At 67.7% G+C, this 56,440-nt stretch carries 31 protein-coding genes and 2 pseudogenes (1 of these 33 running past the window's edge); 12 read left to right on the top strand and 21 right to left on the bottom strand.

The genetic code is table 11. From position 1 onward, the window contains the following. Window positions 1–127: 127 nt before the first annotated feature. Window positions 128–1,083: pseudogene (locus DS079_RS07460) on the top strand (IS3 family transposase); the annotation flags it as partial. A gap of 38 nt (window positions 1,084–1,121) precedes the next feature. Here DS079_RS07460 and DS079_RS07455 read toward each other — a convergent pair. Continuing rightward, window positions 1,122–1,859 carry a TnsA-like heteromeric transposase endonuclease subunit gene (locus DS079_RS07455; RefSeq protein ID WP_164736141.1) on the bottom strand — a complete coding sequence of 246 codons (738 nt, stop codon included), beginning with the start codon at window positions 1,857–1,859 and terminating at the stop codon, window positions 1,122–1,124. Window positions 1,860–2,007: 148 nt separating this feature from the next. On the opposite strand from DS079_RS07455, the gene DS079_RS07450 reads away from it, so the two are divergent. After that, window positions 2,008–2,682 carry a histidine phosphatase family protein gene (locus DS079_RS07450; RefSeq protein ID WP_126986209.1) on the top strand — a complete coding sequence of 225 codons (675 nt, stop codon included), beginning with the start codon at window positions 2,008–2,010 and terminating at the stop codon, window positions 2,680–2,682. Between the two features lie 141 nt (window positions 2,683–2,823). On the opposite strand, the gene DS079_RS07445 is transcribed toward DS079_RS07450, so the two are convergent. The 7 genes from DS079_RS07445 to DS079_RS07415 form a co-directional block, all read right to left on the bottom strand. Then, window positions 2,824–3,843, bottom strand: a complete 1,020-nt coding sequence (locus DS079_RS07445; protein WP_164736152.1) for an aldo/keto reductase — start codon at window positions 3,841–3,843, stop codon at window positions 2,824–2,826. 121 nt (window positions 3,844–3,964) lie between these two features. Then, a complete protein-coding gene (locus DS079_RS07440) occupies window positions 3,965–4,675 on the bottom strand; it encodes a sirohydrochlorin chelatase (RefSeq protein WP_126986205.1) in 711 nt (236 codons plus the stop codon). Then, window positions 4,672–5,574, bottom strand: coding sequence for a uroporphyrinogen-III synthase (locus tag DS079_RS07435; RefSeq protein WP_126986203.1), 903 nt, complete (start codon window positions 5,572–5,574; stop codon window positions 4,672–4,674). The genes DS079_RS07440 and DS079_RS07435 overlap by 4 nt, the downstream gene beginning before the upstream one ends. Further along, entirely contained in the window at window positions 5,571–6,557 is a 987-nt protein-coding gene (gene cobA / locus DS079_RS07430) for a uroporphyrinogen-III C-methyltransferase (protein WP_126986201.1), read from the bottom strand. The genes DS079_RS07435 and cobA overlap by 4 nt, the downstream gene beginning before the upstream one ends. Then, window positions 6,554–6,940 (bottom strand): nitrite reductase small subunit NirD, encoded by a 387-nt coding sequence (gene nirD / locus DS079_RS07425; protein WP_010551912.1) that lies wholly within the window; start codon window positions 6,938–6,940, stop codon window positions 6,554–6,556. Before nirD ends, cobA begins: the two co-directional genes overlap by 4 nt. Continuing rightward, the gene (gene nirB, locus DS079_RS07420) at window positions 6,937–9,501 is read right to left on the bottom strand and encodes a nitrite reductase large subunit NirB (protein WP_126986199.1); all 2,565 of its coding nucleotides are present in this window, start codon (window positions 9,499–9,501) and stop codon (window positions 6,937–6,939) included. Before nirB ends, nirD begins: the two co-directional genes overlap by 4 nt. After that, a complete protein-coding gene (locus DS079_RS07415) occupies window positions 9,498–10,502 on the bottom strand; it encodes a formate/nitrite transporter family protein (RefSeq protein ID WP_126986197.1) in 1,005 nt (334 codons plus the stop codon). Before DS079_RS07415 ends, nirB begins: the two co-directional genes overlap by 4 nt. A 260-nt stretch (window positions 10,503–10,762) precedes the next feature. Between DS079_RS07415 and DS079_RS07410 the strand changes: the two genes are divergently transcribed. Beyond that, window positions 10,763–11,743, top strand: coding sequence for an LLM class flavin-dependent oxidoreductase (locus tag DS079_RS07410; protein WP_126986195.1), 981 nt, complete (start codon window positions 10,763–10,765; stop codon window positions 11,741–11,743). A 31-nt stretch (window positions 11,744–11,774) separates the two neighbouring features. Here DS079_RS07410 and DS079_RS07405 read toward each other — a convergent pair. The 3 genes and pseudogenes from DS079_RS07405 to DS079_RS07395 all read right to left on the bottom strand — a co-directional run. Then, window positions 11,775–12,242 (bottom strand): annotated as a pseudogene (locus tag DS079_RS07405) (M14 family metallopeptidase); the annotation flags it as partial. Between the two features lie 342 nt (window positions 12,243–12,584). Next, a complete protein-coding gene (locus DS079_RS07400; protein ID WP_126986193.1) occupies window positions 12,585–14,525 on the bottom strand; it encodes a heavy metal translocating P-type ATPase in 1,941 nt (646 codons plus the stop codon). 168 nt (window positions 14,526–14,693) lie between these two features. After that, window positions 14,694–15,449 carry a hypothetical protein gene (locus DS079_RS07395; RefSeq protein ID WP_126986191.1) on the bottom strand — a complete coding sequence of 252 codons (756 nt, stop codon included), beginning with the start codon at window positions 15,447–15,449 and terminating at the stop codon, window positions 14,694–14,696. A gap of 23 nt (window positions 15,450–15,472) precedes the next feature. On the opposite strand from DS079_RS07395, the gene DS079_RS07390 reads away from it, so the two are divergent. After that, complete coding sequence (locus tag DS079_RS07390) at window positions 15,473–16,420, top strand: DUF3320 domain-containing protein (RefSeq protein ID WP_126986189.1); 948 nt, start codon at window positions 15,473–15,475, stop codon at window positions 16,418–16,420. Window positions 16,421–16,475: 55 nt separating this feature from the next. Here DS079_RS07390 and DS079_RS07385 read toward each other — a convergent pair whose 3' ends face one another. The 6 genes from DS079_RS07385 to DS079_RS07360 form a co-directional block, all read right to left on the bottom strand. Continuing rightward, a complete protein-coding gene (locus DS079_RS07385; RefSeq protein ID WP_126986186.1) occupies window positions 16,476–18,512 on the bottom strand; it encodes a hypothetical protein in 2,037 nt (678 codons plus the stop codon). Window positions 18,513–18,683: 171 nt separating this feature from the next. Beyond that, on the bottom strand, window positions 18,684–19,370 hold the full coding sequence (locus DS079_RS17235) for a hypothetical protein (RefSeq protein WP_206516143.1): 687 nt from the start codon (window positions 19,368–19,370) through the stop codon (window positions 18,684–18,686). 91 nt (window positions 19,371–19,461) lie between these two features. Beyond that, window positions 19,462–21,840, bottom strand: a complete 2,379-nt coding sequence (locus DS079_RS07375; protein ID WP_126986184.1) for a UvrD-helicase domain-containing protein — start codon at window positions 21,838–21,840, stop codon at window positions 19,462–19,464. A 16-nt stretch (window positions 21,841–21,856) separates the two neighbouring features. Continuing rightward, entirely contained in the window at window positions 21,857–28,657 is a 6,801-nt protein-coding gene (locus DS079_RS07370; protein ID WP_126986182.1) for a DEAD/DEAH box helicase, read from the bottom strand. Window positions 28,658–28,671: 14 nt separating this feature from the next. Continuing rightward, on the bottom strand, window positions 28,672–33,561 hold the full coding sequence (locus tag DS079_RS07365; protein ID WP_126986180.1) for a restriction endonuclease: 4,890 nt from the start codon (window positions 33,559–33,561) through the stop codon (window positions 28,672–28,674). 6 nt (window positions 33,562–33,567) lie between these two features. Then, window positions 33,568–36,486 carry a helicase-related protein gene (locus tag DS079_RS07360; protein ID WP_126986178.1) on the bottom strand — a complete coding sequence of 973 codons (2,919 nt, stop codon included), beginning with the start codon at window positions 36,484–36,486 and terminating at the stop codon, window positions 33,568–33,570. A 130-nt stretch (window positions 36,487–36,616) separates the two neighbouring features. Between DS079_RS07360 and DS079_RS07355 the strand changes: the two genes are divergently transcribed. After that, window positions 36,617–37,162, top strand: a complete 546-nt coding sequence (locus tag DS079_RS07355; RefSeq protein ID WP_126986176.1) for a hypothetical protein — start codon at window positions 36,617–36,619, stop codon at window positions 37,160–37,162. A gap of 20 nt (window positions 37,163–37,182) precedes the next feature. On the opposite strand, the gene DS079_RS07350 is transcribed toward DS079_RS07355, so the two are convergent. Continuing rightward, window positions 37,183–37,596 (bottom strand): very short patch repair endonuclease, encoded by a 414-nt coding sequence (locus DS079_RS07350; RefSeq protein WP_241237582.1) that lies wholly within the window; start codon window positions 37,594–37,596, stop codon window positions 37,183–37,185. 280 nt (window positions 37,597–37,876) lie between these two features. Here DS079_RS07350 and DS079_RS07345 point away from each other — a divergent pair, with 280 nt between their 5' ends. The 6 genes from DS079_RS07345 to DS079_RS07320 all read left to right on the top strand — a co-directional run bounded on the left by DS079_RS07345 (window position 37,877) and on the right by DS079_RS07320 (window position 52,372). Next, entirely contained in the window at window positions 37,877–42,649 is a 4,773-nt protein-coding gene (locus DS079_RS07345; RefSeq protein ID WP_164736139.1) for a DEAD/DEAH box helicase family protein, read from the top strand. Further along, complete coding sequence (locus DS079_RS07340; protein ID WP_126986170.1) at window positions 42,646–44,484, top strand: UvrD-helicase domain-containing protein; 1,839 nt, start codon at window positions 42,646–42,648, stop codon at window positions 44,482–44,484. Before DS079_RS07345 ends, DS079_RS07340 begins: the two co-directional genes overlap by 4 nt. Further along, the gene (locus DS079_RS07335) at window positions 44,477–47,713 is read left to right on the top strand and encodes a helicase-related protein (RefSeq protein ID WP_241237581.1); all 3,237 of its coding nucleotides are present in this window, start codon (window positions 44,477–44,479) and stop codon (window positions 47,711–47,713) included. Before DS079_RS07340 ends, DS079_RS07335 begins: the two co-directional genes overlap by 8 nt. A 1-nt stretch (window position 47,714) precedes the next feature. Then, complete coding sequence (gene drmB / locus DS079_RS07330; protein WP_126986168.1) at window positions 47,715–49,877, top strand: DUF1998 domain-containing protein; 2,163 nt, start codon at window positions 47,715–47,717, stop codon at window positions 49,875–49,877. Window positions 49,878–50,049: 172 nt separating this feature from the next. Continuing rightward, window positions 50,050–51,183 (top strand): DNA cytosine methyltransferase, encoded by a 1,134-nt coding sequence (locus DS079_RS07325; RefSeq protein ID WP_241237580.1) that lies wholly within the window; start codon window positions 50,050–50,052, stop codon window positions 51,181–51,183. Window positions 51,184–51,289: 106 nt separating this feature from the next. Beyond that, window positions 51,290–52,372 (top strand): hypothetical protein, encoded by a 1,083-nt coding sequence (locus DS079_RS07320; RefSeq protein ID WP_126986166.1) that lies wholly within the window; start codon window positions 51,290–51,292, stop codon window positions 52,370–52,372. Between the two features lie 129 nt (window positions 52,373–52,501). On the opposite strand, the gene DS079_RS07315 is transcribed toward DS079_RS07320, so the two are convergent. After that, window positions 52,502–53,809, bottom strand: coding sequence for an acyltransferase family protein (locus DS079_RS07315; RefSeq protein ID WP_126986164.1), 1,308 nt, complete (start codon window positions 53,807–53,809; stop codon window positions 52,502–52,504). A gap of 152 nt (window positions 53,810–53,961) precedes the next feature. Between DS079_RS07315 and DS079_RS07310 the strand changes: the two genes are divergently transcribed. Next, window positions 53,962–54,633, top strand: a complete 672-nt coding sequence (locus tag DS079_RS07310) for a class I SAM-dependent methyltransferase (protein WP_126986162.1) — start codon at window positions 53,962–53,964, stop codon at window positions 54,631–54,633. Between the two features lie 97 nt (window positions 54,634–54,730). Here DS079_RS07310 and DS079_RS07305 read toward each other — a convergent pair whose 3' ends face one another. Further along, window positions 54,731–55,888 carry a GmrSD restriction endonuclease domain-containing protein gene (locus DS079_RS07305; RefSeq protein WP_206516142.1) on the bottom strand — a complete coding sequence of 386 codons (1,158 nt, stop codon included), beginning with the start codon at window positions 55,886–55,888 and terminating at the stop codon, window positions 54,731–54,733. A gap of 300 nt (window positions 55,889–56,188) precedes the next feature. Further along, on the bottom strand, window positions 56,189–56,440 hold the end of the coding sequence (locus DS079_RS07300) for an SDR family NAD(P)-dependent oxidoreductase (RefSeq protein ID WP_126986240.1). It continues 546 nt past the right edge of the window; the window shows 252 of its 798 coding nt (coding positions 547–798); its start codon lies beyond the right edge, outside the window; it ends in the stop codon at window positions 56,189–56,191.

Raw genomic sequence — 56,440 nt, 5'->3', positions numbered from 1 at the left:
ACGTCTCCACGGGGAGATCGGCATGATCCCACCCGTCGAGCTGGAGGACATCTACCATCACCACCAGACCGTGCCGGCGACCGCCGACACGGCACTTGCGAGCCTCTAACAAACCCGGGGCGATTCAAGCAGCAGCCTTCTTCGCGTCGAAGCCACCCGGACGGAACGGTTCGAGCTGATGGACGCGCAGAAGGCGAACTATGAGGTCACCCGCATGGCCAGGTTGCTCAGAGTGACGCGTCAGGGCTACTACGCCTGGCGCAAGCAGCGACAGACGGGCCCGGGCCCACGAGCGCGGCGCCGGGCAGAGATCGACCAGGCCGTGCGCGAGGCCTTCCGTGCTTCCGACGAGGTCTACGGGGCCCGCGGATCGCTCGCAAGCTCGCTGATCAGGGCGTGGTCCTCGACCGCAAGACGGTCGCCGCCTCGATGCGTCGGCAGGGCCTTGAAGGCATCAGCCCGCGCCGGTTCACCCCAGTGACCACGATCCAGGATCCCGCCGCCCGAGGCTTCGCCGATCACGCCCAGCGACGCTGGGACCAGGGACGCCTCGATGCGATCTGGACCAGCGACATCACCTACCTGCGCACCGGTGAGGGATGGCTCTACCTGGCCGCCGTCCGTGACGGCCACTCCCGGCGCGTGCTGGGGTGGGCGATGGACGAGTGCCAGGACGCCAGCCTCGTGGATCGGGCGCTACGCATGGCCCACACCCTGCGCGGCACCGTGCCCGAGGGCCTCGTGTTCCACGCCGACCGCGGAGTCCAGTACACCTCGCAGATGCTGTTTGAGACCTGCGAAGAGCTGGAGGTCCTGCAGTCCATGGGCCGGACCGGGGTGTGCTGGGACAACGCGATGGCCGAATCGTTCTGGGCCACGCTGAAGACCGAGTTCTACGACCGTCGCTCCTGGCCGACCCGGGCCGAAGCCCGCCGCGAGGTCGCTCGCTGGATCGAGATCGTCTACAACCGTCGCCGGCTGCACTCCAGCCTCGACTACACCAGCCCGGTCGCGTTCGAGAACGCCATCGACCACGACCAGGCCGAGACCGAAGAACACACCGATCAGGCCGAAGCAGCTTGATCAACCGTCAACGACTTGCGGGCAAGCCCACTCCGCGCTCACGCCATCACCTCGGTGGTGCGTTGGAGGATCGTCTCGGCGTTCACGGGATGGTGGAGGTCGATCGTGACCTCACCAGACCAGGCGAGCGCGAAGACTGCCGCGTGCCACAGACTTTCATCTCCAGTCACGGGCCTGCGGGCAAGGATATTGCCCAACGTGGTTTCGGGCTCGTCCAATCTTGCCCGTACTTCTGGTAGGTACTCGTCGGGCAGTCGTCCGGGCCGGCGGCCGAGGGCAAGGAGCTTGATGTTGCGCAGCAGGATGGGGTCGCTGCCGGTGAAGACCTCGTAACGCCAGCCCTTGTCGCGACAGAGCCGACGCGTCCATTCGAACTGGGCACGAACCCGTGGCTTCTCGACGAGCGCAGCGGGCTTCACGTCGACGACGGTCGCCGTGCCGTCGTCATCGATCAGCAGCACATCGGGCACGTGCAAACGTGCGTCCGTACCGTCGAGGCCGGTGACTTGGAACGGCTGGGTACAGATTCTGGTCACTGCCGGATCGAAGTCCGCCAACCACAGTCGATCCAGCTCGAGCAAGCTCTCGTAGACCAGAGTTCGATCATTGGTCGCGGCCCAGAACAATCCTGGGTAGCTGCGTTGGCCCCGGTAGGTCGGCGGCACTCGCACGGGTAGTCCCTCGACGATCAGATCGGCACGTGCTTGCTCCCACGTCGTCGCGACCTCGTCGCCGGCGACGGTGCAGTACCGGAGGAACACCTCGCGTCCGCCCACACCTCCATCGTGCCCGTCTGACAGGTCGGCGAGAAATCTGACACGCACTGGCCAAGTAAGTGAGAACTGGCCAAGTTGGGCGAGAACCTACAACGCCGCCGAGACCGCGCCCGTGCACGCTCACGACGGATCTCGTACGGTGCTGAGCATGCGCCTCCTCCTTCTCCGCCACGGCCAGACGCCCTCCAACGTCGAGGGAATCCTCGACGCCGCCTATCCCGGGCCGGGGCTGACCACGCTCGGCCACACCCAGGCCCGTGCGGTCCCCGCCGCGCTCGCGCACGAGGACATCGCCGCCATCCACGTCTCCCGCCTGCTGCGCACCCACGAGACCGCGGCCCCGCTCGCCGCCTCGCGCGGGCTCAGCCCGCGCCTGACCGAGGGGATCGAGGAGATCCGCGCCGGAATCCACCAGGGCCGGCAGGACGCGGAGGCCGTCGACGCCTATCAGGACAACCACCACCGCTGGAGCGCGGGCGAGCTCGAGGGCGGGCTGCCCGGCGGCGAGACCGGACGAGAGTTCTGGGACCGCTGGACCCGGGCGCTGCGGCACATCGCGGATCAGCACGCCGAGGACGCGACCGTCGTCGTGGTCAGCCACGGCGCCGCGATCCGCGTGTTCGCCTCGGTCGCCGGCGGGCTCGGCGCCGCCTCGCTGTCCGAGCGGCCGCTGTACAACACGGGCCTGGTCACCCTGGTGGGGGACCCGGCGGCGGGCTGGCGCGTCGAGGACTGGATCTCCAGCCCTGTCGGCGGCGAGCACCTGCTTCGCGATGCCGAGCACGACGTGACCGCCGACGACGCGGCCGACGCGAAGGCCTGAGGGCCGCCGCAGGTCACCGCGCCGTCGGCCAGGTGCGAGGAACCGGGGCTGTCCAGCTCGTCGTCGCAGCGGCGAAGGTGCTCTAGCTCCGGGGTCCGCCCGCCGTCGTCGGCGGGGGCGTGGTGCTCGGGGTCGGCGGGGTCACCATCGCGGATGGATGCTGTCCCGCAGCAAGGCGTCGTACGTCTCGTGCACCGCCGCGTCGAACCGGGCCAGGACGTCCTGCTCCGCGGTCGAGGGCGCGGAGCCCGCGGCGGCGTTCGCCCGGGCCTGCTCGCCGCTGCTCGCGCCGGGGATGACGGTGGTGACCCCGGCCTGCGCGAGGATCCAGCGCAGGCTCGCCTCGGGCAGCGCCATCTCCCCGTCGAGCGCTTGCTCGAGCCGGGCGACGGCCTCCAGGCCCGTCGCGTAGTCGACGCCGGAGAAGGTCTCGCCCTGGTCGAACGCTTCCCCGTGTCGGTTGAAGCGGCGATGATCGTTCTCGGGGAACTCGCTCGTCGCGGAGAACTTGCCCGTGAGCAGCCCGGAGGCCAGCGGGACCCGGGCGATGACCGCCACGCCCTTGGCCCGCGCGAGGGGCAGCACCTCGTCCAGGGGCTTGAGGCGGAAGGGGTTGAGGATGATCTGGAGCGAGGCGAGGTGCTCGCGCTCGAGGCTGATCAGCGCCTCTTCGCAGGTCTCGACGCTGACGCCCCACGCGGCGATCCGCCCCTCCTCGACCAGCGCGTCGAGCACCTCGAACACCCGGTCGTCGCGGTAGATCGCCGGCGGCGGGCAGTGCAGCTGCACCAGGTCCAGGGTGTCCATGGCGAGGTTCTGCCGCGACCGCTCCACCCAGCCCCGCAGCGCCTCCTCGGTGAAGGACTCCGGCGCGAAGGGTTCCGCGCGTCGGGACGCCTTGGTGGCGAGGAACGGGAGGCCCTCGGCGGCGGTGGCGTCGGCGGCGACGCGGGCGCGCATCGCGCCGACGAGCCGTTCGCTGCGGCCGTCGCCGTAGACGTCGGCCGTGTCGAAGAAGGTCACCCCGGCCTCGAGGGCGGCGCCGAGCACCTCCTGGGCGGCGTCGTCGCCGACCTCGCCCCAGTCCGCGCCGATCTGCCAGCAGCCCTGGCCGATCACGGACAGCGGGCGGCCGAGGCGGGCAGGGGTGCGGTGCTGCATGGACATCGTCGACCTCGCGTTCTCCGGGCCGCCCCTCGATGGGCGGCGCTCGGGAGAGGAGTCTTCCAGACCGGCAGGCGCCCTCGCGCGCCGCGTTCGTGGGCGCTCACGGACCGCGGCCTCAGCCCACCGCCAGCGCGAGGGCGGCGCGAGCCTCCCGATAGCGCTGGGCGGCCACGGCGATCACCTCCGGGTGGTCGCCGAGCGGGGCGGAGACGAGGTCCGCGCCGGCCCGGTGGACGAGACCCGCGAAGTGCCCGGGAGCGAGGACGTAGCTCGCGGCGATCACGCGGCGCGCCCCGGCCGCGCGGGCCGCGGCCACGGCCTCCGGGAGACCGGGCGCGCAGCCGGCGCCGTAACCGGTCGTGACGGGAGCGGGCAGGCGCGCGGAGAGCAGGTCCCGCATCCGCTCCACGGCGCGAGCGGCCGCCGGGTCGGTGGAGCCGGCGGCGGCGAGCACCACGTGATCGCCTGGTCGGTGCCCGGCATCGCCGCCGCTCACGGCCGCCAGTCGGTCGCGCAAGGCCCGCACCAGGTGCCCGTCGGGGCCGAGGGGCTCGGCGGCCACGGCGCCGGGATGCGGGGCGACCGCGGCGGCGATGTCGACGGAGGTGTGGAAGCCGGTCGAGAGCAGCAGCGGCAGCACCACCACGGGTCCGCGCGACGCGGCCTCGGCGACGACCTCCGCGACCTCGGGCTGCTCGACGTCGACGTAGGCCTCCCGCACCGCGGCGTCCGGCACGGCGACGGCGAGCGCGGCACGGATCCGGGCGATGACGGTGCGGCCGGCCGAGGAGCGGGTGCCGTGGGAGCAGGCGACCAGGGTGGTCATGGGGCGTCCTCCTGGTGAGGGGCGGGCCGGCGGCTCCGAGGGGCGGCGGGCTGGTGGGCGTCGGCGGGGGTGGGATCGAAGTGCTGGACCACGGCGCGCACGAGCGCGCCCATCCGGCTGCGCGCGGGCAGCAGCGCGGGGATGCCGCGCGCCTCGAGCGGACCCGCGGTGAGGGGGCCGACGGCCGCCATCAGCAGCCGTCCGGCGCGGGCATGACCGGCGATGCCGGGCAGGGCGCCGGCCCGTTCGGCGGCGACCAGCCAGTTCTCGGTGCCGGGCGCGGCGGTGAACAGCACCGCGTCCACCTCGCCGGCGGCGGCGTCGAGCACGGAGCGGTGCACGGCCGCGGGGTCGCGCGGCGGCCCCCACCGGTAGACGGTCAGGGCCGTCACCTCCGCGCCGGCTCGCTCGAGCGCCTCGTCGAGGCCGTCGGCCCCGGAGCCGTGGTGCTGGACGGCGGCGCGGATCCCGTGCAGGTCACGGCCGGCGAGGTGCTCGATGATCTCGGCGGAGGTGCCGTCGGCCGCGACCCAGTCGACGGCGAGGCCGACGTTCTGGGCGGCGCCGCGGGCCTTCGGGCCGCGGGCGAGGACGCGGGTGCCGGCGAGCGCGGCGCGCAGAGCGGGGGCGATGCCGGCGGCGTCGGCCGCCTCGAACCAGCCGCGCATCCCCACCCCGGTGGTCGCGACCAGCAGCTGCGGCGGGCGGGCGACGAGCTCGGCGGTGCGCTCCAGCAGCAGCGGGTCGTCGACGTGCGGGATCATGCTCATCGCGGGGGCGTGCTGGATCGCGGCGCCGTGTCGCCGGAGCGCGGCGGCGAGCTCGTCGGCCCTGCGGTCCAGGGCCAGGACGAGGCGCCGCCCCTCGAGCGCGGACGAGAGGCGCGCGGGGGCGCTCACGCCCCTGGCCCCGTGGCCGACAGCCCCGTGACCAGGGCCGAGGCATCGGCGGAACCGACCGTCGGGGCGAGAGACGCGACCGACGGAGCACGAGGCGCGACCGGCGGGGCAAGGGGCACGGCCGAGAGTCCGACCGGGGCGCCCGCGAGGACGCCCGCGCCGAGCACCGCCGGCTCCTCCTCGAGCGCCGGGGGCTCCGCGCCGAGCAGCCCGGGCCGGGCGACCTCGCCGATCACGATCACGGCAGGGCTGCGCACCTGCGCCTCCTCGGCCGCGCGCACGGCGCGCTCGAGGGTGGTGCGGGTGGTGCGCTGGCGCGGGGTGTGCCCGTTCTCGACGATCGCGACAGGCCTCTCCCCCGGAACGCCGTGGGCGAGGGCGGCGCCGACGAGGGCGGGCAGGGCCCCCACGCCCATGAGCACGACGGTGGTGAGGGTGTCGTCGGCGAGCGCGGCGAGGGTCGCGACGGAGGGGCCGTGCGGACCGGCGGCGTCGTGCCCGCTGACCACGTGCACACCGGCGGCGACGCCGCGATGGGTGACGGGGACGTCCGCCGCCTGGGGAACTGCGAGCGCGCTGCTGATCCCGGGGACCACCTCGACCTCGATCCCGGCGGCCCGACAGGCGAACACCTCCTCCCCGCCGCGGCCGAGCACGAAGGGGTCCCCGCCCTTGAGCCGCACGACGGCGCGGCCGGCGCGGGCGTGCTCGACGAGCAGCGTGCCGATGCGGTCCTGGGGGACGGGGTGGTGGCCGGGCGTCTTGCCCACGTCGATCACGAGCGCGCCGGGCCGCAGCTCGGCCCGGATCTCGGCGGCGGGGCCGAGCCGGTCGGCGATCACCACGTCGGCCGCGCGCAGGAGCCGCAGGGCGCGCACGGTGAGCAGGTCCAGCGGTCCGGGCCCGCCGCCGACGAGGGCGACGCGCCCGGCCGTCCCCTGGCCTCGCGCGCCGGGCGTCCCGCCCCCCTGCACGCCGGTCATCTCGCGCCCCCGCGCAGCACGTACAGGTCCCCCTCGAGCGTGCGCACGGGCCAGACGCGCAGGCGCCGGACCTCCTTGCCGCGGGTGTCGACGCAGGTGCCCGAGCGCAGGTCGAACACCTGCTTGTACATCGGGGAAGCGACGGTGGGGCGGCCGCCGCGGGATCCGACGATGCCGCGGGAGATGACGTTCGCGCCCGAGTAGGGGTCGTGGTTGTCGACGGCGCGGACGTCCCCGCCGGGCAGCAGGAACAGGGCGACCTGCTCGTCGCCGAGGAGCGCGGCGCGGCCCCGCTCGACCTCGAGGTCCGCCAGCGGGCACAGGCGCTCCCAGTTCGCGGCGAGCTGGGGGGCGAGGGTGGGGGTGGTGAGGGTCGTGGTCATCGTCGTACCTCCAGGGTCGTGCCGGCGATAAGGACGGAGTCGCTGCCGCGCTCCTCGGGCCGGGCGGGTCGGATCTGGCCGCGCTCGGGGACGTGCGCGAGGCCGGGGTCGGGGGTGGCGGGGGCGTTGACGAAGGAGCGGAAGCGCGCGAGCTTCGCCGGGTCGGCGAGGGTCTCTGCCCATTCGTCGCGGTAGCCGGCGACGTGGCGGGCCATCGCGGCGTCGAGGTCGGCCGCGAGGCCCAGGGAGTCCTCGAGGATCACCGCGCGCAGCCCGTCGATCCCGCCGTCGAGGGCCTCGAGCCAGGGGGCGGTGCGCTGCAGCTTGTCCGCGGTGCGGATGTAGTACATGAAGTAGCGGTCCAGGGTGCGGATCAGGGTGTCGTCGTCCAGGCCCTCGGCGAGCAGCTCGGCGTGGCGCGGGGTCGCGCCGCCGTTCCCGCCGACGTACAGGTTCCAGCCCTGGGCGGTGGCGATGATGCCCGCGTCCTTCCCGCGCGCCTCGGCGCACTCGCGGGCGCAGCCGGAGACGCCGAGCTTGAACTTGTGCGGGGCACGCAGTCCGCGGTAGCGCAGCTCGAGGGTGACGGCCATGCCGGTGGAGTCCATCACGCCGTAGCGGCACCAGGCGGAGCCGACGCAGGACTTCACGGTGCGCAACGACTTGCCGTAGGCGTGGCCGGACTCGAAGCCTGCGTCGACCAGGCGCTGCCAGATCAGGGGCAGCTGCTCGAGGCGGGCGCCGAACATGTCCACGCGCTGCCCGCCGGTGATCTTGGTGTACAGCCCGAAGTCGCGGGCCACCTCCCCCACCGTGATCAGGCCCTCGGGGGTGACCTCCCCGCCGGGCATGCGGGGGACGACGGAGTAGGTGCCGTCCTTCTGCAGGTTCGCCATGACGTGGTCGTTGGTGTCCTGCAGCGTCGCGTTCTCGCCCTCGAGCACGTGGCCCTCGGGGACGAGGACGGCGAGGATGCTGGCGAGGACGGGCTTGCACACGTCGCAGCCGCGGCCGCGGCCGAACCGCTCGATGACGGCGCTGAAGGTGTCGAGGCCCGAGACGTGCACGGCGTCGAAGAGCTGGCGTCGAGAGAGGTCGAAGTGCTCGCACAGTCCCGTGGAGACGGCCTTGCCGAGCTTCGCGAGCTCGCCTGTGACCAGGGATTTCACCATGACGGTGCAGGAGCCGCAGGTGGCGCCGGCCTTGGTGCAGGCGGTGACCTCGGCGGCATCGGTGCAGCCCTGCTCGCGCACGGCGTGGCGGATCGTCCCGGCGCTCACGGAGGAGCAGGAGCAGACGATCGCCTCATCCGGCAGCTCGGGGGTGGGGGCGGAGCCGGCGCCGGCGGGCAGGAGGTGCACGGCCGGGTCGGCGCCGAGCGCTCCGCCCACGAGGGGGCGCAGGGAGCCGTAGGCGGAGGCGTCGCCCACCAGCATCCCGCCGAGCAGGGTCTTCGCGTCGTCGGAGAGGACGAGCTTCTTGTGGACGCCGCTGACGGGGTCGGTGTAGACGACGTCGAGGGCACCTGGGGTGGTGGCGAAGGCGTCACCGAAGCTGGCGACGTCGACGCCGGAGAGCTTGAGCTTGGTGGAGAGGTCGTAGCCGTCGAAGGTCGCGTCGCCGCCGAGGATCCGGTCGCAGACCACCTCGGCCATGGCGTATCCGGGGGCGACCAGGCCCACGCACTGCCCGTCGAAGGCGGCGACCTCGCCGATCGCGTGGATGCGGGGGTCGGAGGTGGTGCAGGCCGCGTCGATCCGCACCCCGCCGCGCTCCTCGCAGGAAAGGCCCGCCGCGCGGGCGAGCTCGTCGCGGGGGCGCACGCCGACGGTGAGGACGACGAGGTCGGCGGGCACCTCGTCGCCGTCCCGGAGGAGGACGGACTCGACCGCTCCGTCGGGACCGGGGCGGAGCGCGGTGGTACGGGCCTCGGTGCGCACGGCGATGCCGCGGGCCTCGATGAGGCGGCGCAGCACCGCCCCGGCGGGCAGGTCCAGCTGCGCGGACATGAGCCGGTCGCTGGACTGGAGCACGGTCGCCTCGGCGTCCATGCCCCGCAGGGCGCCGGCGGCCTCGAGGCCGAGCAGTCCACCGCCGACGACGACTCCGCGCACGGGGCGGTCCAGGGCCGCGGCCCGCTCCTGGACGTGGCGGCGCAGGTCCTCGACGTCCGCCAGGGCGCGGTAGACGAAGCTGCCGGGCAGCTCCGCGCCCTCGACGGGGGGCCGGGCGGCGACCGAGCCGGTCGCGAGGACCAGGTGGTCGTAGGCGTGGACGGTGCCGGAGGCGGTGGTGACGGTGCGGGCGCCGGTGTCGATCGCGGTGGCCGGGTCGTCCTCGTGGAGGGTGACGCGGGGGTCGGCGAAGATCGTGGCGGGGAGGGTGAGATCCTCGGCGGTCTCGCCGTCGAAGAAGCGGGTCAGGCCCACCCGGTCGTAAGGGCGGCGGGCCTCGTCGCCGAGGACGGTGATCTCCAGACGGTCCTCCGCGCGGGTCACCAGGGAGTCGACCAGGCGGTGCGCCGCCATGCCGGCGCCGATCACGACGATGCGGGCGCTCATCGGGTCGCCCCCACCAGGTCGGCGGTCTCGGTGGGTCCGTCGGCCGACGGGTCGGCGGTGGAGCCGGCGGCCGGTGCGGCGGGCGACGACGCCCGGAGCTCGGTCTGGTCTGCGGACGCACCCGAGGTCGCGTCGGAGGTCACGGTCGCGCCGGGCGCGGCGGAGGTGGCGGCGGGCTCCGTGTCCGCAGGCACGTCGGCCGGAGCGGCGGCGTGGCGGCGGTGGGCGAGGAAGAGCGGAAGGGCGACGAAGGTCAGCCCGCCCACGAGGTTCCCGACCACGGTGGGGATCTCGTTCCAGACCAGGTAGTCCAACAGGGTGAAGTCCGCGCCGAGCAGGAGGCCCGAGGGGAACAGGAACATGTTCACGATGGAGTGCTCGAAGCCCATGTAGAAGAAGAGCATCACCGGCATCCACATGCAGGCGATCTTCCCGAGCATGCTGTCGGACATGAACGCGCCGACCACGCCGGTGGAGACCATCCAGTTGCACAGCACGCCGCGCACGAACAGGGTGAGCATCCCGGCGGCGCCGTACTCGGCGTAGCCGACGGTGCGGCCGTGGCCGATCTCGGAGATCGCATCGCCCACGGCGCTGGGCTCGGTGGCGAAGCCGTAGGTGAAGTAGATGGCCATGAGCACCGCGACGGCGACGGCGCCGATCAGGTTGCCCAAGAACACCAGGCCCCAGTTGCGCAGCATCGCGGGGAGGGTGACGCCGTCTCGGCGGGCGAGCCAAGCGAGGGGCACCAGGGTGAACACTCCGGTGAGCAGGTCGAAGCCCATCAGGTACAGCATGATGAAGCCGACGGGGAACAGCATCGCGCCGAGCAGCGGCTGGCCGGTCTGGGTGGAGACGGTGACGGCGAACGCGGCGGCCAGCGCCAGGATCGCGCCGCCCATGATCGCCCGGAGGATCGTGGCGCCGGTGGAGTAGGAGGCCTTCGCGGCGCCGGCGGCGGTGAGCCGGTCCACCAGGTCGGCGGGCTGGACGTAGGACATGGCAGCTCCTGGGACTCGGGGAGAGTGGTCATGTCCCGTGCGCCTGCAGCGGGATGCGGCCATCCTGTGGCTCCCGGGCCCGGGGGCGAAGACCAGGAGGGGCCCGTGACCTTCTCGTGACATGGGGTCTCAGGGGAGGTCCGCGGCGGGAGCCCCCCGCTGCTCCCGGGAGCACGGGAAGAGGAACGGCACGTGAGGCGTTGATCCCGTGGGTGCCGGGCCAGCCGGCACGGCACCCTCACTCGACGAAAGGTGCCCCCATGCCCGTCCCGCTCTCGATCCTCGACCTCGCGACCGCCGCGCGCGACCAGACCCCGGCGGACGCGCTCGAGGGCACGGTCGCCCTGGCCCGAAAGGCGGAGGAGACCGGGTACGGGCGCGTCTGGTACGCCGAGCACCACAACATGGCGTCGATCGCCTCCTCCGCGACCTCGGTGCTGATCGCCCACGTCGCCGCGCACACCAGCACGATCCGGCTCGGAGCGGGCGGCGTCATGCTTCCCAACCACTCCCCGCTCGTGATCGCCGAGCAGTACGGCACCCTCGAGACGCTCCACCCGGGCCGGATCGATCTGGGCCTCGGCCGTGCGCCGGGCACCGATCAGAACACGATGCGTGCGCTGCGCCGCAGCGGCGCCTCCGCCGACTCCTTCCCCGAAGACGTCATGGAGCTGCAGGGCTACCTGCAAGGCCGGTCGCGGATCCCGGGCGTGGACGCCTACCCGGGCAAGGGCACCGACGTCCCGCTGTTCATCCTCGGCTCCTCGCTGTTCGGCGCGGGCCTCGCCGCCGCGCTCGGCCTGCCCTATGCCTTCGCCTCGCACTTCTCCCCCGGCGCCCTCCATGAGGCGATCGCGCTCTACCGCCGCGAGTTCCAGCCCTCCGAGCAGCTCGAGAAGCCCCACGTCATCGCCGGCTTCAACGTGATCGCCGCCGATGATCGGGCCGATGCCGAGCGCCAGCAGCACGAGATGATGCGCAGCCGGGTGGCGCTGCTGCTGCGCCCGGGCACCGAGTACACCGACGAGCAGGCCGACGAGCTGCTCGCCGCTCCCCAGGCCCAGCACCTGCACCAGATGGCGACCTACAGCGCCGTCGGCACGCCGGACGTGGTGCGGGACAAGGTCGCGGAGTTCGCCGAGCAGACCGGCGCCAACGAACTGATCATCGCCCACCAGGGACCACGGGTGGAGCAGCGACTGCGGTCCGCCGAGCTGCTCGCCGAGGTGTATCTGAGCTGAGAGCCACTGCCTGCTGCGGCTCGTCAGCTCGTCACTCGCCGGGGCTCCACTCCTGGGTGGGGAGGGTATCCCAGAGGGAGGTGTCCGCCGCATCGATCGATCCGTCGGCCAGCGCCCGGGTCGCCGTTTCGAGGGTGATCACGGTCTGCCTGATCAGGTATCCGCTGCTGCGGGCCCCGAGGACCGAGCCCTCGTTGGAGTGGTCGGACATGCCGCGCATCTCGAACAGCAGGGTGTCGATGTCGTACTCCACGGCCAGCCCGTTGCGGCTGATCGTCTCGGCGGAGCCGCCGGCGTACTTCCCGAGCAGGCCCCAGCCCGTGGAGTCGACCGCGTCGTAGACGATGACGCCCAGCCGCTTCGAGCGCTCGACCAGATCCGGATCGGCGTTGGGGCTGGTCAGGTGGAGGATCGAGCCGGAGACCCACTCATCGCCGATCGCGCTGTAGGCACCCTGGTGGTGCAGATCTATCATGTAGTCGATGTCGTAGGCGGCGAGCGGGACCTTCCCCGACTCGCGACTCGCCTCGAGCAGGGCGGCGAAGCGGGAGGCATAGGCGGGGTCGTCTGCCGCAGCACCGACGGGCGTCAGCGCGGCGAGGAGCTGGTCGGCGATCACCTCGGCGCTCCACCAGGCGGGGATCGACCTGCGCCATGGCGTGGTTTCCACTCGAGGTCGCTAGTTTCCGGTAGTGCCGGGAGTCAGCTGGGCGAACACGCCCCGGACGAACCCGCCGCCGCCGAATGCCGCTCCGGTGCGGACGACTGAGGGGCATCACCCGCTCGCGGGGGAAAGCCGGTGACCCACACCAGGTTCGGCGTCCCGTTCATCCTCTCGGGCTCACGCAGCAGCGGCATCAGCCTGGGCCGGCTCGTGGCGAGGTGCACGGTCTCGCTCCGCCCCCTTGTGTGCTCGGAGCGCTCGCAGAGCCGACACGATGGCGACGAGATCGACCACCTCCTGCAGGAGCGCACCCGCCACTGCGGGCAGGTAGCCGAAGGCGGCGACGAGCATCAGGCCCACCGAGATGATGATGCCCATCCAGATCGACTGCAGCGCGATGTGCACGGTGCGCCGCGACACATAGGCGACGTCTGCCACGCGTGCGATGTCGTTCGAGGTGATGACCGCTGCGGCCGATTCGCTCGCGACGGTGGCCCCCCGGCCTGCCATGGCGATGCCTATGTCCGCAGCTGCCAGCACCGGGGCGTCATTGATGCCGTCACCGACCATGAGCACCGGCCGCGGCCGGATGGCCTGCACGATCTCGACCTTGGTCTGGGGTGTGGTCTCGGCGTGGACGGTCTGGATGCCCACCGTCTGCGCGACGGACTCGGCGGTCGGCACGACGTCCCCGGTCACCATCACGATCTCCGCCACGCCGGCTCCCCGAAGGCGGGAGATGGTGCCTGCCGCGTGCGGACGGATCGGGTCCGACAAGATGATGGTGCCGGCCAGTTCGTCACCGACCGACACATACACAGCCGTCTCCCCGGCGCGGAGCTCGGGCCGGTCGATCGACACGGTCGCCTCCTCGATGAAGGCGGGCTTCCCGACCCGCACCACGGCGCCCCCGGCCAGGTGGGCGAGCACCCCGTTCGTCGCGACCTCGTCAGCATTCGTCACGTCCGGCAGCTCGAGCTGCTGCGCTCTCGCGGCTGCCACGATCGGATCGGCGAAGACATGGACGGAGTACTGCTCCGCGGCAGCTGCCAGCTGAAGCGTCTCGCTGCTGCTGCGGGAGGCCGGGTGGATATCCACCACGTCGGCCTTGCCCTGCGTCAGGGTGCCTGTTTTATCGAACGCGGCGGAACGCACCCGGGCGAGCATCTCCAGGACGCCACCGTCTTTGATGATGACGTTCAGCCGTGCGGCGGAGCTCATGCCCCCCATGAAGGCGACCGGGGCGGCGATGAGCAGCGGGCAGGGCGTGGCCACCACGAGCACCTCGGCGAATCGCACCGGGTCCCCGCTGAGGAACCAGGCGAAACCAGCGATGAGCAGCGCCACCACCGTGAAGGGCACGGCGTACCGGTCGGCGAGCCGCACCATCGGTGCGTGGGATTCCACGGCTCGTTCCACCAGTCGCACGATCGACGCATAGTTCGAATCGGCCGCCATCTTCTGCGCACGCATCGTGAAGCTCGCGGTGCCGTTCACCGTGCCCGAGAGGACGTGGTCGCCGGCGCCATAGCTCACCGGGATCGGCTCACCGGTCACCGAGGATTCATCGATCGTCGCGTGCTCCGACAACAACTCGCCGTCAGCGGGGAGGATCTCCGAGGATCGCACCAGCAGCTCGTCACCGACCTGCACTTCGTCGATCGTGATGCTTTCCACCTCGCCTGTGCTGGGGTGGATTCGCTGCGCGAACGCTGGAGCTCGGCTCATCAGCTGGTCGAGCTCACGGCTGGCGCGGCGCGCGGCCAGGTCCTCCAATGCTTCGCCACCGGTGAGCATCAACGCGATGATGAGCCCCGCGACATACTCCTGCACCGCGAGGGTCGCGATCATGGCGATGACCGCGAGGATGTCGAGCCCCCAGTGCCCGCGCATCAGATCCCGCACCATGTCGATCGCCGTCACGACGATCACGATGCCGAGCACCAGGTACGCGGTGACGGCGAGAGCGGTGGTCTGGCCGGTCGCCCAGAGCACCAGCCCGGCCGTGAGTCCGATGATCACGAAGATCATGAACTTGCGGCGGCGGAGGAACTCCACTGCCCGCGACGTCGAGGACGGCGCTTCTCGGGTGGGTGAGGCGATGGTCTGTGTCGGCATTTCTACGCCCTCGATCTTTCTTCTTGAATGTGGAGAGCGGGCTGAGGGGACTGGTGCGCGATCAGATGTCCGTTGAGGTCAGGCCGCCAGAACGACCGCTGGCTTCATGATGGCGTCGTCTTCGAAGGGGGTCAATCGGCCGACCGTGCTTGTCTGCGGTGATGACGCTCAGCCGCGTTCATCCTCGGTGAGCGGCACCGTGCGAGCAGCGGCGTGATGCTCGAAGAGATCCTGGATACGCGCGACATAGTCAGGGTCATCCGCACGAGGTTCGATCGGTGGGATCGCGGCGAGGATCTGATCGGCGATCATCTCCGCACTCCACCAGGCCGGAATCGTTGTCCCGGCAAAGTTGCGCGCGGGCTCGTCGGCGTCATCCAGCGAGGTGTAGGCGATCTGGTCGAAAAACTCCTCGCGCGGGTGCCCGCCCGGCACCTCGCTGTCACGGCCGACGAACATGCGGACGTGGAGACCGGTGGGCGCCCACATCGCGACGAAACGGATCCGGTGATAGCCGCGCTGATGGAGGACGGTGACCGCCTCGAGGACCTGAAGGCTGAACTCGGTGCCGGTGACCGTGGGCGCACCCATCGACGAGCCGTGCAAGTCGTCGTAGACGGCGACGGGCATCGGAACCTCGAAGTAGTGCTTCTCCCGCTTCGCCTCAAGGCGCACGCGCAGCTGCTCCCCCGCGAGGTCGAGCACCCGCATCTCGGACGGATCGGCGGAGCGGGCGTTGGTGACGAGGTACAGGTGGGAACCGGGGACCTGCTCTAGTGTCTCGACCTGATTCGGCTCGAGCCAGAGGTCATCCCCGCGGCCTGCGCCGCCGAAGGCCTTGATCTCGATGAGGCACTTCTCGCCGGTGGATCCTGCGCCGGGATGACGTGGTCGCGCGGATCGAACAGTCGATTCACGCCGCACAAGCCGGCCCCGTCGACGAACGAGTGAACTCGACCGTCACGGCTCCAGAAGTGTCGAAGCGTGTCCGGCCGAGCGAACTCGACCCTGCGTCGGAGGCCGATCCCGGACCGCACGAGACCTGGAACGCACCCGGTGGCCGTCCCGAGCTACCACCGGTCGACGAGGCCACTGCCGTGCCCGAAGACCAGCTCCTGCGGAGTGCGACTCTCTCCCGGCTCGCGGGCAATATCGCGACGAGATCGGAGACGTTGCCGGATGTCGATACCGGATCCACGGAGACGCAGTCCGCTTCCGAGCCGGCACCGGTCGACGAGAGCACGGCCGTGCGGGAACAGCTGATCCTGCGGAGAGCGACTCTGTCCCGACTCGCGGGCAGCATCGCCTCAGTAGCGAAGGCGTCGCCGGATGTCGATACCGGATCCACGGAGACGCAGCCCGCCCCGGAGGCCTTAGGAATCGCAGGGCCGATCTTTCGACCGTGGGAGCCCACGGAGAGCTACCCGACGTGGTATCTCGACGAGCTCTCGACCATGCCCGACGCGCGATTCATCGTCAACGATCTGGCGAGAGAGATCCTTGAGGTGGAACAGCCGATCCACAGGACTCGGCTCGCGAAGCTCATCGCCAATGCCTGCGGGATGCAGCGGGTCAGGCAGAGCCGCGTCGATTCGATCCTCGCTGCACTGGGGCGGTCCACCGTGCGCTTCGACCGGGCGGGATTCGCCTGGGACGCGTCACGCCCGGCAGATGCGCCGGTCCCCTACCGTCCGCGCGTCCTCAAGGTCCTCTCGATAGATGAAGTCCACCCGGCCGAGATTTACGCAGCTGTCGCCGAGGCCCATCGTCGTAACGGCTTTGCCGAGCGGGAGACCGTCGTTCGGGCGGCGCTCAGCGCGCTCGGTGGGAAATCATTGACCAGCACCGTGCGGCCGGCGCTCGAGAAGGCGTATCGGCAGGTGACGCCCGGGTAGTTGTCGGTGTTGCGCTTCTGACGGGCGCCACCGGCAGTGCAGGCTCCGTATATGCTCAGCGGTCGCCTGCGAGACCGAGGTGCCGCCCGATGTAGCCGACGTAGACCTTGCCGCTCCCGGAGACGTCGTCGTGGAAATGGAGGCGCGGGCTGATCCGACCGATCTTGCCGAGTTTGAGATGCGGCCACATCACCATGGCCCCGGAAGGATCGACACTGGTCGGGACAGGGAACCTGCGCTGCTCGGCCAGGTCGCGGCGGCTCATCGTCGATTCGGACTCGACGGCAGCGAACTTGCTCACCGCGAAGCCCTGGTGCATCGCGGGCGTGGTCTGGAGGTAGGTGAAGAGTGATCCGTCGTGATCACCGGTGCTGCAGGCTCGTGCGTAGTCGTGGAGCGCGAGCAGGCCGTCCCAGCAGTGCTTCGCCGCGAGGTTGACGGTGTCGAACTCGTCGAGCTCCTCGGTCACCGCACCGTTCCCGGTGAATTCGACGTACTTCTCGAGCCCGAGGACCGCGATCGGGATGTCCGAGAACTGGTCGGGCACCTCCAGGTCCGCGACATGGACGTCCGTACGCGCAGCGTCGCCCTCCGGGGCCCTGTAGAGGGACAGGGCACGTACGTTCTGCTCGGCGGACTGCCTGCGGGTGAGCTCCGTGGAGAGTTCCCGCTCCAGATCGCCGACCGTGCGCGTCAGCTCCGTGGCGGCATCGACGTGGCGATCGCGCTCCTCGAGCGCGTTCTGCGCCTCCACGGCGGCCTCGTCCACGAGCTGGTCCATGGTGCGGACATGGTCGATGACGTCGGCGAGGTTCGAGACGCCGGTGAGGCGGAACAGCTGATCCAGCAGGAGCTGCGGCGCTGCCGGCGATGACGGCTCGTCGACGGGTGCCGGCGGGGTCGGGGCCTCGGGCGCACTGTCGGGGCTGTGCCCGACGGGTTCCTCGAACGGCACGGGAAGGTCATGGGTAGCAGGGGCCGGCGAACGCGGTTCTTGGGCGGCGGGCTCCGGGCCGGTCGGCTCGGGAGCCGGTGCGGGTAGTTCCTCCGTGGCGGGTTGTCTGCTCTCCTCGGGGGGCGGTTCCGGGGTGAGCGGCGACGGAAGCGGCGCTGGTGCAGGTGTGCGGGTGCGCGCATCCTCGACCGGTGTCGTTGCGGGGGCGGGCCCTGGGCGTGATGGAGCGGGCGCCGTCGGCTCCTCCGGCCGTTCCGGGGCCAGGACGCCCGTCGATTCCGCACGCTCGGGAGCATGTTGCGGACGCGCCCGCCGACGGAAACGGTCGTCCAGTGCCTTACGGTCGAAGGCTCGGCGGGCATCCCGGAGCACCGCGGGCTCGGGTCGCGTGGCGGATTCGAAGCGCGCGATACGGCCGACGAGAGCGGCAGCTTCCCGCGGGTGCAGCGACTCGAGTCGTCCCCTCCCGATGACCCGGTGACGTAATGCGTCGGTCCGGTCGTGCGGCACCGGCCCAGGGGCGAACGACCGGATCGTGCCGGGCGTGATTCCCATTGCACGGCCCAGACCCCGCATCAATGAGGCGTTCGACTCGGCGTCGAGGACGTACGAGTGGGCGAGCCCGGCCAGCTCACGGGAACGCCTCGCCATCCACTCCTGGACCCTGGCGAGATCCGCCCCGGGCTTCGCCGCCGTGACGAAGACCGGAGCGTCGCGAGAAGGATCCCCCAGGACGTCGAGGAACTCCTTCAGGTGGGGCCTGCCGATGATCCACGTGTCGTCCACGAGCTCGCTCGCGCCGTCGCGCACCTCCGTGTGCTCCAGCAGCCGCGGTACCAGCCGTGGACGGTTGGCGAATCGGTTCTGCGAGTTGTGGACGGTGACGCTGATCCACCCGCCTCCCCGGTGCGTGCTGTAGGCGAGCGCCTCGGTGCGCCACTCCCCCTGGTCACCCTGTTCGACGAGGGTGAGGCGGTAGGCGGTACCACTGGCGAACTCGAGACGATCGAGCTTCGCCTCAGCTGCCTCCGTGAGACGTACGGCAGGAAGTCCCGGAGACAGCTCGTTGTTCTTCTCCGCGAGCCATGCCCTGGTGGTGGCCTCGAAGCGCGCGAGCCAGTCACCGTCGTCGAGCACGCGCAGTCGACTCGAGAAGTCGTAGTAGCGGTGGTCGACGGTCGAGTCCTCAACGGCGGAGAGGTCGGCGCGGCGGCCGGTGGCCTGCAGGGGCGGGACGGTCACAGTGTGGGCTCCTCAGGTCATTCGGTCGATGGGGGCGGGATCGCGGCACCCCCGGTTCGTCGCGGGTCAGGCGTCGGGATCGGGCTCGTCGTCCTCGACCGCGAGCTCGCCCTTGGCGCGCCAGATCGCGTGCTCGTAGTGCGTGAGCGACGCCGCGCCCCGGTCATTAATCTCGAAGGCCTGGGCCACGAGTCCGTGTGCTTCACTCGGACCCACCTCGTCGAAGCCTGCCCTGGCCAGTGCAGCATTGACGAAGCGCACGATCATCCGATCGGCCTTGACCCCGGGCTTACCGAGCAGCATCTGGAAGTACTCGCAGGTGACCCAGCCCAGCCCGTCCACGCCGGTGTATGCCTTCTTCACGGCGTAGGGATCTGCCGCCAGGAGGTCGGCAGCGGTCACGATCGCCGGTTCGAGGGCTCGAAGTGCCTCGGCGGCTTCGACCACGCAAGCCGCCTTGGTCTGCTTCCCGGTGACCCCGCGCCCCATGATGTCGATGAGCTCCTGCTCACCGAGGGATGCCAATGCCGAGAGGTCGTTCATCGCTTCCGGGTGCTTCTCGTTGAAGGCCCTCAAACGTCCGATGACGCCCTTGGCCGGGTCCTCGGCCTGATACCTCGCACGAATGGAGAAGACAGCGTCGACCAGCGCAGTCCCGATGTTCCCCTTCCACCCTCCGCTGTAGGCGGTGAACTCCGCGTCGTCGAGCTTCGCCACCTCGGCGACCAGTGCTTGAACCTTCTCGTCGGACATCGTCTCTCCTTCGGTTTCGGTACTTCCGTCGTGACCAGTTCTATCGGTCGGTTCGGACATTCGTCGCGGAAACTCCTGTTTCCGCCTCACCTCAGGCCCCGTCCTCCAGCGCCGGCGCGATGAACTCGCTGGGCTCAGCATTCCAGGAGACGGCGAGATGGTCCCGCGCACGGGTGGCGCCGACGTAGAGCAGCGATCTCTCCCGCTGTTGGGCCTGATGCAGCGCGTCCTCGTCGTAGTCCAATCCGCGACGGTTCGAGGGGATGGACTCTGCGCTCATCCCGAAGAGGATCACGCGGGAGAACTCCATGCCTTTGGCGGTGTGAAGCGTCAGGACCAGCGGCAGACCGTCTGTCGGCGCCTCACGGTCGAGGTGACGGATCCGGATCCCGCGCTCCCCGAGCGCTGCGACGAGGTTTGCCGCGCGGTACTTCTCATGGGTGAGGATCCCCAGGCTCGACGGGTCGAGCCCGTCCTCCGCCATCTCCTCGACCCACTGCCGGACCAGGCGGGCGATCGTGTCGTACTCGTCGGTGAGTGTCTCCGAGCGGAGCAAGTGCGGCGCCGGTCCGCTGCGCGCCGAACGGTAGCTTCCACCGTGCTCTTCGTACGCTCCCTCCTCGGCGTCGGAGATCTGGTACTCACCGCCGGCGAGCACGGCCATAGCGAAACGGAGGTTCTCGGCCGTGGTGCGATAGTTCAGGCGCAGGCGCCGTGATCGGCCGACGATTCCGATGCCGTACCGCTTCAAGACCACGCGGTTCCCATAGATCCGCTGGTGTGAGTCCTCGGCGATGAACAGGTCGTCGGGCCCTTCGGTGGTGATCGCGCGGAACATCTGCCAGTGCGGCGGGCGGGCGTCCTGGGCCTCGTCGATCAGCAGGTGGTCGACGGGGCGTGCCTCCCCCTTCTCGGCAACGACGTCGAGTGCGCGTGCCGCGACCGCGGAGAGCTCGTCCCAGTCGAGGACGGCATTGCGCATCCCTTCGTCACGGTATCGCGCGATGACGGTCCAGACCGCTCGTCGCTGGAGGCGCCCGAGCTTGGTCCCGCGACCGGCGCGACCGGCACGCATGTAGTCCCTCTCGGAGAGGATGCGCTGTGGAAGTACGATCTCCGCATACTCCGTCGCGAAGAAGTGATGGGACCGGAGCTGATCGGGAAGATCTCCGCCGGCATCACTGATGGCACGCTCCCAGTCCTGGGCAGGCCGCCCCAGACGCGGCAGGGCGTCCTGTCCCCATCCCAGCACGTCTGCCATCACGCGTCGCTTGTCCGGCGCTCCGTTGACGACGTATCGGGAGATCTGGTCGATGCCACCGACGTAGATACCGGGATCCCCCGGGTGCCTCGCCGCCTGGTACTCAGGATCGAGCGAACGGAGCTGCCGCTTGAGGGATTCTGCGAGCCCTCGGGTGAACGTGGTGAGCACGATACGGGGAGGGGGAGTCCGTCCACTCGCCAGACGGACCGCACGGTGGATGAGGACCACGGTCTTGCCGGTCCCGGCCCCTCCGGTGAGCCGGAAGGGGCCGGAGCTCTCGAGATCGACGTAACGCCGCTGATCCGGATGCAGGAAGACGTGCCAGGCGGCGAAGTCCCCGTGTTCCAGGACCTCTGCGTACTCCTCGTCCTCGTCCAGAATCAGGAACCGGCTCCTCGAGGAGCCGGAGCGAATCGCCTTCAGGACATCGTCGCTGTCGGTCGGGACATCCGCGGACGTCCCACCGGTGACCTCGGTCCGGAACGCGTCTTTGACCTCCTCTATCGACTTCCCGGTGGCGAGTTCGATCAGCGCGTCGCCCTGCCAGCGCGGCGCGTCGTTCGCGATGTCGAGAAGTTCGTCATCACCGGCCACGGCGGCACGCTCGGCGATCTCCTGGTCCATCCCGAGGACGGCGACGAGATCCTCGACGGAGAGGTGCAGAGCGGGACCGCTCGACGTGGTGGTCCGTACCGGTGTGCCGTCTCCGTCTCCCCCACCGGCGCCCGCCGTGTCGTGCGCAGGCTCGGCGTCTCGTCGGGCAGCGTCTTCCATCTCGCGTTTTGCCTGCTGGGCCGCGGCGAGCGCTGCTGCGCGTCGTTTGACCTCGGAATCGGTCGCGGCCTTGATGCGATCGCGTGCTCCAGGGTCTTCTCGGCGGTCCCGCACCTCGACCTGTCCGGACACGTCGTTGACCCTGAGGAACTTGCTTCCGGCGACGTCATAGGCATCGTCATGGTTGTAGACGCCCTCGACGAAGAAGACGTCCCGCGGGCTCTCCTCCAGGTGGAACAGGACGAGACGATATTGCTGATTGACCCGCGCGGTCCGCACCCGTGGGTCTCTCGCCTGTTCGATGGGCTCGACGTGGAGTCCCGGGGAGCGCCAGTCGTTCCTCAGCTTCTTGATGGTCGACTGCACCTTGCCGAACAAGCGGTTCTCGAGATCGGTGAACATCTCGGAATCGAGGATCACGTTCGACTTCATCGTCCGTCCTTCCTTGTCATGTCAGTCCCAGACGGCCGACGAGATCTTTCGCGTCCGGCCCGACGATCGTCCAGCCCTCGGCTTCGTACGCAGCCTGGTCATCGGCCTCGATCTCGTCGAGAACCACCGCTTTCTTCAGGTCCGGCCAGGCGATGTCGAGGATCACCCCGGCAGTTCCGTGCTCCTCCCCGACCGCAGGTAGTTGCTCGATCCCGGCCGTCGCCAGGAGCTGCAGGACCTGCCGCTCCTGGTCGGAGACAGCATCATCGATCAGAGGCTGCCACGCCGCCACGGCGCCGGAGGCTTCCTGCCGGAGCTCGATTACTGCCTGGTCGACGTCGTTCTCGTGGACCGTCCACCCTTCGGTCTCGTACGCCGCGCGATCCGCGGCTCCCAAGGGTTCCAGCGCCACCGCGATCTTCCTGGACGGCCAGGCGAGGTCGAGAATGAGGCCTGCGCTGCCGTGCTCCTCGCCCACGATCGGCAGTTCTGCGACGCCGGCTCGCGCAAGGACCGCCAGCGCGTCACGTTCCTCGTCGGAGACGGCGGCGTCGATGAGGTCCTGCCACTCGGGAGCGATGCCGGACGGCTGTGCTTCCGGTGACCCTGCCCGCTGTTTCGGTACGTGTTTCTTCGGGCTGGGCCGTTCGTCCGTGAGGGGCACGTGGTCGGTGCGCAGTGCGCCGCGCACCCGGCTCCAGGTCGTGGCGTCAAGCTCGGCCCCGAACGCGGCACCTTGGCGCAGGTTCGCCAGCTGCAGCCAACCGTGCCATGCCTCGGCGAAGTCGCTCGAATCCACGGCCTCGTCGCGATCGTCGAGGACCAGTGTCAGCATGCCTCCCGAACTGAGGTCCGCGAGCGCGACCAACGCGTCCTGGCGCCGCACCACACCCATAGCGCCGTCCTGACGTCGCCTGAGCATTCCGTCGGTCCCGCCGTCCAGGAGCTCGGTGGCGTCGGCCGCGGCGGTGCCCGGATCGATGCGGACGACGTCCTCCCTCCGCATCAGGAACTTCGGTAGGATCCGCGCGATCGACCGGTGGGGGGTCGTGCCACCGTGTCGGATCACGCCGAGCACCTGATCGAGGGCGGTCCCCAGGACGAGGTCGCGCATCTCGGGGGTGATCTGGTGCTGCATCTCCGCGAAGTCCACGACGTTGACGTCCACGAGTGGCGGTGGTGAGGCCCTCCGCCGATCGTCGAGGGCGAGCTCGAAGCGGTCGAGATCGGCGTGGGTCACGCCGAACACGAGGTACCCCTGCTCTCTCAGTACTGCGCGTTTCGTGGCGTCGTCGGCGAGGCGATTATGTGTCGCGCTCGCGTGGAATTCCTTGCCGTCGGTGTAGATCGCGACGCCGGTGACGTCGGAACCTTGCCAGGTGAGCATGAAGTCGGGCCGGGTTCCGGCGATCGTGACCTGCGGTTTGAGCACGAAGGAGCGGCCGTCGAACCGGATGGAGAGCATGTCGCCACCATCGCTGCTGCGAGTCTCGACCGACGCTCCGGGCAGTGCGGTGACGGCTCTGTGGAACACTCGGCGGAACCGTTTCTCGAGGCTCGACTCGAAAGTGTCCCCCGCGTCGATCTCTCCTTCGGCGATCTGCCACCTCGGCTCGTCGGGGTCGAGGTCGTCGGCACCGAGGAACTCCCGGAGAATCTCCGCCGCACGTTGCCTGCTCGTCGTCTCGCGCGCGCTCGACGGGACGTGCGGGAGCAGGCAGCGGTGGCAGGCAGCTGCCGAACCATCCGCACAGACGCAGCTCTCCAGAGCTTTCAGCGACTCCGCCAGGATCGCCCAGGCCGATGAAGGGGTGGAGAGCTCGGCGAGGTACCCGGTGCCCCCGGGAACGGTGTCACTGAGTAGGAGGGCGCGATTCCCCATCTGCCCCGGGGAGGAGATCAGATCGCCCTGGATGTGCCCGACGGTACCCCCGAAGCGGGTGGTCAGTCCGAGCATCACGGCGGCGCGGAAGCTGGTGAGGTCGATGTCGGAACCACCGCCGGCCAGGGAGGACGGAAGTGAGACCAGCACGACCTCGGTGGTGAGGCGCCGCGAGAGGACGACCCTCTTGTTCTCACCGTCGGCGGCGTACCGTTTCGTGCACCAGGCCTGGTGATCCCTCGCGGCGTTTCCTGCAGTGTCGGAGTCGAGGTGCCCGCATTCGGCACAGAGCAGGAAACCACCGACCTTCCGTTCTTCCCCCGCCAGCATGATCTCCTCGGCGGCGTCGAGCGGACGGCCGAGGTTCAGGCGGGTGATCTCCGCATCCCGGTGGAACGAGAACCCGAGCCCCTTACCCTCGATCGACCAGCGGGAACGGGTCTCGGAGCTCCCGAGATCGACGGTGAGCGCCTGCTCGAAGAACATGCGGTGGCGTTCTTCGTCCTGGTCCGAGATGAGCGCGCGGCTGCGCGTCATGGTGGAGTAGACGCGCTGGAGATCGACGACCTCGAGGTGCTGCCCGGCGTCGGCGATCTCGGACGCATGACAGACCGGGCAGCCGCTGGGTGGTGTCTTCCCGATGGGGACGGAGGTGCCGCAGGACGGGCAGAACGCGGTGCGCTGTACGCCGCTCCCATCGGTCCCGAGGTCGACGGTGTCGATCACCAGTTCGGTGCCCTGGGCGTAGAAATGGGCACCGGGTGCGAACTCGGTGAGAGCGTTGGCACCACCGCGGTCATAGGCGGCGCCCGTGTGGCGCCATTGTCCGTCGGCGGATTCCCAGATGAGCGTCGCCTCGAGGGTCACCCCGTCGTCGAGCAACGTGAAGTTGGGCAGCAGCCCGAACCTCTCGAGGACGGAGACCCAGTGGGCGGTGTCCACGGCGGAGACCTCAGCGCGGAGACGGCCGGCGCTGCTCCGGAGCCGGCGCCGGTCCTTCTCGACCTCGTCGTTCCGGGCCCCGGCCGCGGCCTGGTCGACGCCGTCGAGGTCGTCGACCTGGATGTCGAGCAGGGTCTGTTCCGCCTCGAGCTGGGCGCGGACCGCTGCGGAGTCGGCATGGGCAGCAGCGTTGCGGTCGAGGTCCTGCAGGTTGCGTTCGATCGCCGCACGCCGACGGATCAACTTCTCGCGTTCGGCGTTCCATCGCTGGACGGCGCCGTGGACGGTGCCCTCGAGTCCGGTCGACCCTTTCGAGCGATCGGTGGCCCACTCGCGAAGGGACTCGGCGGCGTCGGTGACGAGTCCGAGCCAGGGGCTGTCGGCGTTCTCGAAAGTGGCGAGGAACTCGTCGGTGCGGTCCGTGCCGAAGCGTTCGACGTCCTCAAGGACCGCGCCGAGATAGGTGCCGGGCTCGCTGGACCGCAGCACGGGGACGTGGCGCGAGGGCGGCTCGACCCGGTCGTCGCCCGCGATCCGGTCCATGAGGAAGGCGAGGAACTGTCGGTGCAGCAGTTCTTCGGCGGAGAGGTACGCGCCGGGAGCGCGCACGGAACCGTTGAGCACGTCGAGCGGTTCGGTGAAGAGGCTCGCTCCGCGTCCCGGGGCGCCGACAAAGGCGACGTCGAAGGCGTTGCCGGTGAGACGGCCGGCTCGGCCGACGCGTTGGAGATAGGAGGCGACGGTGCGCGGGATCGAGGCGAGCATGACAGTGGAGAGGTCACCGATGTCGATGCCCATCTCGAGGGTGGGAGTCGCGACGAGGACGTTCGGCCGCCCGGGTTCGGGGTCCTTCGCCTTGAACCCTTGTTCGTACTCGAGTCGGGTCGGGGTCTCCACAAGCGCGGTGTGCTCGCGCGCGATGACCCGGCGCATGTCGGAGCGGTAGAGGCCCGTGTAGTAGCTCCGCGCGATGGTGCTGCGCTGCAGCGTCCCAGGGCAGGCGAAGGTGGTGCAACGCCCGCCGTCCAGGTCGGCGAGATGGTCATCGGTGCCCGTCACCACGGTGGTGCATTCAGGGCAGCGGAGAACCGGGGTGTCCGTCCCGTCATCCCCTCGCGAGCCGATCACGACGCGCTCGGGCGGCAGTGCGTAGCTCGTCGCATCCGGAGCCGTCTTCGTCGCGAGCGGCTCGAGGATCCCCTCGAGGGCGAGCGTCTCGAACAGGGGCCGGATCAGCGATGCGGCTCGTCGGCGTTCGATGCCGAAGACCCTGGCGGTCCAGTCGGCGTACCAGCTGCCGGGTGCGGTGGCGTCCTCGAAGAGACTCTTCGAGGCCCGTCTGCCCAGCGCCGGGAACCCGGGAAGGCTGCGCCCGTTGGGGAAGGCCGGCATCACGTCTCGATCGGGCCGCCCGCCCCAGAGGTGGAAGTGCATCCCGCCGTGCCGTCGGAACGGCTGGAACCAGTGGTGGGCGATCGCACCGCGTTGGCGTATGCGTTCGAGGATCCCCCGCACCCAGAGCCGGGCCTCGTCCGCGTGTTGCTCAGTAAAGAGGTCACCGTCGGCGGTGAGTATCTCGAGCGCAGGGGCGGAGACCGCAGCGCTTTCCTGGTCGGTCAGCAGCACCGAGGCGGCAGCATTACCGGTCATCGCCAGGGTGCGCCCCACTTGTCCGGTGAGACCGAATTCGAGAGCGAGATCGAACTGCAGCCGCCGTCGCACGGGTTTCTCGGCGTTCCGGCGCGCCGCGCGATTCGCGGTAGAGGTCCAGAACGGGCGCACTGCGTCGTGGTCGGCGATGCTCGGATGGAGGAGCCGGTACCGATGTTCCGGCGTCTGGGCGTCTGCGAGGAGCCGCTCGACGATGGTGCCGAGCGGCTCGACCTCTTCCGTGAGCGCACCGTGTACGGCGGAGCGCAGGGTGAGGGTGTGGGAACGGGCTTCGACGAAGCCTGCGCGGTGGGCGGCGTCCTGCACGGAGTCGGTGAAGACCAGGGCCTTCTTCTCGGTGGGATCGAGGTCCGCGGTCCCGAACAGGGAGCTGAGCGAGACCGACAGCAGGGTCGCGATGCGGGAGCCGACGAAGCGGATGCCGTCGCGTTCCCGGCAGGCGGGGCAGGTATCGGCCAGTGAATCCTTCTCGGCGTCCGGCCCGGTGTGGACGAGGACGGGCACGACGTCGGCTTCGAGGTCGTCGGCAGCGGGCGGTGCGCTCTGCAAGGTCTCCCCGGGCAGATCGAGCCAGCGGCGGCTATTGCGCCTGGCCCCGTCCGGGGGGACAGGATCGGTGCGGGGGTCCAGAATCAAGGCGCGGAATCGGCCGTTTCGCCGCACCTGGTCCTGACGGACACGGTGGGGGCGCGTGTCGAGAGTGTCGCCGACGTTCGCGACGGAGACACCCCATCCGGAGCGGCCGCAGTGGCGGCAGTAGATCGCGGGCAGCGCGCGGTCGTCGTCGGGGTCCGGGGTGTCGCTCCATTGGAATGCGGGGGTGCTGGTGACGGCGCGGTCGATGCGGGAGACCTCGCGGATCCACAGGTGGGCCTCGAGGGACGGGAACTCGTTGCGCCCGGCCTTCGCGCGCAGGTGCGACAGGGCGGCGAGGCTCAGGGTGACGAACGCTCTGGCGGCCCGGTCGTCCAGCACGGCGGGGAAACAACGGCGGGCGAGGTCGGGGAGGGAGGTCGCCGCGGTGGAGGTCGCCTCGAGGATCTCCTGCACGGTGGGGTGAGCGACGAGCAGGTCCGCGGCGCTGAAACCCGAGCTGTCGACGATGGTGGACACCGGGACGTCCCGCTCGTTGCCGTCGACGGATCGTGTTGCCTCCCAGAGTGCATCGAGGACGTCCTGCGTGATGTGCTCAGGACCGGTGAGTGCTCCCCCGGGGCCGAGGTGACGGTCTCGCAGTTCGCGCATCTCGGCCGGGGTGAGTGTGCGCGGGGTCAAGGACATCATGCCGTCACCGGCTCGTTCGAGCGCGCGCCGGAGGGCATCCCCGGAACGGGCCGCGAAGGCATCCAACCCGACTCGGCTCTCGGTGACGACGGCTTCGCGCGTGAATCGGGTGCCGAACACGGTCTGGGCGAAGTTCAGCATCTCGGAGGGGTCCGCGTCGTCACCGAGGGTTGCCGAGGTGGCGACGGGGGTGACATGGACCCGCTCGGGGGCGCGCCGTTCGAGGACGAGGCGGAGACGCCGCAGCAGCATCGCGACGTCGGTGCCCTGGGCCCCGTCATAGGTATGGAACTCGTCGAGCACCAGGTAGCGCAGGCTCCGGGCGGACTGCTCCCACAGGGGTCGATCCGCGGAGCGCAGGAGCAGCTGGTCGAGCATCTTGTAGTTGGTGAGCAGGATGTCGGGCGGGTCGGAGCGGATCACCTCGCGCGCCGTGATGAGTCCTTCGGGCGTCACGGTGGTGCGGGAGCTGAGGCTCGCCTCGCCGGTGTACAGAGCCGCCGTCACGCTCTTGAACCGGGGATCGTCGGTCAGGGTGCGGGCGAGCCTTCCGGCCTGGTCATTGGCGAGGGCGTTCATCGGATACAGGATCAGCGCCTTGATCCCGCCGACGCCCTCGGCCCGGGCTCGCGCCACGTGATCGAGCACCGGCCACAGGAACGCCTCGGTCTTCCCGGAGCCGGTGCCGGTGGTGACGATGGTGGGCTCGGGGAGGCGGAGGCCGAACTCATCCCGCGTCCCGGGGAGGGCAGGGTTCGTGGACAGGCGCCGGAAGGCTGCGGCCTGGTGGGCGTACGGCGTGAACCAGTCCGGGAGCCCGTCCAGGGGCGGGACCGAGTCCGTCCCGGCCGTGTCCCCGGTGAACGGGAGCCGGGTCCGGATGTAGGGGCCGAGGAAGATCCCCCGGTCGTCGCGGGTCAGGAACTCCTGGAGTGCTGCATCGACGGCCGGATCACTGAGGCTGACTGCCGTGGTCACGTACTCGGTGATCGCACGACGAAGATCCCAGGCCTGCCGAGTGGGGAGGAGCTCGCTCATGGTCGGCCCCCCGGTCACAGTCGTTCCTTGAAGGCGTGGTAGGCGATGCGCAGGTCCTCGGCGCGGTCGAGGATTCGGAACGGCTCGGGGGCGATGATGGTGCGCCCCGAGTCGTTGGTGTAGGTGCGGTCCTCTTCCGGGAGCCCGTACTCGGGCCGATCCGCCTTGTTCCACGCCGTGCGGACGGCCGACGGGATGATGCGCCCGTCGTCGTCGAAGATGTAGGCGCGCTTCCCTCCGCCGCGGTCGTACTCGGCGAGCACGCCGAACTGGGTGCGGTACAGCGTCACCAGATCCTCGATGTCGATCCCGGTCACGAGCGCCATGATCGCGTCGATCTCCACGAGCGCCTGCCGGCGGTCCTCGTCCATCCGCAGCGGTGTTGCCGCCGTCCACTCGGGGCCGACGTCATTCAGCGCAGGCCGGTTCGGACGCTCGCGGCCACCGGTCCATGAGTCCTCAGTGAAGGAGTGGTCGTAGCACTCGCGCCAGAGGTCGGCGTAGGCGTTGGTTATTGAATTCAAACGCAAGCTTCGTAGCAATGAGGGAATCGCCAGTGGATGACCCTCAGGAATCTGCGGAAGCCGATCGACCGCCGCTTGATAGATTCCGCTTCCGACAGACGCACGCACTTCAAAATCCGCAATGAGCGACGACATGCTTGCGGAAGCGAGCCCAACTACCCGAGACCACTTCAGTGGGAACCCAATACTGAACACCGAATTTACTGATGCCGTACCAGGAGGGTAGATGGCAGGGATTAGCGTCCGCTCACCAGTGCTCGCCGCCATCGCACGCCACATCACCCGGTAGCAGTCGCGCACCGCAACACTCGCGACCGGCGCACCCTGGTCATCCCGCTCGCTCACCCAGCGGCCATACGCGCTGTCGTACCCCGAGGTATCGACAGTGCCGCTCGGGGACGTTTCGTAGATCGGCTTGTACTCCGTGACCGGGAGCGCGTCGGCCGGCAGCTCCTCGAGGTCGACCGAGGAGTAGTCCTGGTTATGTTTCATGGTGCGGTTGCGACTGGAGTAGAACGGGTTACCGACATGGAAGTACGGCCCCTGCAGGATGGCGTCCCGCCACGAGTCGGCTCGTCCCCACCTGCTCTCGAAGAAGCCGTCGCGCCGCCCGAAAGTCTCATCCCAGCCTCGTGAGAACCCTGGCCGCAAGTCGCCGATCGTCGCTGATTCGACCAGAACATCGAGCGCGTTGGCCGCAGCGGTGTTCACGGTCGACACCATGCGTGCGGCCTCGATGGGCACCTCGCCGGACCCACCCTCCATGAGCCGGTGCCAGACCTTCAGTTCCTTCCGGGTCACGTGCTGGATCCGGCCACGGTGAGGACGAAGATCCCAATCGTCGTTTTCATCTTTGTACCCAGGCTCGGGCCCGTCACCGTTGTGTCGGATGGACGCCTCCACGGTCTCAGGATGGTATAGCGCTACGGCGCTGAGGAAATCAGGCCGCCGCTCGGAGCCATACACGTTGATCCCGTATTCCACAAGATCATGAATCTCCGCAAAAAGCTTCAATTCATTGATAAACCGCCACAAGCGCCGAAGCCGGCTGTATGTCGCTCGCCTCAAGGGGTAAGCCCGAGCATCGGTGAGGTGCGTCGGCGGATGGATCAACGTCGAAACCCCACCCGCCGACGAGTGATTCCATACCTGGACCATGAAGCACCGATAGAGATCCGGCTGTGTCCCTTCGCATTCCGGATAGTTGGCCGATGCGCCGACGTATGCAGCCAATGACTCGATGTCCCGAGCGCCAAGAAGGACCGAACCGACAGCGCCCTCCCGCTCGAGTGTCTGCTCCCGGCGGGCCCTTTTCAGAGCCTCCGACGGCTTGGTGGCAAGCATCCACCACGGATCGAATTCGCCGAGAAGAGCATGCATATCCGGACGTGGCCGAACCCACGGCGGATTCCCTACCTGCAAATCGAAGCCACCGGCCCGCGCGAACACCGGGGCGAAGTCCAGCTCCCAATGGAAGAACTTCTGCTCCTTTGCGATCGACCGGACACGGCCCAACCACGGGGTTGCAGCCACAAGCCCGTCGATATCATCTGTGGCGCCGTCGAAGGCGAAGTTCCGTTCGATCTCGTCGAGTGCAGACCACTCGTCGGCCCCCTTGTCGACCCTCCCCTGACCGGCAGCCGCGTGAGCTCGGCTCTCCTTGGTCGTCGTGCCGAGGAGCTGCTGCAGGACGGAGATCCATTCATTCATGGACGGTGGCTCCAAAGCATCGTCCTCGAGGACCGGCCAGAACCACATGGCGCACCACGCGTCCATGACGAGCCGGAGTCGCCTGTAAGCCGAGCGTGGGTTGGCAAGGGCCTTTTCGATCTGCTTCCGTGTGACTTCACCGCCTTCGGCGGTGTCCGCGCCCCAGACATCGATCGCCCGCCGTGATTGAGACTCCGCCGCCGTCAGTCGACGTAAGGCGATCGACCAGAGGAACTCGATGCGATGTGACAGGTCGTTGAGTGCGGTGATCTGCGGGCCGGTCAGCTTCCGTCTCATGCTCTTCGCCCAGTCCCGGAGTCGCTTCGCGGCATCTGGAGCGAGACGCTTGATCTCCTTGTCCTCGCCGGCGGCACCCCACCCCGCCCCCGGGAGAAGGAAGTGGAAGATACGGTTCTCAACCGACGCGGTTCCACCGATGCCAGAGGCCAACAGGTTCGACAGTGACAAATGTGCCGGGGGCCTCGATACGACAGTGCTCAGGCTCTTCTTCTCGAGAGAACTCGTCGTGTGCACCGCATGCCGGGCACCGATCAGGGAGTTACCCGCCCGCAGGCGCAGCCCGAACCAGGGCGCCTTGAGTCCCTTGGACATCGTGTCGAGCCAAAGGGACACCTCGGCGAGCTCCACGGCGGTGGCGTTAAGGTCCACACCGTAGACGTTGTGCAGAGCGATGTGCGCCTTGACCTTCTGGAGTTCGAGCGCATGATCTTCGGGATCGATCCGCTCACCCAGTTCGTCCTGTCTGCGGGTGAGGTACTCGGCTGCGAGCTGCCGGACGGCCTCGATGGCGAACGCTCCGGAGCCGAGCGCGGGCTCACAGACGGTCATCGCGAGCACTTCCGCGGCCGTGGTACGCCGACGGGTGATCGGATTCCCGTCGAAGTCGGTGTCTGGGAAGGTCATCGCACCGTCCGGCAGCTCGTCCCCTGCCCGTATGACAGGGTCGAGCAGCTCTGCCAGGCCCTGGGAGACGGTGAAACGGGTCAAGACCTCCGGGGAGTAGTACGAGGCCGAACGCTGGCGTTCCCGACCGGAAAGGCGGAAGACGAACTCGCCGTGCTGGTAACGCTTGTCGACGAGCTCGCCGGTCTCCTCGTCTCTCACCTGGACGACGTGCTCCCGGAGCTCGGAGTCGATCCGATCCACGGGTACCACCCAGGAGCCGTCGGAGGGGTCACCGTTCTTCGCGACCTCCACCAGTTCCTCGTGGGCGAAGGAGCCCGTGTAGCTCATGAGGGACTCGTAGACCGCGCCGAGTTGGTTGATGCCGAGGGCCACGTAGCTGATGAAGCCGCGGTCCCTACCGCGCTTCTCCTTGCTGAGCAGCAGGCGTTCCAGGACTGCCTGGAGTGCCGCGTTACCGAGCTTCACCTCATTGATGAGGCTGGTGCGGTCGGGCCGGAAAAGATCGGCCTGGAGACTCTCGAAGACGAGGCCCTCCCCGCCATGACGCGCTGGGCCGTCGCCGCTGGGCTCGGTCCGGGCCCCGTGTCCCGTGTCGACCAGCTCGAACAACAGGGAGAGCGAGTCGTAGAGGTGGGTCCCCCGGGAGGAGGCCGCCGTGAGGGGCTTGAGGGTGAGCTCGCGCAGGCGATCCATCGAATACCCGGCATCGTACTCCCGGGCTCCGGAGGGAAGCATGCCGAGCTCGGGTGACGCCTCCGCGTGGAGAAGAAAGAGGATCCGGTAGAGGAAGCGCAGCGACTGGAGGGCGAGGGGCTGAGCCTGCTCGTCGGGCAGGGGCTCGAGGCCTTGCTTGCGCCGCCGGGTGACGACCTCGTTGGCGATGATCTCGATGGACTCGCGGACGCCGTCGCGCAGATCGGCGCTGACACCGACGGCGTTGGCGACCGCTTCGCGACGGGTCTCGCTCCACCAGATCTGCCCGTCGGTCTCGGGCGCGAGGGACGAGGCGCTCACGCAGGCGAGCATGCGCTGGATCTCGCCGCCGGCCTTGGTGTCGCCGCGGTCGGCGACGGTCTGCAGGTCGATCACGAGATAACGCCCCTGCGCCCAGTAATCGGAGCTGGTGAGCACGAGGGTGCGGCCCGCGATGACGAGCATGAACTCCGGTGCGTCCGGGCGCAGCGCGAGGTGGGAGAGCACGGCGGCGACCGAGGTGAGTCGTTCCTCCTCGGGAGTGTCCGGGTCGAGGACGACGTCCTCGGGGAGGTGACCGCCGTCCTTGCGGAGCAGTTCCTCGGCGGTGGGGGCAGCGAGAGCGTCGATCATGGCGAAGGGGTACTCCGCCACCCCGCGGGTCGCGAATCGGCGAAGAGGTCCGGTCGTCTCGACATCCCACGCGATCGGTCGATGGGCGTCATCAGTGAATCCGAGGAGCGTGCGGAGCCTGTCCGCGTGATCGCGCGACGCCTGGCCGATCGTCTCACGGCGTTCCTCGATGCCGGCGCTCACGGGGATTCCCGAGGCGGAGTCGTGGAGAGCGATCAGGGACGAGACCAGCCGGGATCGGCCTGCGGTGAAGCGGGCCAAAGGGCTCTGCCAGTCCGGGAGCTCATCGGCTTGTTGCTTCCATTCCGCGATGAGTTTCTTGGTCCGGGCGAGGAAGGTCCCGGAGGTGTCGTCCGAGGTGAAGTAGTACTCGCTGATCCAGTCGTCGACGACGACGAGGGCATCACTCGTGGGCATCGGTGCTCACTTCCGGTTCGGCGCGGGGACGACCACCAGCAGCGGTCGTACGAAAGAACTGTCGGGCAGCATCTCCTCGGCGAGCTCGCGCTCGATCTCGAGGACGTGCTTGGTGGTGCGGAAGAGCGTCGACTGGCCGGTGCGCTCGTCGGCGGCCTTCTCCCAGCGGTCCATGTCCGCGATCCAAGTTCTCGCACGGCGCTCGGCGTCGGCGCGGGCTGTTTCCGAGAGCTCGTCCTCGAGGTGACCCCGCGCTTTCTCCACCGCCTTCGTGACGAGGGCGTCGTACTCCTCGGCCTCGGGCACGGCAATGCCGACGGAATCGGGACCGAGGCCGATCTCCTGGAACATCGCCGCCGGACTCGAGTGCGGGATCGCGTGCACCGTGCCGTCGACCTCCGCGACCCCGAGGAGCTGAGCGGCGATGGTCTGTCCGCGGCGGTTCACGAGGCTGCCCTGGAGGATCACCCACGGCTCCTTCACCGTGCCGGCGACGGCGAAGATCTCCCCTCGGCCCAGGCTTGCCAGTGAGCGGTCGGCGATCCAGTCGAGCACAGGGTGCTGTGGCCCCAGATAGTGGGTGTCGGGCCAGCTGGTGCCGGTGCGGTCGTTCAGTGCCGCGCGCAGGCGGGACTCCGCGGTGCGGCGGTCGGGGGTGAGCCGCACCTTCTCCAGGACACGTCGGTCCTTGAGGTAGCTCTGCGGGAGAAAGCGCAGGCGCTGCTGGAGGTCGGGGCTCGGCACGAAACTGATCAGACCATCGGCGCGGGCGTCCTGCAGCGCGATACCCCCAGTCTCCGGTGGCCGTCCGGGTTCTCCGTAGATCTCGGTGAGGCCCGCGATGAGGAAGTCGGCATCGGTCCCGAACAGGCCGGTGCGGGACGGGTCGTCCGTCGCGGCGCGATGCCCGGTTCGGCCGTTCGTCGGCTGGAGGTGGTCACCCGCGAGCAGCGCGGCGAGGAAGGGGTCGTCGTCCGGTTCGAGGTCCTGGATCTCCGGCAGGACGTCGTCGAGCGCCTTGGCGCCCTGGAGGACGGCGACGAGCTCCTTCTCCTCGAGGTCACCGTCGTACTTCCCCATCAGTGAGGCGGCATCCCCGAGGACGGTGTGGGCCTCCCGCTCCCGCTCGAGCAGCCGGGCGAGCACCCGCAAGTCACCCTTGAAGCCGTGGATCTCCTCCAGGTTGAGCAGGAGCGCGGTGATCTGCGGGGGCACGGTCTGACCGTAGCGGTCGATGCGGCCGTTGCGCTGTTCGATGCGGATCAGGGACCACGGGATGTCGAAGTGCACGAGTTCGTGGCACTGCTGGTGCAGGTTCACCCCTTCCGAGGCGACATCACCGGTGACGAGCACCCTGATCGGCGAGGTGCCCTGCTTGAACGACTCGACCACGGCCTGCTGCTCGGTGTCCGTGAGCCCGCCATGGAGCACGTCCACCTGATCGGGCTTGAGCCCGAGGTCCTCGATCAGATGCTCCCGCAGCCACCCGAGAGTCCCGACACGTTCGGCGAACACCACCACCCGCTCCGGCGAGTTCCTCGCGACGCCCTTTTCCCGCAGGAGGTCCACGAGGCGTCGGTACTTTCCCGAGCGCGGTGAGCCGGCCGGGAGGCACGCATCGTTCAGCTCCTCCAGTCGCACCAGTGCGTCCCGCTCGGCCGCGAAGCCGGAAGTGTGCGGGATGGCGGAGACGTCGTCGACACCCGCCTTCCTCGCGAGAGACGCCAGACGCGAGCGGACGGTCTCCCGGAGGGCGACCGGTGAGGAGAGGAAGGCCTTCGCGAGCGTCCACGGGAACAGCTTCGCGCCGGAGCCGGACGTCGGCGAGCTCATGCCCTTCGGTGGGTGGGTCCAGGTGCCCGCGATCTCCTCAGCGACCGCCAACTCCTCCGGCGACGGGGAGACGAGCACCAGATCCGGCTCCTTCCGCGGCGCCCACTTCTCGCCCACCACGTCCTTCACGGAGTCGGAGTAGCGGTGCCGGCGCACCATCAGCCGCGACACGGCCTCTTCGACGATCTCACCATCCGGGGTGACAGCTGTGGGCTCGAGCAAGCTGATGAGCTGCGCGAAGGACGAACTGCTGCCGTTGTGCGGGGTGGCCGAGGCCAGGATCAGCGCATCCGTATTCGGTGCCAGGACCCGGGCCAACTGGTTGTTCTGGGTGGCCTGGTTGGTGACGTTGTGAGACTCATCGATCACGACGGCGTCCCAGCGATGGTTGCGCAGATCGTGCACGAACCGATCCTGCTTCAGGGTGTCCATCGAGACGATGACCTTCTCGAAGTAGGAGAAGGGGTTCCTGGTGGCGGGCAGCTTCTGCTTGACCTCCTGCACCCCTTCGGAGTCGAGGCGCACGAAGGGGATGGCGAAACGGCTCCACATCTCGTGCTGCATCTGTTCCAGGACGTGGCGGGGGCAGACGATGAGGATCCGCCGGCCCCTCCCCCGGCGTATCAACTCCGAAAGGATCATCCCGATCTCGAGCGTCTTGCCGAGGCCGACGGCGTCCGCGATCAGAAGGCGAGGACGGAGTCGCTCGGCATCCAGGGCGGTCTCGACCGCTTCGCGCTGATAGGGAAGGTCGTCGGCGAGCATCAGCGGGGCGACGGTCAGGCCCTCGTGCGCGATGGGCAGTGGGCTCTTCCTCAGCGTAGACTCGAGCCAGAGACGCGCGTTGCGGTACCGCGGGGACGTATCCGCGACGACGCGGGTGTCCTCCGGTCGCAGCGCACGGATCGTGTCGATGCTGTCGTAGAAGCTCGCCGTGGTCCCCTCGACGAACTCGCTGACCCCACGGACCGTGTACAGGGGACCGTCGTCGGTCACGTCGATCGACGTCACCAGCCAGGTCTCGTCCCGCACCTCGACCAGGGATCCCGGCGTGATAACGTCCGCGTCATCCCGCTGTTCGACAATGCTCACTCGATACCCTCCCGGCGACGACGCTCGTCACTCGACTTTATGCCATTGTGGAGCATTCTGTTGTCGAGCCCTGACATTCGGACCAGCGGAACCGTCACCTCGGCGCAAGACCCGTGGGTACGATCCGGACATGACGCCGAGACCAGCCCGACAGCACGAGTTCTGGTGGAGCGGCGATCGCTCCGAGCGGTTCTGGATCGAACAGCTGAAGACCGACTCGTACGGCGACAAGCTCATCGCGCCGGACAATTCCACGTACGCGACGATGCACGGCGTCGAGGTGGGCGACGTCGTCTTCCGCTGGTACTCCGAGCGTCATCCGGAGGCCGGGCCGAAACGCGGCGGCATCTATGCAGTGTCGCGGGTGATCGGTGGTGCCCGCCGATCCGACCAACTGTGGGACGGAAAGCTGTGCGTGGAGATCCCGGTGACGCCGAGGAACTTCTTGCGGCGTCCGATCCTGCTCCGGGACCTCAAGGAGCTCGAAGGCGAGTTCCGCACCCACCAGCAGGAGCTCGAGACGGACGTACTGCCCTCGCCTCTGTACTCACCTTGGCAGTTCCCCAAGACAGGTTTGAAGCCGATGACGCGATACCTGACGAAACTGACGGTGCGAGATGTGGAACTGATCGGGCAGCATCATCCGCAGTTGGCTCCTGCCCTGGCTGCCTCGTGAGACCACACCCGGACCGATGATCAGCCGAGGATCTCTGCGTATTTCGCCTCGATGTCGTCCGCCACGTCCTTGAATGGTTCGTGTTCCCAGAACCGGAGGACGTCCCACCCTGTTTCGGTGAGTCGAGCGTCGGTGTCCCGGTCCCGCTCGGTATTCTTCGCCAGTTTTGCCTCCCACCATTCCCGCCTGGTGGCCGGGAGAGTGCCGTGAAGTGGGCACGCGTGCCAGAAGCATCCATCGATCATGACGACAAGGTGTGCACGCGTGAACACGATGTCGCCACGGCGTCGCACCATACCGGGAAGCGGATGATCCACTCGAAATCGGTAACCACGTCGGTGCAGCTCCCGACGGACGAGCATCTCGGGCTCGGTATCCCGTCGGCGCTGCCGGCTCATCCGCGAGGCCACCACCGCGGCGCTCTCCTCGTCCACTGCGACCTCTCCTTCAACCGTCCCGCGATCCTTACTGTTCAATGATGCGCGCCCCTCGGCGGGCCCGGACCCGCCGAGGGGCGCGCACCGACGACACAGCTGGCCCTCGCCCGCGCCCGGCGGAGCCAACCCCGAAGTCATGCACTCGAGATACTGCTGGCCGGGCCAGCATGGAACGGCTTGCGGGGAGTTTCCGATCTCGTTCATCGGATCAGGCACCGAGCGTCTGACCCCTTCCCTACACTTGGAAGCATCCAAGTCCTCGGGGCGGAAGGGCCGAATGTCGACCACGAATGTCATCTCGAGCCACGCAGCATTCATCGAGGCGGAGCACGCTTCGACGCTGGCCTCCTACAGGGTACGTCCCGACAACATCCGGGAGAATGCCGGCCAGGAACAAGCGATCGTCCAAGGCGGGTACCGTCAGAAGCAAGTCCAGGAGCTCATCCAGAACGCCGTGGACGCCCTCGGGCCCACAGGCGGCCTGATTCAGGTCTCCCTCACCGAAGATGCCCTGTACGTCGCGAACGAGGGCAGACCCTTCGGGACGGCCGACATACGCACGCTCCTGCACTCAAATATGTCCGACAAACGGGACGATCAGATTGGACGCTTCGGGCTCGGCTTCAAGTCCGTCCTGCAGGTCTCCGATGCGCCTCAAATCTTCTCCGGCACCTCCGCGTTCGGCTTCGACGCCGTTCGAAGCCGTCGCGAACTCGAACAAGTCCTCCCCGGCCTCGCTTCATATCCCGTGCTACGTCTCCCGTACGTCCTGGATGCCGCGGCCGAACGCGCTGACGACCCCGTCCTCGACAGGCTTCGCCGCAGTTCTGCAACGACAGTACGGCTCCCCCTCCGAGACGCGGACGTGAGGAGACAACTCTCCGACCAACTCTCGTCGTTCCCCCACCACTTCCTCCTGTTCACTCCGAAGGTACGCGAGCTCCGCATTGACAACGAGGTAACTGGGGAGTCCTCATCCTGGTCCGCGATCAGGTCGACCACCGCGTCGGGGAACACCACGATCACCCTTGACGACGGACGCTCCACTGAGGAGTGGCTCGTCGTCACAACGGAACACAGACCCAGCGCCAAGGCACTGAAGGATGCCGGGTCCGTCCACGCGCGGGAGGCGATCTCCGTCTCCTGGGCCGTCCCGACCCAGGTAGGGTCCGGCTACCGGACGAGTTACGGCCTGTGGAACTACTTCCCCACGAAGACCGAGATCACGATCCCCGGCATCATCAATGCCGCGTTCAAGATGAACGACGACCGCGTCTCCGTCCTTGAGGACGTCTACAACGAAGAAATTCTGACCAAGGCGATCGCCCGGTTGATGCTCGCCGCGATCCCAGAGCTTCGCACCGAGGAAGATCCAGCTGGCCACTTCCTGTTCCTTCCCGCACGAGGAAGGGAAGACGCCCCTTGGATCAGGAACAAGGTGGTCGATCCACTCACGGAGTTCATCACGCAGATCCCGTTCGTCCCGAACCTGGACGGGGAGCTCCGACGGATCGATGAGGTGCGTTCGTATCCCCACTTCAGGGGTGACTCCGATGGGACGCTCACTGCTTGGCGCGAGAGTGCACGCGCGTTGGGGATCACGGAGTGGGTCCATGAGAAGGCAGTCGAGGGTAATTTCCGCCCGTCGGTGATCAAACGTATGCAGAACGCCAAAGAAATCCTGCCTGCGAACTTCGGCACGTTGGTTGCCGGACTCGTCGAACCCGCCACCCTCGACGGATACACGGCCGCAACGAGGTTCGCACACCTCCTAATCAGTGGAGAACACAAGTACGAGCCGGATCTCATGGAGCAGGTACGATCCGCGCCCATCATCCCGTTCGCCAACGGTGAGGTCGGCTCACTCTCTTCGAAGATGTACTTCCCCGCTGACGCCGACAGCACCGACGCCGGTGTGCTCGCCCTGGAGTTCGTCTCGGTTCCCGGCATCAGTCAGATCCTCCGGGGGTACGGAGCTCGCCCACTCGACGGGACGGCTCATCTCGAGCGCATCCTGCGGGACGCGCTCTCGGATCCTGACGATGGTGCACTCGCCGAGAGGTTCTGGAGCTCGGCGACGCAGTACCCGGCACAAGAGGTGATCCAGACCCTTCGCGCACATGACCCGGAGGGGGCCCTCACGGTCCGCACTAACTCGGGCTCCCGGCTCCCCCTCAGGTCCGCCTGGCGGAGCGGGGTCCTCCTCGACCCCCGACGCCCGGACGACTCCGACGTCACGATCGCCAACGACCACCCGTTCTTCGACGCGAACTCGGCACGGGCCCTCGACATCCCCTCGAGGCTCCCGGCTCAGCAGCGGATCCCGATGCGCGCGACGGACGAGGACTGGATCAGGATGTGTCGGGAACGAGTGAACCGCTACGCGGTAGAGCACCTCGGCGCCGGTGCGACGACGTCCGCGATTGACAGCGGCGAAGTGTTCCAAACCCCCAGGCTCAGAGAGCTCGACTCCGCCAGCCTCGAGGCACGGGCCGTCGCGACCGTGGAACTCCTGTCGCGCCCGCAGAATTCCGTCACCATCTCCTTCGAGGTGAGCTTCCCCGGGGACACCGGTTCGATCCTCACCCGTAAGGAGTCCCTTGAAGTCGACTCGCCCGACGTCCACTGGATCAGGCAACGGGGCGCACTGAGGACGCACTACGGAACCCTCCCCACCAGCGCATGTTGTGACCATGTCGCAGGGATCCCACCGGAGATCCTTCCGATCCCGTTGGAGAATCGCGACGATTTCTCCACGGAGCCACTCGACCTTCCGACCGAGTTCACGAATGCCGGATGGGCATCGCTGCTCAGGGCGGCGGAATCTGCACTCCCGGTGAGCGACCTGCACCTGCTCTACGGTCACGCTGCATCCGCCCGCGCAAGACGCCCCTCGGATCTCGTCGCCATCATCGGCGGGGACAGGGTCGGGCGGCTGCCCGTTGGTGAATGCATCGTCCCCGGTGATGCGCCGACGGCCGAGCATCTCGGGAAACACACGGAGTTCGGGATCGTCCGGGCCGGCCAGCTTGCCCTCGACGTCGCTCTCGAGGACACCTGGGAGATCCCGTTCCGTACGATCAGGTTCACCACGTCGATCCGCCAGGTCCAGGCCGATTCCGCGCCCACGGAGAAGGTCAGGTCCCGATTCCCGTATCTCTCCGACCATGAGGGAAAGCTTCGCAAACTGAACTCGTATACGCTCGTGCCAGTGAAGAAGCTCGGCCACGTGACAGTCAACGACTTCGACGAGATCGAGACCGTCGAGGAGGGATACTCGCTGCTCGTCGATCCCGCGAGCAAGTCCATCTACCACCGTGACTCCCTGGCCACCTCGGGGCTCGTCACGCAGCTCCTGGAACATGTCGGCTCCTCACGGCCACCGGTAGAGGTGCTCGATGCAATGCGAACGGCGGAAGAAGATGCGCGCCGAGAGGACTACTGGGAACATCTTCGATCGCTCCGCAGCGACCAGGAAAGGATCCTCTCGCTGATCGGGACTGACGGTCTCCGTGAGATCGTCCCGACCACAGCCCTGGAACTCCTCGCCACGGAGGGGATCGAGGTCACCGACGACCTGCTGTTCCGGATGGCTCAGAATGTCCACGGCTCGGATCTCTGGGCTGCGGTCCGGGCAGCGATCCCCGAGGCCGATGATGCAAGCACCTGGATCAAGGACGCCAAGAGGAAGGACCTCGCCGAGCTCGGCTTCAGTGAGGACGTGTTCCGGGCCGCAGAGCCGAGAAAGCCCGCCCGGGAAGAGATACTCGGTCCGGTCGGTTTCAAGGAACTTCATGACTATCAGCGGGAGGCGTCGGGCCAAGTACTCGAGATGCTCTCGGATGCTCCCGGCAAGAACAAGGGTGTCCTACAACTCCCGACGGGTGCCGGGAAGACCCGGGTCGCCGTCCAAAGCCTGATCGAGTACGTGCGTTCCTTGGACACGAACCGCAGCGTGTTGGTCTGGATCGCGCAGTCCGACGAGCTGTGCGAGCAGGCAGTCGAAGCATGGTCGAGCGCATGGCCCGCCCTCGGGATCCCCGGGGAGCGTCTCGTGCTGAGCCGACTCTGGGATGGTCGATCCATCGTCGAGGAGGACGCCAGACTGCACGTCGTTGTGGCCACGATCCAAACGCTCACGAGGATCGCCTCGGCGGACAAGAAATCTCCGACCGCAGCGAAATACGGCTGGCTCCGGAACCCTGAGGTCGTTGTCATCGACGAAGCTCACGGTGCGACGACGAGGTCATATACAACAGTCCTCAGATGGTTCGGCCGGTCCACGGTCCAGCAGGGAAAGCCCCTGCTGGGCCTGACGGCGACACCCTTCAGAGGAACCAACGAGCAGGAGACCCAGGCTCTGGTCAACCGATTCGGTGGCAATCTCCTGGAGCCATCCAGCTACTTCACCGCGAACAACGCGCACGAATACCTGCAATCCGTCGGCGTCCTCGCGCAAGTGCGACAGGCGGAGCTCCAAGGGTCGATCCTCAAACAACGTCATGATTCGACCATCGCCCCCGCTGCGTCGGGAGACAAGCGAACGATGCTCGACGACCGCATCGATCTCGACTCGCTCAGTCTTGACGAAGCGAGGAACCAGCGAATCCTCCGACACATCGAGAGCAATCAGGACAACTTCGAACATGCAATCGTGTTCGCCGCCTCCGTGAAACACGCACAAGCACTCGCTGCGGTCCTGGACGCACGGGGCATACCGTCGGCAGCCATTTGGGGCGGTACCTCCATGTCACACCGACGGCGGTTGATCAAACAGTTCCGCGACGGGGACCTCCAGGTACTCACCAACTTCGACGTTCTCAGTCAGGGATTCGATGCTCCGCAGGTGGACTCGGTCTATCTCTGTAGGCCCACCTTCTCCCCGAACCGGTACATCCAGATGATCGGGCGAGGGCTCCGCGGCCCGAGGAACGGCGGTTCCGAAGAGGTACTCATCGTCAACATCAAGGACAACTTGGAGAACTTCGGTAACAACCTGGCGTACACGGAATTCTCGTACCTCTGGGACAAGACGAGGGTGGGCGAGTGAGTCCCGAGGAGCCCTCCCCGGTCCTTGACGCAAGCCAGCGTCGGGTCGCCGAGGCCGGGCCTGAGGACCGCCTCATCGTCACAGCGGCCGCTGGCCAGGGCAAGACGGAAACCGTCCTGGCACGCCTCCAGGCCCTTTCGGAAGACGGAATCTCCGTCCAGGACGACGTGGTTGTCCTCAGCTTCTCGCGCGCAGCGGTCGACACTGTCCGACGACGGGCTCGAGAGGCGGGACTCGCGTCCATCCGGATCCGCACCTTCGATTCCTTCGCCGCGCAGATCCTTTCCCAACACGGGGAACTCGAAGCCGTCAGAGGGTTCGAGGCGCGAATCCGCCGTGCGACCGAGATCATCGAATCCGGAGAGGCAGAAGTCGAGGATCTCGCCCACGTGATCGTCGACGAGAGCCAAGATCTGGTCGGGGACCGTGCAGAGCTGGTCCTCGCTCTCATCAGTGCTGCCGAGGAGTGCGGCTTCACGGTTCTCGGTGATCCGCTACAAGGAATCTACGACTTCCAGCTCGATGAAGACGCATCGGTCTCCAAGCGCACCTCAGCAGAGTTGCTCGACGCACTCGCGTACGATCACGGTGCCGAGCGATTTGAGCTGACTGGCCACTATCGGGCAACCAGCGACCGCCTACGATCGTTGATCGTGGTCGGTGATCGACTCCGCACACTCTCGACCGACGGTTCGAAAGCCGGGGAGGCGCATCAGCTCCTTGATTCCTACCGACACCGTGACGCGACCGGACGTTACACACGCTCTGGGCTCAGCCACTTGATGGGGTACCTCGAGCTCGAGGACGGCGAGACGACTGCAGTTCTCGCCGCTACTAACTATGCGGTTCTTCTGGCGTCTGAACAGCTGCACGAGCTCGATGTTGAGCACGTCATCCGACGACGCGCGAAGGATCTCGGCATCGCACCGTGGGTCGCGACCGCCCTCGCCGAACTCGACGCCCGGACTCTCAGCCGCGACGAGGTCATCGAATCCCTCGAGCGTGCGACCGACCATCCGATAGACGCGTGGCGACTGCTCAAGGACGCGGAAGCAGACCGCCGTGACCATCGAACGCTCGACATGCGACGTCTCTCCCGAAGACTTCAGAACGGGATCATCCCCCTAGGCCTCTCACCGAAGGACGGCGCCGCCGTCACCGCCAGTACAGTGCATCGCGCGAAAGGCCTCGAGTTCGACCACGTCATCGACCTGGTCCCCGGACCTGGCTCCGCGGCGAGCGAGGTGACCTGGAGGACGCTCCGGCAGAAGTACGTCGCATCCAGTCGCGCGCGGGAGTCCCTGTTCATCGTCCCGGAGATCCCTTCGGAGAACGGCTATGCGAAGAAGATCGACGAGCGTTGGTGGGAGTTCCGCTTCCGGGGTCGGGGCAAGCCATACCCCCGCCGCATCGAAGTGACGAACGAGGACGTCCACACGATCTACCCGTCGTTCGACAGCCCGGACGAAGCCCTCCGAGCCCAGAAATTGCTCATGGCAGGGGAGCCGATCGGTCGTGCCGTCGAACTCGTGCTCGACGCACAACCCGGTAGGGCTCAGCTCGGCACGTACTGGATCCGCTATCAGGAGACCGTTCTCGGGCAGATGACGGAGTCGTTCTCGTGGGCCGTGAAAAACCGCCTTCTCTTCAAGTCCGGGTCCCCGTGGCCGGAGACCTTCGAAGGAGCCCGAGTGACATCGATAGAGACCGTCGCCGGCGACCCCGATGACACCCGCGACTTGGAGATCGGCCCAGGTGGGTACTGGCTCGTCCCCAGGCTCGCGGGACTCGTGCAGGGTCGATGGCCAACCGACAAGGGAGATAAGCATGACTGATATGCGACCTACGCTCACCGAGAGGTACGAGTTCCGTCAGCGACTGGTCGAGGACCTCGTCGAAGATCTTCACGGGCCCTCGACGCCCGACGAGGTCCTCGACGAATTGCCCCTTGATCGCTACATCACCGGAATTCTCTGGCCAGCCCCCTCCGACGGGATCGTGACGTCGTCGAGCGATGCCGAGTTCATGGAGGATGCAGTATCCGGTGAAGCCCGACCCACCGAGGCCGCCCCGGACTCCCCGGTAGCGAGCTCCCGCATGTCCAAGCCGAGCAGCATCGGCATGACCTTCACTGTGGATCCGGCGCTCACCTCAACCGTTACGCTGCGTTCACGAGCTGCGCGGTACAAGGATGAGTCCGACGGCGAATCCGATGTCTGGCGACGGGTGGAGGTCCCACTGCCGACGATCGATATCGAGCTCACCGGCACGGACGGCACATCTCGAACCCACGCTTTCGAAGACGGATCCCTCGAACTGTTCGTCCTGGTCCGCCGGCCCGATCCCAAGTTCGGGACGATCACGATCACGGCCGTGCTCCGGAACACCCAACGTCGCCAGTCCTCCAGCGAACTCGCGGACGGGTATTCCTGGTTCCAAGTGGGTATCGATGCCCACACTGGGGCACCCGCGATCCTCGACCGTCGGATCCTGGATCCCTATGTCCCCGATGACGAGGACCTGCGGAGTTCTGCCCTCCTGTATCGGGATCAGCATTCGTTCGCGGCTGGCCACGGATGTTCTGTCGAGTGGCCGGAAGACGTGGTCGATTCCCGGACCCGCACCGTCCAGACGGTCTTCGTTCCCCGTAGCGAAGTCCTCCGAGCAAAACCGGGCGACAGCTCAGCCGATCTTTCTCTGGGCTTCCTCGCCTCGGGGGGCCGTGAAGAGGTCGTACGAGAGCTCGAGGTGCTCTGCGACGAGTACGAGACCTGGCTCGAGAACCGCAGTCACTCCCTCAGCGATCCCGGAACCAAGGACTTCGTCCGGGACGAGCTTCGACCCACCGCCAGCGGGAACCTGAAGAAGGGCGCCGAGGCCCTGCAGAGGATCCGAGCCGGGCTCACTCTCCTCCGGGACGACGATCGCGCGTTCGAAGCATTTCAGCTGGCGAACAGCGCCATGCACGAGCAGCGATCACGTCAGGATTGGATCAGGTCTGGTGCCACCGGCCCGTTCGAGCTCAAGGATCAGCGGTGGCGGTCCTTCCAGATCGCCTTCATCCTCATCAATCTCCCCTCACTCAGCGATCGGCAGTCGACGGAACGTGACATCGCGGAGCTGCTCTGGTTCCCCGCCGGTGGTGGGAAGACCGAGGCATATCTGGGGCTCATCGCCTACTTGATCGTCCTGCGACGGTTGCGCGACAGGAACGTCGAGGGCACCGCGGTCATCATGCGTTACACGCTCCGGCTTCTGACCATCCAGCAATTCGAACGGGCTGCGATGCTGATCTGCTCCCTCGAACGCCTTCGGCGGGACAACGACGAACGGCTGGGCACCTCCCGGTTCGGGATCGGCCTGTGGGTAGGCGCCGCCTCCACCCCGAACACTGTGGCCCAGGCACGCACAGCTCTCAACAAGATTCGACGCGGTGAACCGGTGGAGACCGAGAACCCGATGCAGTTGAAGGCCTGCCCCTGGTGTGGCGCGAGGCTGGACGTCGGCAGCTACTCCACGTCGAGGCAGCCGGCGCGGTGCTGGATCCGCTGCCCGCGGTCGACATGCGACTTCCACCTCGGCGACGGTCTACCCGTACACGTCGTCGACGAGGACGTGTACCGCGAGCGCCCTGAGCTCATCATCGGCACCGTCGATAAGTTCGCACGGATGGCGTGGGACGGGAGTACCGCGACCTTGTTCGGCCGTGTCGAGAATTCGGACATCGGTCCCGACCTGATCATCCAGGACGAGCTGCATCTGATCTCCGGTCCGCTGGGATCGACTGTCGGACTGTTCGAGACGGCAGTCGACCTCGCTGCCGGTCGGGACGTTGCCGGCTCCTTCCAGCGGCCAAAACTGATCGCCTCAACGGCGACGATCCGCCGGGCAGAAGGACAGATCAACTCCGTGTTCGCACGCGACTCCGCGCTCTTCCCACCACCCGGGATCAATCCGGACGACTCCTTCTTCGCGGAGCCGTCCTCGCGACTCGAACTGGGATCCAGGGAGTACCTCGGAGTGATGGCCCCAGGGACCTCGCAGACCACGCTGATGGTCCGCGTCTACGCGTCGCTGTTGCACACCACCTACAGAAGCCGTGGCACTATCTCCGACGAGGTCCTCGACCCCTATTGGACGTTGATCGGCTACTTCAACTCTCTACGGGTCCTCGGGTCCGCCTACCTGCAGGTGAGCGATGACGTTGGGAAGCGCCTGGACCTGCTTGCAACTCGAAGTGGCCTCGATGCGCCTCGAGAGATCTACGCGGGCACGGAAGAGCTCACGAGCAGGCGCGCGAGCAGCGACATCCCCGAGACGCTCAAGCTCCTCGAAAGCGGCTTGACCTCCGAACGCAAACCCCTCGATGTCGTCCTGGCCACGAATATGATCTCCGTCGGCCTCGATGTGGACCGGCTCGGCCTCATGACCGTGATGGGGCAACCACCGTCGAGCGCCGAATACATCCAGGCCACGAGCCGGGTAGGTCGAAAGCACCCGGGACTCGTGGTCACCATATTCAACACGGCCAAGTCTCGGGACCGCTCTCACTACGAGTCCTTCAACGATTTCCACGGGTCTCTGTACCGCGCCGTCGAAGCCACCAGTGCCACACCCTTCGCAACACGATCTCGAGACCGAGCTCTACACGCAGCATTCGTCGCGGCGGTGAGGATGCTCATCCCTGAGATGCGAGGCGAGGAACACGTGAAGAACTTTCGCGGGTCGTCCCCCGCAGTCGACCTGATCCGACGTAGGTTCCTCGACCGCGTCCTGAAGGTTGCTGGCGAGGACGCCCGGACTGCAACGGACAGGGATCTGGCCGAGCTGGTCATGAACTGGGAGCAGGCAGATCACCTCACGCACTACGGAAAACGCAACGAGCCGTTGACCTCATTGCTGGCCGACGCTTCCACCTTGATCGCGAATCCTGATCTCGCACCCGAGAACAGGCTCCAGCCGCCGTGGTCGACCCCGCGGAGTATGCGGGACGTCGACGCCGAGACTGGTCTGTACTCCGCGCGGATGCCGAGTTCGACCATCGACCTACAGGAGGAGAACTGAGATGAGCAGCAGACTTCGTGCCCGACGTTCCGCACTTCTCACCACGTATGGCGTCGGCAGCCTCTTCCCTGCCGATGACTCCAGCTACCTCATCGCCGGTCTGCACATGTGGGACAAGAACAGCTTGCCGACCATCAGTGAACCCCGCCTCGCGAGACAACTCCGCTCCGGTGAGCTGAAATCCCCTCCCGCGACGCCTGATGACCGACACAAACCGGGGGTTCCGGTAACGCGCTTCCCCCGAGTGTTGGTATGCACGGCATGCTCTTCCCTCGGCACGACCAAACAGCTGGGTGCCTCAACGGACGACATGCGCTGTGGCCTGTGTCCGGACGCAGCCTCCTTGATTCCCAGTAGGTTCATCTCTGCGTGCGACAGGGGCCATCTTGACGACTTCCCCTACTTCGAGTGGGTTCATGCTCGATACCCGGACTCAGGATGGTTATCCACGACGTACCCTCGCGCATCCAAGGGCAAAGCCACTCCTGACGCGCACCAACTTCATCTCGTTACCCGCGGGCTGACATCCGCCCTCGCCGACATCGTCGTCCGGTGCAGCTGCGGGAAGTCCCGTGACATGGCCGAGAGCTTCTCCCCACAGGCCACCAAGTTGATTCCTTGTAGCGGGAGCAGGCCGTGGCTGGGCTTTGCGTACCGCGAGAAGAAATGCGCGTCCGATCGTCGCACGCTCCAACGCGGCGCTTCGAACGCCTGGTTCGGAGTAGGACACTCCGCGATCTCCATCCCGCCGCACTCAGGCAGGGTCAGCGGCATGGTCGCTCGGGAACGCGCAAATCTAACCAGCCTCGGGAAGCCCGGCCTGGAGTCAGCCGCTCGCAACGGAGAGTCGGAGTTCCTCACTGTCCTCCTTAAGAAATACTCGAACGCTCCGACGGTTGAAGAGTTCGCTGCCCAGGCGATCCAAGAGATCTACCCCGAAGACGCACCCGCCCTCTCGGAAGAGGAGTTCCGGTTCGAGGAGTACAAGGCCATCCTGGAGGGAATGCCGGAGGAGCCCGATACCCAGTTCGTCAGCGAAGCGGTCAGCGTCCCGATCGAAACCCGCAAGCTGTTCACCGCCGTGCGCCGCATATCCCGGCTTCGGGAGGTGCGGGCCCTCAGCGGGTTCACGAGGATCAGCTCGCCGGAGCAGATGCGTGAGAACCAGAGCGAAGGAGACATTGCACCCCTCCGCCCGGAGGACGACTTGGAACGGTGGCTACCGGCGACCGAATTGCTCGGGGAGGGCCTCTTCGTCGCTCTTGACCCGGCGCGCCTCAAGGAGTGGGCATCGACGGACTTCGCGCTCTCTCGCAAGAGGATGCTGGATGCAAATGCGCGCGAAGCGGCCCGTCGCCGCGGGACGGCGTCGGCTCCCCCTGTCGACGTCCCCAAGCTCGCGCTGCACACCTTTGCTCATTTGCTCATCGACCAACTCGCACTCGAAGCTGGATACCCCGCGTCATCGCTGCGCGAGCGGCTTTATGCAGGGTCCGAGATGGCCGGGATCCTCATCTACACAGCATCCGCCGATTCCGCGGGGAGCCTCGGGGGCGTTGCGGCCATGGCCGATCCAGATCGGTTGGGCCCTGCCTTTTTCGAAGCCCAGAGAAGGCTATCCTGGTGCTCGGCCGACCCAGTCTGCATCGAGTCGACAGGCGCGGGGACCGACGGAGCGAATCTTGCCGCATGCCACAACTGCGTGCTGCTCCCCGAGACGAGCTGCGAAGAGTTCAACGTGCTTCTCGATCGCGGGGCGCTTTTCGGTACACCCGAGAAGGAGGGCGCAGGGCTCTTCGACTTCCTTGACCGAGGGATCGCGACCTCCCCCAAGAGCCAGACGGCTGCGGAACCACACTCTTCTACGGAAGCTCCGGCAGAGGTTTTCGCAGCTGGATGGGGAGAGTTCTGGGACGAGTTCCCTGAGCATCGAGGACTGATCAGGATCCTCGTCGAGAATGAGATCCCGTTGCCGACGTTCGGCGCGGAGATCGGGACTGATCGCTACGGCGTCGACATGACGTGGGAGTCGGTTCTGGTGACAGTCGTCGGAAGTGCCAACGACGAGAGGGACGTCTCCCTCGAAGACGACGGTTGGACGGTCGTCTCTTGCGAAATGGACCCGCAAGATGCAGCGGACACAATCATTCGAGAGCTGGCATGAAGCGCTCGGTATCCGTGGCGTACGGGCACGAGGAATCGGAGCGCTCGAACGGCCGACCGCTCGAGCTTCCGCGCCAACTCCGACGCGGGACGGTTCCTACAGATTGTGACGTCGCTCGTTACAGCCCTCTCGTCCCACGGAACGCGTACTCCGCCGGCTATGCTCCGATGTCGTGACCATCGCATCTGCGTCTCTCCCGCCAGCAGCCGGAGATTCTTCCTCCAGTGCCATCCGGATGCTCGATCTCTTCGCTGGGGTCGGCGGCCTCTCGGAAGGCTTCAGCCAGGCTGATTCTCGGTACCGTGCGGTTCGCGCGGTCGAGATGGAGCCACGGGCCGCTGCGGGGTACGCCCTGAACCACGACACCGACGTGTTCGTAGGAAGCATCCAGGACTGGCTGGCGACCGAGCAGACTCCTGAGGTCGACATGGTCATCGGTGGGCCGCCGTGCCAGGGCTTCTCGGCACTAGGGGCACGACGGGTCGACGACGAGCGGAACCTCTTGTGGCGCCACTACGCCGAGGCTGTGGTGCGAGCCGTCCCGAAGTACTTCGTCTTGGAGAACGTCCCCCAATTCTTCTCCTCGGCTCAGTTCGACATGTTCCGAGAGATGACCGCACCAGGCGGGGTCCTCGAGGACTACGCGATCACCCCGCATCTGGTGAACGCCGCCGCGTACGGCACCGCGCAGATCCGGAAACGCGTGATCGTCGTCGGACACCGGCGAGACGTCCCAGATCCGGGCTTCCCCACAGGGCAGGCGGAAAAGTCGGCGTGGCCGAAGTTACGCGAGGTCATCGGCGGGCTCCCCCTCCCCGGCGAACTGCCCGCTGGGCGGGTGCACGCGCTCCACGACGGCACGTCGAACCCTGGCCCCTTCCGTTCGGACGAACTGCACGTCGCTCGGAAATACTCCGACCTCTCGAAGCGTCGGTTCCGGAAGATCCCGTACGGCGGGAGTCGATTCGACCTGGATGAAGACCTCAAATGCGCGGCGTGGAAGAAGCACACGTCCGGGAGTGGAGACGTCATGGGACGACTCCGCTGGGAAGAGCCCTCGGTGACGATTCGGACCGAGTTCACCAAGCCCGAGAAGGGCCGCTATCTCCACCCGGTACACCACCGCGCGATCTCGCCCCACGAAGGTGCACGCATCCAGGGCTTTCGCGACGACTACCTCTTCGTTGGCCCGATCACCCAGATCGTGAAGCAGATCGGCAATGCGGTACCGATTCCGTTGGGGAAAGCGATCGGGGAGCACCTGCTGGACGCGCTGAGCGGCAGCACCATCGGTGATGACCGATGACCTTCCTCCCGTCGCCAAATTACTTCGAAGCTTCCACTCTCATCGGCCACCTCCGATAGAGTCCGAAGAGACGCGAGTCCTGAACGACGACCTGAGGAGCTGATACGTGGTGAGTTTTGTCGGCGAGACGCCGCGGTCTATGCAGTTCTCGACTATGAGCAGCCTGGAAGCGAGGATCTTTGCTCCCAGCTCCGATCCCGAGGGGGAGCTACGTGAGCTTCGAGCGTCGCTCGATTCGAATCATTTCTTAGGTCACATGCGGATCGCAGGCATCCTTTCGCAAGGCCCTGGACCTAAACTCGGAGCGGTGCGCCGCCACTTCGCCTACGCGTTGACCGAATCGGAGCTCCAACTTCTCGATGAGGAGAATGCGCAAGCGGTCGGGATCGCTCCCGTGGAAGACTCCAGGACCAGTCGACTCGAAGACATTTGTGGAATATTCTGCTATTGCCTAGGCGAAGTCAGTGAGCATCTCGGTCGCAACAAGGAAGCCGAGATCCATTTCGCAAACGGCGTCAAATATTTCAATATGCAAAGCTCCATGAAGCTTGCGCTTTACGAGAAGCAGGCTGGCCGATTTGATCGTGCCCAGTTCCTTCTCACGTCGGCAGTCGAGGACGATGACCTCGACATCCAGTACCTCCTTGGAGACCTATTTCAGACAAAGGGGGAATTGCGCACGGCTAGAGAATATTACGTGGAAGCTGCGGCTGCTGGGCAGACTCGCGCTGCCCAACGCCTCGCTGAGCTTGATCAACTTCCTGCAATGAACTCGAAATCCGGCTCCGAGGAAGAAGTCGATCTTGGGAACGGCTGGACCGCCCTCGTCAACAATCTGGACGGAGGAATATTTGTCTACTTCGAAGGAAGGGAGATCGAGGACCTCGAGGGGCACTCGATGTTGAGGTTTATTCTTGACAGTGCCCATATGGGCCCGGAGGACCTTTTTTCGGAGCTCGAGACCCACCGCTCTATGGTTAATGATCTCAAGGTTCGAAGCATTACGTTCCGAGACGACAGTCGGGCGGGCCTTGTCCAATCAAGAACCTCAGACTGGGTAAGTGAAGACGATTTTTTTGAGGTGGTTATTGACCTCGAGTCCGGGAAGATCGCCACATATCGTTACAATAACCTGACCGAGGCCCTTCGCGCGTTGCACCCGAAACTGGCCTTGCATCAGAGAATGTAAACCACCACAGAGAATTTGATCGCGACCTCCCTACTCGGCCGCGGAGAAGCAGAGTCTTGAGTGGGTCGACCTCTAAAGGGAGTCCTGAGCCCCAGCAGGTGCCTGCTCGGTCGATCCTGATAACACAGCTCAGTCCGTCCGTTCCCAGCGTGCACACAGGACTTCGGAGCCCACCATTCCCACCACCGGCAGCAGCGGCCACCACCATGTCACGCCGCTTTCCCCCACCACGCCCACGTTCGCCATCACCGCGAGGCCGGCGATCACGGTAACGGCGGCGAGGATCGGCTTCCACACCGGCGGGGCCGGTCGCTCGTCGGCCCGCGGGGACTCGAACCTTCCCATCACCAGCACCACCAGCCCCGTGAGCGCGAGCAGCGCGAGCACCCACAGCGGCCGCGTCGCCCACCACAGGCCCGTCAGCGGCTCGGGCAGCAGCGCCCGTGCGTCGAGGGCCAGCAGCAGATGGGCGAGGCCCACCATCACGGTGAGGTGCCACAGGAACCAGGTCATGATCCGCTGGTTCACCAGCACTGTGACGAGCCACAGCCGGGGCCGGCGCAGCAGTGCGGTCAGTGGCTTCTCGAGCAGCAGCACCAGCCCGGCCTGCATCATGCCCAGGAACGCCATCGTCACTCGGGTGGGGCTCGAGTTGGAGATCTCGTCGGCAGCCGAGGTGATCATCGAGACCGGATACGGACCCACAAGCACCAGCAGCAGCAGGCCCACCAGCCCGATCGCGGCGAGCAAAAGACGCCTGCCGCTCCCAGCCAGTCGACCGTCCAGCCACGCGTACCCGACCTGATGGAACGCCGCCCACACCAGCAGGTAGTTCGGGTAGCCGAGCAGCGGCTGGTCGGCGACGAGGCTCACCGCGTCCACCGCTCCGGCGAGCGCGATGCCGCCCACGATCGACCACCACCCGAACCACTCCCACAGCACCAGGCACGGCGGGGCCACCAGGATCACCATCAGGTACGCGGCGAGGAACCAGGTGGGGATCAGCGCCATCTGGGAGACGAGCTGCACCGTCGCATGCGGGGCGCCGAGCGCGACAGCGACCACCCCGATCACGAGCCAGGTGAGCAGCAGCGGGATCAGCGGGATGCCGAGGCGTCGGAGTCTGGTGCGCAGCCATTCGGCGTAGCCGATCTCCTTGCGCCTCGCGGAGCGCCAGGAGAGTCCGTTGGAGTACCCGCCGACGAGGAAGAAGATCGGCATCACCTGGAACACCCAGGTCAGCGGATGGGTCCACCGCGCGCCGTCGAGCGCGCCGTGCGGGAGGATCCCACCGTCGGGGTCGACGGCGATGATCGTCCAGTGCCCGAGCACCACCACCGTGATCGCGGCGGCGCGCAGGAAGTCGACGACCCGGTTCCGGGAAGCAGGAGTCGCGGCGTCGACCTTCTCGGCGCGGCTCTGTCGCGTGGTCGTCACCGGCTCCCCTCCCCTTGTCCCTGCGGCGGCGGAGCCGCTGGAAGTGGCGACAATCTACCCCGAACTTCGCACTCCGCACGCGGGACCGGCTCGCTCTGGCGTCCCCGGCAAGAGCGCTTCCGCGCCTCGGCAGGGTCTGCGAGGCTCAGTCCATGACCGCACACCATCACGCCTCGCACGCTCACTCGCCCGCGCACGCCGAGCCGGACCCCGATCTCTCCCCCACCGAGTACTGGGAGCAGCGCTACTCCGGCAGCGAGCGGGTCTGGTCAGGGAAGGTCAACGCGACCATGGCGTCGGTCGTCGCCGAGCTGTCACCGGGCACGGCGATCGACCTCGGCTGCGGGGAGGGCGGGGACGTGCTCTGGCTCGCCGAGCAGGGCTGGACCGCACTCGGCCTGGACATCTCCGCCACCGCCGTCGGCCGGGCCCGTGACGAGGCCGCCGCGCGGGGGCTCGATGGGGCGAGCTTCGAGGCCGTCGACCTCGACGCCTGGGAGCCGGAGGCTGCATCGGTCGACCTGGTCACTGCGAGCTTCTTCCAGTCGAACGTGGCGCTGCACCGCGTCGCGATCCTGCGCCGTGCGATGACTGCGCTGCGCACCGGCGGGCGCCTGGCCACCGTCTCCCACGCCGCGCCGCCGTCCTGGGCGAAGGACCATCCGGCGAAGATGGTCTCCGTGCATGACGAGGCGGCACAGTTAGGCGGCCATGCCGACGAGTGGGAGGTCGAGCAGGCAGACGAGCGGCCCCGGGCAGCTGTCGCCCCCGATGGCACGCCCGGCGAGCACCTGGACGCGGTGCTGGTGCTGCGGAGGCTCTGAGAGGCACCCGCCCCTCGAGCGGAGCCGACTGCGCCGCAGCCGACCGCCCCGGACCGGCGCCGCCAGGGCCTGTCAGATCCTGGTCACGCCGTCGCTCTCACTCACAGCCGACGCCGTCGTTGTCTCCGTCGAGGTGTGGACCGTAGCCGGGATCCGTGGCGTATACGGGGGCCGCGCCGGCCTCGCGGGCTGCGGTGCAGTTCTCGAACGGGCCGCTGACGCCTGCGCCGCTGCTGCCGGGCTCCTCCGTCGGCGCCGGCTCGTAGGCGGGCTCGGGCTTCGGGGCAGGCTCAGGGGCCAGCTCCTGCTCGGTCGTCGCCGGTGCGCGCTCCTCCTCGGTGGCGACGACGTCGCCCTCACCGGTCGCGGGCCACTGGTCGTCATCCTCGATCGCGAGGAAGCCCTCGCAGTCGCCGAGCACCCGCTCCATGGCGTCGGCCTCGGCGGGCTTGACCCACAGCTCGTACTTGTCCTTCACGGCGATCTGCCGAGCAACGTACTCGCAGCGGTAGTCCTTGAGCGGCGGGAGCCAGGTGGCGGCGTCGCCGTCGCCCTTCTGCCGGTTCAGGCTCGATTCGACGGCCAGCAGGTTCAGCGGGTCGTTGGCGAACTCGCGGCGGGTCTGCTCGTCCCAGCTCGCGGCGCCGGTCTGCCAGGCGTCGGAGAGCGCGATGACGTGGTCGATGTCGACCGTGCTGTTCTCCCGGTCGAAGTCGACGGTGTCTCCGCTGTACGGGGAGTCGAGGGTGCCGCGCAGCACCACGCAGCCGCCCATGCCGCCCATGCCGCCCTTGAGGGTGATCGCGGTGAGATCGCGGCGCAGGATGTCGTTGCGTGTGTCGCAGCCGTTGCGGTCCATGTCGTCGCGCCAGCCGAACAGGTCGCGGTCGTAGTCGGTCTTCGGGGCGCGGCCCTTCTCGTCGAGTCCGGCGAGCTGGGCGAGAGCGGTGCCCTCGGCGGCAACGGGCTCCGGGGTGGGGGCGGCCGTGGTGGTGGGCGCCGGAGTGGTCGGCGCCTCCGTCGTGGGAGCGGCCGACGTCGGCGCCGAGGGATCGGCTTCGTCCGTCGGAGCCGCCGGCGATTCGAGGACAGTGGGCTCACCGCCGTCGAGCTCGTCCCGCGGGACCGTCGGGGCGCATGCGGCGAGGGCGACCGAGGCCACGAACGCGAGGGCGAGCATGAGCGCCCGTGCGATCACGGGGGTCCTGGCAGACTCCTGGAGAGGTCGTTGCAGGGTCTGGTGGCGAGCGTTCATGCCCATCCTTCATGGTCGTCACCGATGTCCGTGCGCGGCACGGACCGGGGCGTCGGCGGCCTGCGCCCGTCCCCTGTGCCTCCACAGCCGAGACCCTCGAAGATTACCGTTCAACAACCACGAATGAGCAGGACTTTCGTCCGACGCCGCCGACATCACGCGGATGTGCGGAAACCGGCCGGGCACCAACGTCCCGCCGCTCTCCACCGTCGGCCCCGGCGTGCGGCCCGCAGCCGACAGCGTCCCGTGCAGCGGGTCGACGTGAGCCGCGGCGCGGGCAGCCCGACCCGCGCCCGTCGTTCACGGCAGGATCGCGTCGGTGTACCCGCCGTCCACTCGCAGCGCCCCGCCGGTCGTGGCCGACGCGAGCGGCGAGGCGAGGTAGACGACCATGTTGGCGATCTCCTCGGGCCGGATCAGGCGCTGCAGCAGCGACTGCGGGCGGTGCAGGCGCATGAACTCGACCTCCGCCTCCTCCCAGGGCAGGGACGGATCCACCAGCTCGTAGACGAAGTCCTGCACGCCCTCGGTGTACGTGGGCCCGGCGATCAC

Source organism: Brachybacterium paraconglomeratum (assembly GCF_003994255.1).
GTDB lineage: Bacteria > Actinomycetota > Actinomycetes > Actinomycetales > Dermabacteraceae > Brachybacterium > Brachybacterium conglomeratum.
The sequence above is the reverse complement of the archived record's forward strand: the minus strand, read 5'-3'. Positions and strand labels throughout refer to the sequence as shown.

Coding starts and splice junctions, on each gene's coding strand:
- DS079_RS07410 (WP_126986195.1), top strand. CDS start 10,763: ATGCCCGTCCCGCTCTCGATCCTCGACCTCGCGACCGCCGCGCGCGAC.
- DS079_RS07375 (WP_126986184.1), bottom strand. CDS start 21,840: ATGAAGTCGAACGTGATCCTCGATTCCGAGATGTTCACCGATCTCGAG.
- DS079_RS07400 (WP_126986193.1), bottom strand. CDS start 14,525: ATGCCGACACAGACCATCGCCTCACCCACCCGAGAAGCGCCGTCCTCG.
- DS079_RS07305 (WP_206516142.1), bottom strand. CDS start 55,888: ATGAACGCTCGCCACCAGACCCTGCAACGACCTCTCCAGGAGTCTGCC.
- DS079_RS07355 (WP_126986176.1), top strand. CDS start 36,617: ATGACGCCGAGACCAGCCCGACAGCACGAGTTCTGGTGGAGCGGCGAT.
- nirD (WP_010551912.1), bottom strand. CDS start 6,940: ATGACCACGACCCTCACCACCCCCACCCTCGCCCCCCAGCTCGCCGCG.
- DS079_RS07370 (WP_126986182.1), bottom strand. CDS start 28,657: ATGAGCGAGCTCCTCCCCACTCGGCAGGCCTGGGATCTTCGTCGTGCG.
- nirB (WP_126986199.1), bottom strand. CDS start 9,501: ATGAGCGCCCGCATCGTCGTGATCGGCGCCGGCATGGCGGCGCACCGC.
- DS079_RS07415 (WP_126986197.1), bottom strand. CDS start 10,502: ATGTCCTACGTCCAGCCCGCCGACCTGGTGGACCGGCTCACCGCCGCC.
- cobA (WP_126986201.1), bottom strand. CDS start 6,557: ATGACCGGCGTGCAGGGGGGCGGGACGCCCGGCGCGCGAGGCCAGGGG.
- DS079_RS07310 (WP_126986162.1), top strand. CDS start 53,962: ATGACCGCACACCATCACGCCTCGCACGCTCACTCGCCCGCGCACGCC.
- DS079_RS07445 (WP_164736152.1), bottom strand. CDS start 3,843: ATGCAGCACCGCACCCCTGCCCGCCTCGGCCGCCCGCTGTCCGTGATC.
- DS079_RS07365 (WP_126986180.1), bottom strand. CDS start 33,561: ATGCCCACGAGTGATGCCCTCGTCGTCGTCGACGACTGGATCAGCGAG.
- DS079_RS07450 (WP_126986209.1), top strand. CDS start 2,008: ATGCGCCTCCTCCTTCTCCGCCACGGCCAGACGCCCTCCAACGTCGAG.
- drmB (WP_126986168.1), top strand. CDS start 47,715: ATGAGCAGCAGACTTCGTGCCCGACGTTCCGCACTTCTCACCACGTAT.
- DS079_RS17235 (WP_206516143.1), bottom strand. CDS start 19,370: ATGTCCGACGAGAAGGTTCAAGCACTGGTCGCCGAGGTGGCGAAGCTC.
- DS079_RS07335 (WP_241237581.1), top strand. CDS start 44,477: ATGACTGATATGCGACCTACGCTCACCGAGAGGTACGAGTTCCGTCAG.
- DS079_RS07440 (WP_126986205.1), bottom strand. CDS start 4,675: ATGACCACCCTGGTCGCCTGCTCCCACGGCACCCGCTCCTCGGCCGGC.
- DS079_RS07345 (WP_164736139.1), top strand. CDS start 37,877: ATGTCGACCACGAATGTCATCTCGAGCCACGCAGCATTCATCGAGGCG.